The sequence below is a fragment of the Pseudomonas sp. SDO55104_S430 genome, assembly GCF_054070595.1.
The window spans coordinates 1-57671 of sequence record NZ_JBSVXG010000003.1; the positions used below are offsets into that span (position 1 = coordinate 1).

Sequence of the window (57671 nt, forward strand, 5' to 3'; positions counted from 1 at the left end):
AAAGCGATCTGTAGGAGCGAGGCTTGCCCGCGAAGCTTTTCGTCTTTATCGAAGAATCAAGGCAGGACAGTCCACAACGCAAACCCCGCATACCAAAGCACCGCAGCCCTCAGCAGCAACTCCCAGATCCGGTCTAGGTTGTTGATGCCTTCAGGCCCCGCCACCGGCGCCGGAATTTCGGCAGCCACAAGGCCTGCCTTTTCGATCAATTGCGCGGCGCTGATGTTCCAGTTCAGCAGCTCGTGCAACATCATCCGGCTGACCGCGACGAAGTTGCCGACCAGAGCAAAACTGGCCGCCAGCAGGCGCACCGGAATCCAGTCGAAAGCGTGGCGCAATTGCCCGGCGCGCTCGACCAGCGCCGGGTTCTGCGCGTTTTCCTCAGCCAGTGCCAGCAGGCGGTAGCTCAGCGCGGCAACCGGACCCAGCAGGAAATACCAGAAAATCACGGCGAAGAAGCTCTGGTAGGCCTCCCACAGAAGATGGCCCTCGACCCGCTCCAGCAATTGCTCGCCACTGTCGGCGCAGATATCCAGGTCACGCTTGGCGACGTGGGCCGCGGCTTGCAGATCCTCCCGACGCCAGGCATCGCGAAAAGGACCCAGGCCGCCCAACAGATCGCCCCGGCCCAGGCTGTAAATCACCACCAGCAGGTGCACAGGCAACGCAAACAGGCCGTAAGCCACCGGGTCCAGCACCCACAACAGCAACGCCAGCAGCGCGACCGGCAGCAGCACCAGCAGGATCAGCACCAGCCAGGGATTTTTCGCCATGCGCGGACTCGATTCGAGTTTGTGCAACTCGCGAATCCATCCGCCGTCTCGCTGAACCTGATGGCGCAGGGCCGAGAATTTCTCGATCCATACCGCCAGCAGCAACACCAGAAAACTCATTGTTGATCCTCTTTTTGCGCAGCGTCCCGGGCCAGGGCTCCACGGTAGCGCGTCCAGTCAAACGCCGGGCCCGGATCGGTCTTGCGCCCGGGGGCGATGTCGCTGTGGCCGCAGATGCGCTGCGCAGTGATGGCCGTAAAAGCGCTTTGCAGTTGCCGGGTCAGGTTGATCAACGCGTCGTATTGCGCATCGGTGAACGGCAGATCATCCGTCCCCTCGAGCTCGATGCCCACGGAAAAATCGTTACAGGTTTCCCGCCCTTCGAAACTCGACACCCCGGCGTGCCAGGCACGCTCCAGACAAGAGACAAACTGGGTGACGGCACCGTCGCGCTCGATCAGAAAATGCGCAGACACACGCAGGTCGGCAATCCCTTCAAAGTAAGGGTGCTCCGTGACATCCAGGCGATTCTGGAAAAACTCCTGCACCTTGCCGGTGGCGAATTGCGCAGGCGGCAGGCTGATGTTGTGGATCACCAGCAGGGAAATTTCGCCCGTGGGGCGCGCATTGAAGTTGGGCGAGGGACACAAACGCACGTCCTGACACCAACCGCTCGCGGGGTCCAACTGCATACCGATTCCTTCAACGACGACTGTGTTGGTGCCCAGTATGCCGCGATAGACCCTCGGGACGCGATCACTTGGCGTGATTGAGGTCCCGCAAGACTCTGCACTGGCTTCAAGGATGGCACCCGATCGCCGCCGGGAATCGACAAAATGCAGGATTTTGCGCACCGCGACCCCATCGCACGCCTTGGGTTGCCCGGCGCCCTGCCCCTATAATCGGGCCACTTTGTTTGTGGAGCTCGTTATGCCGAATCTACGTCTCGCCGATTTGACCGCCGAAATCGAAGCCAACGTGCGCCGTGCGTTGCTCGAAGACGTCGGCAGCGGCGACATCACTGCGCAACTGATCCCGGCCGAACGCCTGGCCAAAGCCACCATCATCACCCGCGACGACGCCGTCATCTGCGGTACCGCCTGGGTCGACAACGTGTTTCGGCAACTGGACCCGCGGGTTGCGGTGCACTGGCAGGTCGCCGATGGCGATCGGGTCAAGCCCAACCAGGCGCTGTTCCATCTCGAAGGCCCTGCCCGCTCGCTGCTGACCGGTGAACGCAGCGCGCTGAACTTCCTGCAACTGCTGTCTGGCGTCGCCACCCGCGCACAGTACCTGGCGGATTTCGTCGCCCGGACCCAGGTCAAGCTGTTGGACACCCGCAAGACTCTGCCGGGTCTGCGTCTGGCGCAGAAGTACGCAGTGACCTGCGGCGGTTGCTACAACCACCGCATCGGTCTGTATGACGCCTTCCTGATCAAGGAAAACCATATCGCCGCCTGCGGAGGCATCCCGCAAGCCATCGCCGCCGCACACAAAATTGCACCGGGTAAGCCGGTGGAGATCGAGGTAGAAAGCCTGGATGAGTTGAAAGATGCCCTGGCGGCTGGCGCCGACATCATCATGCTCGACGAACTGAGCCTGGACGACATGCGCGAAGCCGTACGCTTGAACGGCGGCAAGGCCAAGCTGGAGGCCAGCGGCGGGATCAACGAAAGCACGTTGCTGCCGATCGCCGAGACCGGCGTGGACTACATCTCGATTGGTGCGATGACCAAGGATGTGAAGGCGGTCGACTTGTCGATGCGACTGAGTCTCTGAAAAGCAGTTCCGAGCGGCAAGCTGCAAGCTTCAAGCGAATCCGCTTTGGCTTGCAGCTTGCGGCTTGAAGCTGTTTTCAAACGATCAGACCGTTCATCTCGCAGTACTCTTCCCACTCCACACCCAACACCTCGGCCGCCTCTTGATGCAGCTTCAGGCGCTCGGCCTCGAACTCTTCCGGTGTGGTGGTGTACTTGAGCGTCAACTCCCAGGCCTGCAGGCCCTGGGCCTCCGCCTCGTCCTCGAACGCCCACTGGATCTGGTCCTTCTGATCATCCGGACTCAAGTCCTTGATCTCGTCCAGCAGCTCTGGGGTGTCCTGCGCATACTTTTTCAGCGCTTCTTCGTGTCTGGCTTCCTGACTCAACTCTTTTACGGTCATGGTTTTCTCGCTGATCGGGGGAATGGAAGATGGATGTGGATCATCAAGGATCTCTCTGACGCAAAAAACCGTGTATCGCACGGTTTATCTGGCCTTCAGGACCATTCGGGGATCATCTGAAAACTGCTGGGTAATACTCAGGCAGGCTCCGAATATAGGATGTTTGTCGGACGAATTACACGACTCTTTACATCTGCCCCACAAAAAAGCACATAACGCGCTTGTGCAACGGGAACATAAATCAAAAGCCCAAGTCATAGCGATGTGCCATACCGGCATGCCATTTGGAACGCCACCGATGCGTAGCGCCTCGAAGCTTTCGTTTGTTTTGTCCGCCACCGCAATGACTACCCTGCTGGGAGCCTTGGCCCTGCCAGCAACAGCGCTTGCCAGCATTGGGCTGAGCAGCAACTACTCGACCTCCTACGGCAAGGTGGCCGCCGTTCAAAATGAGAACGGCGAGAACGTGATCGTCAAAACCAACGTCGAAGTCGGTGAACTGGAAAAGATGCGGGACACCCTCAAGGATCAGGCGAGTCAGATCGAGGAACTCAAGCGCAGCAGCGGCTCGAGCAGCAGTTCCAGCAGCAAGGAAATCGACGAGCTCAAGCGCACCGTCAAGGAACAGGATCGCGAGCTGGATAACCTGCGCAAGCAGATGGACGAAATCAAGCGTAATAGCGGTTCAAGTTCGAGTTCCAGCAACAACGAGATTTCGAACCTGAATCGAGAAGTCAGTGACCAGGAACGCACTATCGATCAGCTCAAGCGAACCGTCGAAGACCTGGCCAGAAAAGTGAAGTAGGAAAGGATGGTGCCCGAGACAGGAATCGAACCTGCGACCTTCGCGTTACGAGTGCGCTGCTCTACCGGCTGAGCTACACGGGCAGTGCGCTAAACCTAGCATCGCCAAGCCATACCGGCAACTTCGGCCAATGCCTCTGTTTCATCCGGGCAAAAAAAGACCCCGCCGTTTTCACGGCGGGGTCTTTTTTACAACGTCAGCTGTGCAGGCGAATTAAACGCCCGAAGCCTTGGCTGCAGCTACGTCCTTGATGGACAGCTTGATACGGCCGCGGTTGTCCACGTCCAGTACCAGTACTTCCACTTCCTGACCTTCTTTCAGGATGTCGGTCACTTTCTCGACGCGAGCATCGCTCAGCATGGAGATGTGAACCAGACCGTCCTTGCCAGGCAGGATGTTGACGAATGCGCCGAAGTCGACGATGCGCTCAACCTTACCAACGTAGATCTTGCCGATCTCGGCTTCAGCGGTGATACCCAGAACGCGCTGGCGTGCAGCTTCAGCAGCTTCCTTGGTTTCGCCGAAGATCTTGATCGAACCGTCGTCTTCGATGTCGATCGAAGCCTTGGTTTCTTCACAGATCGCACGGATGGTCGCGCCGCCTTTACCGATGACATCACGGATTTTGTCGGTGTCGATCTTCATCGCGATCATGGTCGGAGCGTTGGCCGACAGTTCGGTACGCGACTGGCCAATGATCTGGTTCATCTGGCCGAGGATGTTCAGGCGCGCTTCCAGGGCTTGGCCCAGAGCGATTTCCATGATCTCTTCGGTGATGCCCTTGATCTTGATGTCCATCTGCAGCGCGGTCACGCCTTTGGCGGTACCGGCTACCTTGAAGTCCATGTCGCCCAGGTGGTCTTCGTCGCCCAGGATGTCGGTCAGAACTGCGAATTTCTCGCCTTCTTTAACCAGACCCATGGCGATACCGGCAACCGGTGCTTTCATCGGCACACCAGCGTCCATCAGAGCCAGGGAAGCGCCGCAGACCGAAGCCATGGAGCTGGAACCGTTGGACTCGGTGATTTCCGATACAACACGGATGGTGTATGGGAACACGTCAGCGGCAGGCAACATGGCCTGAACCGAACGACGAGCCAGACGGCCGTGACCGATTTCGCGACGACCAGCGCCACCCATGCGACCACACTCGCCCACCGAGAACGGAGGGAAGTTGTAGTGCAGCATGAACGGGTCTTTTTTCTCGCCTTCCAGGGTGTCCAGCAGCTGCGCGTCACGGGCGGTGCCCAGAGTTGCAACGACCAGCGCCTGGGTTTCGCCACGGGTGAACAGTGCCGAACCGTGAGTCTTCGGCAGAACGCCGACTTCGATGTTCAGCGGACGTACGGTGCGGGTGTCGCGACCGTCGATACGTGGCTTGCCGTTAACGATGTTTTCGCGAACGGTGCGGTATTCGATTTCACCGAAAGCGGCTTTGACTTCGGCGGAAGTCGGCTGGCCTTCTTCACCGGACAGCTTGGCAACCACTTGATCCTTCAGCTCACCCAGGCGAGCGTAACGGTCGGCCTTGATGGTGATGGTGTAAGCCTGGGAGATCGCCTCGCCGAACTCGGAGCGGATAGCGCCCAGCAATTCAGTGGCTTCAGCTTGTGGAGCCCAGGTCCAGGTAGGCTTGGCAGCTTCGGCAGCCAGCTCTTTGACAGCCTTGATGACCGACTGGAATTCGTCGTGGGCGAACAGTACGGCGCCCAGCATCTGGTCTTCGGTCAGCTCTTTGGCTTCCGATTCAACCATCAGTACGGCTTCTTCGGTACCGGCTACGACCATGTCCAGGCTCGAAGCTGCCAGCTGCTCGTAAGTCGGGTTCAGCAGGTAGCCGGTGCTTTCGTGGAAAGCAACGCGGGCAGCGCCGATCGGGCCGTCGAAAGGAATGCCGGAGATGGCCAGGGCAGCCGAGGTACCGATCATCGCAGCGATGTCCGGATCGGTCTTCTTGCTGGTGGATACGACGGTGCAGACAACCTGCACTTCGTTCATGAATCCTTCTGGGAACAGTGGACGGATCGGACGGTCGATCAGTCGGGAAGTCAGGGTTTCTTTCTCGGAAGGACGGCCTTCACGCTTGAAGAAACCGCCAGGGATCTTACCGGCAGCGTAAGTCTTTTCCTGGTAGTGAACAGACAGAGGGAAGAAGCCCTTGCCTGGATCGGCTTGTTTTGCACCGACTACGGTCACCAATACGCTGACGTCGTCGTCAACGGTGACCAATACTGCGCCGGAGGCCTGACGGGCGATACGGCCAGTCTCGAGGGTAACGGTCGACTGACCGAACTGGAATTTCTTGATTACCGGGTTCACGGTGTCCTACCTTCTTTTGTGGCTCTTGGGGAAACTGGTTCTTGCGAAATTCTTGGGCAACGTCGGGAATCGGCCCGAGCGGGTTGTCCTGGTCTTGCCTGTGTGGAGCTGGGTAAAGCAGGTATCCAGATAAAACTTGAGGCTGGGAGCCTGCCATGCGCCGGCGGAAACCCGCTGATGCACGACAGACAACCAACCTCTAGCGCAATCGCTTATTAGCGACGCAGACCCAGGCGACCGATCAGAGCGCTGTAACGGCTCACGTCTTTGCCTTTCAGGTAGTCCAGCAGCTTACGACGCTGGTTAACCATGCGGATCAGACCACGACGGGAGTGGTGATCTTTACCGTTGGCCTTGAAGTGACCTTGCAGTTTGTTGATGTTGGCGGTCAGCAGTGCAACTTGCACTTCTGGCGAACCAGTATCACCAACAGCTTGCTGGTAGTCGGTAACGATTTGAGCTTTTTCTTCAACGCTGAGAGCCATGAGGCAATCCTTTTATCAGGAAACTGTTTCAGGGAAACAATTTCAACAGGCCAGGGACAAATCCCTGTATCTAAAAATGAGTAGTGACCGTGCCTGCTGACAGCCACACTCGTCCGGTCATTCTGACCGAATCAGTCGACGTGGCGCGATGCGCCCGTCTTCGCTCACTTCACCGATCCCGATGAAGCGACCATTGTGATCCTGTACCCGTACCATGCCGAACTTCGGTGCATCGGGGGCACGTACCGGCTGGCCGTTGAGCCAGTAGAACGCGCTCGCTTCCGAGAACTGCAACAGCGGCCAATCCAGCAAGCCGCTGTCCGATGGCATCAGGAAGCGATCGACCGCTTCGTTGCCGCCTTCGGCATGTACCGCTTCCAGCTCTTCCAGGGTGACGGTTTGCGCCAGGGTGAAAGGCCCGGCCTGGGTCCGTCGCAGTTCTGCAACGTAAGCACCACAACCGAGTTGCTCACCGATATCCTCAACCAGGGTGCGGATATAGGTGCCTTTGGTGCAATCCACCGCAAGTCGCGCAGTATCACCTTCGAAGGCCAGTAATTCCAAGCGCGTAATAGTAACAGAACGCGGTTCACGCTCCACTACTTCGCCAGCACGAGCCAACTTGTACAGCGGCTGCCCGTCACGCTTGAGGGCCGAGTACATCGGCGGTATCTGTTTGATTTCCCCTCGGAAATTGGGCAGAACCGCTTCCATCTCGGTGCGACCAACGGTCACCGGACGTTCCAGCAAAATTTCACCCTCGGCATCCGCCGTGGTGGTGGTCTTGCCCAGTTGCGCCAGGGTTTCGTAACCCTTGTCGGAATCGAGCAGGTATTGCGAGAACTTGGTGGCCTCGCCGAAGCACAGCGGCAGCACGCCGGTGGCCAGTGGGTCGAGGCTACCGGTGTGTCCGGCCTTCTCGGCGTTCAGCAACCAGCGGACCTTCTGCAGCGCGGAGTTGGAGGTGAACCCCAACGGCTTGTCGAGCAGGATGATACCGCTGACGTTACGACGGATACGTTTGACCTGAGCCACCGGTTACTCCTTGGTGCCTTCGGCGTCTGCCGCAACCGTGTGCTGGCTGTCTTCAGCCACTGCGCGTTCGATCAAAGCCGACAGATGCGCACCGCGCACCACGCTTTCATCGTAGTGGAAGTGCAACTGTGGAACGCTGCGCAGCTTCATCTCGCGAGCCAGCTGCATACGCAGGAAGCCGGCGGCGGAGTTCAGCACCTTGATGCTTTGTGCGATTTCTTCGTGGCCGTCCTGGCCCATCACGGTGATGAAAATCTTGGCGTGACCCACGTCACGGCTGACTTCCACAGCGGTAATGGTGACCAGGCCGACACGCGGATCTTTGACTTCACGACGGATCAGTTGTGCCAGCTCGCGCTGCATTTGATCGCCGATCCGTTGGGTACGGCTGTATTCTTTTGCCATGTCTTGTTACCTGTTACTGCCCCATGGTGAAACCCATGAGGTCTGAAAGCGGCAAACGCCCGGCCTGACGAAAGCCAGACCGGGCGTTGCGTTTAGAGTCCTGACACCATGCCGCGCATCTGCATGCGGCGGCTTGGCGAGGCCCTTGAAGTGCGCGAGTTAGAGGCTGCGAGCAACCTGAACCTTCTCGAAGACTTCGATCTTGTCACCGACCTTGACGTCGTTGTAGCTCTTGACGCCGATACCGCATTCCATGCCGGAACGCACTTCGGAAGCGTCATCCTTGAAGCGGCGCAGGGATTCCAGCTCGCCTTCGAAGATAACGATGTCTTCACGCAGTACACGGATTGGACGGTTACGGTGAACGACACCTTCGATAACCATGCAACCGGCGATCGCGCCAAACTTCGGCGAACGGAACACGTCACGCACTTCGGCGACACCCAGGATGTTCTCGCGAACATCGCTGCCGAGCATACCGGTCAGGGCTTTCTTGACGTCTTCGATGATGTCGTAGATCACGTTGTAGTAACGCATATCCAGACCTTCCTGCTCGACGATCTTGCGAGCGCCGGCATCGGCACGCACGTTGAAGCCGAACAGTACAGCGTTGGAGGCCAGTGCCAGGTTGGCGTCGGACTCGGTGATACCACCGACACCGCCACCGACTACGCGCACTTGCACTTCATCGTTGCCCAGGCCATTCAGAGCGCCCTGCAGAGCTTCCAACGAACCACGGACGTCGGATTTGAGGACGATGTTGAGCGTCTTCTTCTCTTCCTGACCCATGTTTTCGAAGATGTTTTCCAGCTTGCCTGCGTGAGCACGAGCCAGTTTGACTTCACGGAACTTGCCTTGACGGAACAGAGCCACTTCACGAGCTTTCTTCTCGTCGGCAACCACGCTCATCTCGTCGCCAGCGTCCGGAGTACCGTCCAGGCCGAGGATCTCGACAGGGATGGCAGGACCGGCTTCCTTGATTGGCTTGCCGTTCTCGTCGAGCATGGCGCGAACGCGACCGTAGTTCGAACCGACCAGGACCATGTCGCCTTGACGCAGGGTACCGTCCTGAACCAGAACGGTAGCCACCGGGCCACGGCCCTTGTCCAGGCGGGACTCAACCACGACACCACGGCCAGGAGCCGAAGGAGTAGCGGTCAGTTCCAGAACTTCGGCCTGCAGCAGAACGGCTTCGAGCAGTTCGTCGACACCGGTACCCATCTTCGCGGAAACCGGTACGAATGGCGTATCACCACCCCATTCTTCCGAAGTCACGCCGTGTACCGACAATTCGCTACGGATGCGATCGAGATCGGCGCCCGGCTTGTCGATCTTGTTCACTGCCACGACCAGCGGAACACCGGCAGCCTGGGCGTGTTGAACGGCTTCAACAGTCTGTGGCATCACGCCGTCGTCCGCTGCGACCACCAGGATCACGATGTCGGTCGCCTTGGCACCACGGGCACGCATCGCGGTAAACGCGGCGTGACCAGGGGTATCGAGGAACGTCACCATGCCACGGTCGGTTTCAACGTGGTATGCGCCGATGTGCTGGGTAATACCACCGGCTTCGCCAGCAGCTACCTTGGCACGACGGATGTAGTCGAGCAGGGAAGTCTTACCGTGGTCAACGTGGCCCATTACGGTCACGACTGGTGCACGGGAAACTGCCTCGCCTTCAAACTTCAGGGACTCGGCCAGGGAATCTTCCAGAGCGGTGTCGCTGACCAGGGTCACTTTGTGGCCCAGTTCCTCGGCAACCAACTGGGCAGTTTCCTGATCCAGTACCTGGTTGATGGTCGCTGGAGTGCCCAGTTTGAACATGAACTTGATGATTTCAGCAGCCTTGACCGACATCTGCTGGGCCAGATCGCCCACAGTGATGGTCTCGCCGATCTTCACTTCGCGCACGACAGGACCGGTCGGGTTCTGGAAACCGTGGGCGTTGCGCTTCTTCAGCTTGGCCTTGCCGCGACCACCGCGACGGAAGCCATCGCTTTCTTCATCGGTAGTACGTGGAGCAGCGCGTGGAGCCGGCGCCTTTTCTTTGACCGTAGCGCGATGCGGAGCGTTTTTACGCTCGCCATCGCCACCACCACCGCGACGATTGTTGTCGTCAGCACGTGGTTTGTCCGGGCGACGCTGTTCGTCGCGTTTACGAGCATCTGCAGCAGGAGCCGGAGCGGCCGCCACGACCGGAGCGCTTTCACGCACAGGCTCGACAACCGGACCAGGTGCTGCAACAGGCTCGACCGCAGCAACAGGCGCGGCAGCAGGAGCAGGCTGGCGGCGCGCTTCTTCTTCGGCGCGGCGCTTGGCTTCTTCTTCAGCCTTCTGACGGGCAGCATTTTCTACTGCGCGACGTTCATCCATCTCACGCTTGCGCTCGGCTTCGATTTCTTCCGGGCTGCGCTGTACGAAGACTTTCTTCTTGCGTACTTCAACGCTGATGCTTTTGCTGCCAGCAACACGCAGGGTACTGGTGGTTTTACGCTGCAGCGTAATCTTGCGTGGTTCTTCCACTTTCGCCTTGTGGCTGCTTTTCAAGTGAGTCAGCAGGGATTGCTTCTCACTGTCAGTCACATTTTCTTCGGCGGCGGTGTGCGGCAGACCTGCCTCACGCATCTGCTGCAACAGGCGCTCTACCGGTGTTTTGACCTCATCGGCCAGTTGTTTCACCGTGACTTGCGTCATGCACTTCTCTCCTCAGGCCGCGCCTATTACTCGAACCAATGGGCTCGGGCGGCCATGATCAACTTGCCGGCACGATCTTCGTCGATGCCGTCGATGTCGAGCAGGTCGTCAATAGACTGCTCGGCCAGGTCTTCGCGGGTAACTACGCCGCGCACCGCCAGTTCCATCGCCAAATCCTTGTCCATACCCTCAAGCGAGAGCAGGTCTTCGGCCGGATGGGCGTCTGCCAGCTTTTCCTCGGTAGCGATGGCTTTGGTCAACAAACGATCCTTGGCACGAGCGCGGAGCTCGTTGACGATCTCTTCGTCGAAGCCGTCGATGTTGAGCATTTCTTCCAACGGTACGTAGGCAATCTCTTCCAGGCTGGTGAAGCCTTCATCTACCAGCACCTGTGCCAGCTCTTCGTCGACTTCCAGCTCGTCGATGAAGTTGCGCAGGATGTCGCCGGTTTCTGCTTGCTGCTTGGCCTGGATGTCCGATTCGGTCATCACGTTCAGGGTCCAGCCAGTCAACTGGCTGGCCAGACGCACGTTCTGACCACCGCGACCGATGGCCTGAGCCAGATTGTCTGCGCCAACGGCGATGTCCATGGCGTGGGCATCTTCGTCAACGATAATGGCCGCAACTTCAGCCGGGGACATGGCATTGATAACGAACTGAGCCGGGTTGTCGTCCCACAGAACGATGTCAACACGCTCGCCACCCAACTCGCCCGACACTGCCTGCACGCGCGAGCCGCGCATACCGATGCAAGCGCCCTGCGGGTCGATGCGTTTGTCCTTGGAGCGGACGGCGATCTTGGCACGGGATCCCGGATCACGGGATGCAGCCATGACTTCGATCAGACCTTCAGCAATCTCCGGCACTTCGATGCGGAACAGCTCGATCAGCATCTCCGGCGCGGTACGCGACAGGATCAGCTGCGGGCCGCGGTTCTCGGTGCGGATTTCCTTGAGCAGCGCACGCAGACGCACGCCAACCCGGAAGGTTTCGCGAGAAATGATGTCTTCACGGGCGAGCAACGCTTCGGCGTTGTTGCCCAGATCGACGATCACGTTGTCGCGGGTCACTTTCTTTACGGTGCCGGAGATGATTTCACCCAGGCGCTCGCGGTAAGCGTCCACCACTTGGGCGCGCTCGGCTTCGCGAACTTTCTGCACGATGACTTGCTTGGCAGTCTGTGCAGCGATACGACCGAATTCGATCGACTCGATTTTCTCTTCGACGACATCACCGACCTTGGCGCCAGGGTGCGTTTGAGCAACCTTGCTTGGCCAGGTTTCGATGGCCGGATCGTCCAGATCATCTTCTTCGACGACAGTCCAGCGACGGAAAGTCTCGTAGGAACCGGTGTGGCGATTGATTTCCACACGCAGATCAACTTCGTCCTCGAAACGCTTTTTGGTAGCAGTGGCCAGAGCCAGCTCCAGCGCTTCGAAAATCACACCTGGCGGTACGCCTTTTTCATTGGATACCGACTCAACAACCAGCAGTACTTCTTTGCTCATCGTACGCCTCGCCTTTCGCAAGCCATTGGATCCGCGGGATCCGCGTCTCAGTCAAAACTGGGAATAATATTGGCCTTGTCGATCATATCGATCGGCAACAGGAACTCATGATCATCTACCTGCACCACGACGTCCTGCTCTTCTACACCGCGCAGAAGGCCCTGAAAGTTGCGTCGACCTTCAAAAGGCGAGCGCAGTTTGATCTTCACTTGTTCACCGGCAAATTTTGCAAACTGCTCAAGAGTGAACAGAGGGCGTTCCATGCCAGGCGAGGAAACTTCAAGGGTGTATTCAACGGAGATTGGATCTTCAACATCCAGGACGCCGCTGATCTGACGGCTTACGATGGCGCAATCGTCCACCAGTACACCGCCCTCTTTATCGATATAAACGCGCAACATTGAGTGGCGACCTTGCGCCGAAAACTCAATACCCCAGCATTCATAGCCTAGGGCCACGACCACCGGGGCCAGCAAGGCCTGCAACTCTTCTAGCTTGCTCGACACCTGAACCCCCTAGTGCATGTATGTGCATGCCATGAAAATAAAAAAATGGGCGAAACGCCCATCCTTGAAACGCCGTCGAACAGCGGCGTTGAAAGTGTCCAGCTAACAAAAAGCCCCTTAAAAGGGGCTCTTTAAACTGGTTGCGGGGGCCGGATTTGAACCGACGACCTTCGGGTTATGAGCCCGACGAGCTACCAGACTGCTCCACCCCGCGACAAAGCTGGGGCGGAAGTATACGACCGATCCCCTGGAGGGTCAATGTAACCTTCCACCTGCAAGAAAGCCCGCAACAGCGGGCTCTCCTGACTAATTGGTACCGAGAAGGGGACTCGAACCCCTACACCCTATGGGCACAACCACCTCAAGGTTGCGTGTCTACCAATTCCACCACCTCGGCAAAACTACGTTTGAAACCCTTCTTACTTCTGCTCTTGAGCTGGAGGTACGTCAGTCGCTGGAGTAGCCGACTTTTGCTCTTGAAGCACCGGGACATCATCAGAAGCCGGTTGTTGCTTTGGAACTTCCAACACCGCTGGATTTGGGAGACCTACTTGAGTCAGCTGATGAGCCTTCTCTTTAGCAAAGTAACCTAACCCCAAGCTGGTTATGAAAAAACCTGCGGCGAGTATAGCAGTAAACTTACTGAGAAAGGTAGAGGAACCTTGGCTTCCGAACACAGTATTTGAAGCACCTGCGCCGAAAGACGCGCCAGCGTCCGCACCTTTACCCTGCTGCAGCAATACCAGAGCAACTACGCCCAATGCACCCAGCAGATGAAAAACGACTACGACTGTTTCCAGCATTTTTTCAGTTTCCCGCGGCGCGACATATCGCACCGAACTCATCTGCATTCAGGGACGCCCCACCAATGAGGCCCCCATCGATATCCGGCATGCCGAACAGCTCGACCGCATTGGCCGCCTTCACGCTGCCGCCGTATAGAAGCCGCACACCTTGCGCGACTTCAGAATTCTCTGCCGCCAACTGAGCGCGGATGGCTGCATGCACATCCTGAGCCTGTTGCGGCGAAGCAGTCAGCCCGGTACCAATGGCCCAGACTGGCTCGTAAGCGATGACCGCCTTAGCAAAAACACCAACACCCAGCTCGTCGATGATGCTGTTCAGCTGATGCGAGACAACTTCAAGAGTTTTTCCCGCCTCACGCTCTTCGAGGGTTTCCCCTACACACAACACCGGAATCAAGCCACATGCCTGTGCCGCTGCAAACTTGCGGATCAGCATCCCGTCCTGCTCGCCCATGATCTGGCGGCGCTCGGAATGCCCGACAAGCACCAGGGAACAACCTGCATCCACCAACTGACTCGGCGCAACTTCACCGGTCAACGCACCTTGCATGGATTCCACCGCAGAGTTCTGCGCACCGACCGAAATCGATTTACCTTCCAAGCCATCAATCACTTGATTGATATGCAAAAAAGGCGGGAATACCGCTACATCAACACCGCTCGGCAAGGCCATCTCACGAAGGCCATTGATCAGCTCAGCGACGCTGGCGCGGGTACCGTGCATCTTCCAGTTACCAGCTACCATAGGGCGACGCATGCTGCACCTCGTCGGTCAAAGTGGGCGCAGATGTTACCCAACACAATCATGGCTGGCAAGCCGAAATCAGGCAGAAACTTCAGTAACCAGTTTTGCCAGCTCTTCGGCGTACGCACGAACCTGCTTTTCATCCTCGCCTTCGACCATCACACGCACCAGCGGCTCGGTCCCGGACTTGCGCAGCAGTACACGCCCGCGCCCGGCCATGGCCTTGGTCACGCGCTCGCTGGCTTCCTTGACGGACGGGTGATCCAAAGGACTGGCACCGCCACCAAAACGCACATTGATCAGCACTTGAGGGCACTTGCGCAACGTCTGACGACTCTGAGCCAAACTTTCGGAGCGGGTTTTCAGCGCCATCAGCACCTGAAGCGCAGCGATAATCGCATCGCCCGTTGTGGTGTGATTGAAGCAAACGATGTGGCCGGAATTCTCACCGCCCACCAACCAGTTGCGCTCGAGCAGATCAGCAATCACGTAACGATCGCCAACATTGGCGCGCACGAACGGAATCGACAGATCCGCCAGGGCCAGTTCCAACCCCAGATTGCTCATCAGCGTCCCGACAACACCGCCTTGCAGCTTGTCACGCTCGTGCAGATCGCGAGCGATTATGTACAGCAGCTCGTCACCATCGACGATAGCGCCAGTGTGATCGACCATCAGAACCCGGTCGCCATCACCGTCGAACGCAATACCCAGGTCTGCGTGCTCGGCGAGCACGGCAGCCTGAAGCTGCCCCATGTGGGTCGAACCGCAATTGTCGTTGATGTTCAAGCCGTTGGGTTGCGCCGACAGCACTACAACATCGGCACCCAGCTCACGAAATACGCTAGGTGCTACCTTGTAAGTCGCACCATGGGCACAGTCGATAACGATTTTCAAACCAGAGAAGCTTGTACCGGTTGGCACGCTGCTCTTGCAGAATTCGATGTAACGCCCCGAGGCGTCATTGATGCGTGAAACCTTGCCGATCTTGCTCGACTCGACCACGGTCATAGGCGTGTCCAGCAGCTCTTCGATCATCTGCTCGACTTCATCCGGGAGCTTGGTGCCCTTGCCCGAGAAGAACTTGATGCCGTTGTCATCATGAGGGTTGTGCGATGCACTGATCACGATGCCGGCTTCGGCATGGAAAGTACGCGTCAGATAGGCGATGGCAGGCGTGGGCATCGGACCGAGGAGCATGACGTCAGCGCCAGCGGAGGTGAGACCGGCCTCAAGCGCAGATTCGAACATGTAACCGGAAATCCGGGTGTCCTTGCCGACCAGAACCTTGCAGGCACCCATTTTGCGGAACGCCATGCCTGCGGCCCACCCGAGCTTGAGCATGAAATCAGGAGTGATCGGGTATTCGCCTACTCGACCACGGATGCCGTCGGTACCAAAGTATTTCCTAGTCATAAACGCTCCATCATTCTTATTCGGCTGATTCCACTGCGGCGATCATCTTCACCACATCGACTGTTTCGGCTACATCATGGACGCGCAATATACGCGCACCTTTTTGCGAAGCCAGCGCCGCCAGGGCAAGGCCGCCATAGAGGCGCTCGCCCACCGGCCGATTCAACGCCTGCCCTATCATGCTCTTGCGCGAAACCCCGACCAACAGGGGTCTGCCGAAGGCATGCAAAGCTTCCATATGTTTGAACAAGCTTAGATTGTGCTGCAACGTTTTTGCGAAGCCGAACCCTGGATCGAGAATGATTCGCTCGACAGGAATACCCGCCGACTCACACCGAGCCATGCGCTCGGCAAGAAACTCACCCACTTCCTTCGTGACATCCTGATATTGAGGATTGTCCTGCATGTCGCCAGGTTCACCGAGCATGTGCATCAGACACACCGGCAATCCTGTCGCCGCCGCCGCATCAAGCGCACCGTCACGACGCAATGAGCGCACGTCATTGATCAGTCCGGCACCCAATCGCGCCGTTTCACGCATAACGGCTGGCGTAGAAGTATCGACGGAAATAATGACATCCAGCTCGCGGTGAATGCGCTCAACGATCGGCGCAACACGCTCGAGCTCCTCCAGCGGCGATACGGCCTTGGCGCCTGGGCGCGTCGACTCACCGCCAACATCGATCAGAGTTGCCCCGGCCGCCACCATGGCTTCGGCGTGGCGCAAAGCCGCATCGAGCTGACTGTACTTGCCGCCATCGGAAAAGGAATCGGGAGTGACGTTGAGAATACCCATGACATGTGTCAGGGCCAAATCAAGAACCCGGTTGCCGCAAGGCAACCGGGTCGAGGACTGAACAGAAGTCATTTCAAACCTTAAACGTCAGCAGCAGGACCGCCGATAGGTGTTTGCGGACGCTCATCCTGCACTACCGGAGGTGTTCCGGAGGTACCTGTGCCACCCGACCAATCACGAGGTTCGCGAGGAGTGCGACCTGCCATGATGTCATCGATCTGTTCGGCATCGATGGTTTCGTACTTCATAAGGGCATCAGCCATGGCGTCGAGCTTGTCACGGTTGTCCGTGAGGATCTGCTTCGCAGTGCCATAGCAATGGTCGATGATGCTGCGGACTTCGGAGTCGATCAGTTTCGCGGTCTCACCCGAGAAGCTGGCATTCTGACCACCGCCGCCGCGACCGAGGAATACCTCACCTTCTTCTTCGGCATACATCAGCGGACCGAGTTTTTCCGACAGACCCCACTTGGTCACCATGTTCCGCGCAATCTGGCTGGCACGCATGATGTCGTTGGAAGCGCCGGTGGTAACACCATCGAAGCCCAAAGTCATTTCTTCAGCGATACGACCACCGTAAAGCGAGCAGATCTGACTGATCAGGGCACGCTTGGACAAGCTGTAGCGATCTTCTTCCGGCAGGAACATCGTTACACCCAGCGCACGACCGCGCGGAATGATCGAAACCTTATACACCGGATCATGCTCAGGCACGACGCGACCAACAATGGCGTGGCCCGCTTCATGGTAAGCAGTGTTCTGCTTTTCTTTCTCGGACATGACCATGGATTTGCGCTCAGCGCCCATCATGATCTTGTCTTTTGCCAGTTCGAATTCTTTCATCTCGACGAGGCGCTTGCCTGCACGAGCGGCGAACAGTGACGCCTCGTTTACCAGGTTGGCAAGGTCGGCACCAGAGAAGCCAGGTGTTCCGCGCGCGATTACGGCTGGAGCAACATCGTCACCCATTGGCACTTTGCGCATGTGAACCTTGAGAATCTGTTCACGACCACGGATATCCGGCAGACCCACCACAACCTGACGGTCGAAACGGCCTGGTCGCAGCAGAGCCGGGTCAAGCACGTCTGGACGGTTGGTCGCCGCAATCACGATGATGCCGTCGTTCATTTCGAAGCCGTCCATCTCTACCAGCAACTGGTTGAGAGTCTGCTCGCGCTCATCGTGACCACCGCCCATACCGGCGCCACGGTGGCGACCGACGGCGTCAATTTCATCGATGAAGATGATGCATGGAGCATGTTTCTTGGCCTGTTCGAACATATCGCGAACGCGGCTGGCGCCCACACCAACGAACATTTCGACGAAGTCGGAACCGGAAATGGTAAAGAAAGGGACTTTTGCTTCGCCGGCGATGGCTTTGGCCAGGAGGGTTTTACCAGTACCTGGAGGACCGACCATCAGTACGCCGCGAGGGATGCGACCACCCAGACGCTGGAACTTGCCCGGGTCACGGAGGAATTCTACGAGCTCGCCAACTTCTTCCTTGGCTTCGTCGCAACCGGCAACGTCGGCCAGCGTGGTTTTGACTTGATCTTCGGAGAGCAGGCGAGCCTTGCTCTTACCGAAGCTCATCGGCCCGCCCTTCCCGCCGGCACCGCCCTGCATCTGCCGCATGAAGAACATGAATACGGCAATGATCACCAGGATCGGGAAGCTTGCGACCAGGAGCTGGGTCCAGATGCTTTGCTGTTCAGGCTGCTTGCCTTCGACCACGACGTGGTTATCGACCAGGTCACCAATCAGGCCGTTGTCCTGAATGGCAGGACGAATGGTCTTGAAGCTATCGCCATCGTTGCGCTTACCGGTAATCACGTAGCCATCAACAGCCACGCGCTCGACCTTGCCATCCTTGACCTGCTGGATGAAGTCGGAATAGTTAAGGGTCTGCGGCTCGTTAGGGCTGGAGAAGTTGTTCATCACCGTCACCAGGACAGCCGCGATGATCAACCACAGGATCAGATTCTTTGCCATATCGTTCAATTAACTACCCTCTGAAGCAAGCGCCGCTGCTGATGACGCGCGCTTCGCATGATATTCACCGGCCTAACTTACTACATTACCTACGGCTTGGCAGGCGCCGTCTGTAACCCTTTGTGAAACACTTTCTACACAATATTCGTTAATGCCTGTCGGACGAAATACGAAAAACCTATCGACCCGACGAAAAACCTCACTTTAGACGTTTCCGCCGCGATAGCCCCAGGCCAGCATGTACTGCTCGCGAGAGCTGCCACGGGAAGAGTCCGGCTTGATCATCTGGATCTTGTCGAACTTCTTGCGAGCGTCCTTCAGGTAAACATCGAAACCCTCGCCCTGGAAAATCTTGATCACAAAATTGCCACCCGGTTTGAGGATCCGATCCGCCAAATCAAGCGCCAGTTCGCAAAGAAACATGGCTTTGGGCATGTCCACTTCAGGTGTACCACTCATATTGGGGGCCATATCGGAAATCACAAGGTCCACTTGCGAATTACCTACAGCTTCAAGGATCTGCGCGAGCACTGCGTCCTCGGTGAAATCCCCCTGGATGAACGTCACGTCCGGAATGCCGTCCATTTCCAGGATATCCGAGGCAATCAGACGCCCCTGACCACCGATCAGCCGGCTCGTGACCTGCGACCAGCCACCAGGCGCAGCACCCAGGTCGACCACACTCATCCCCGGGCGGATCAGTTTGTATTTCTCCTGGATTTCCAGAAGCTTGTAACTCGCACGCGAGCGGTAGCCATCCTTCTGCGCCTGCTTCACATAGGGATCGTTGACATGTCTTTTCAGCCAACCAAGGCTTGTCTTGGAACGCGCCACTGGGCACCTCGATGATTAGGGTCGTGATTAATTGGGCGGATCAACGAGCCCTCGGGTAAAATGGCCGCCATTTTACAGAATCCAGACGAAAGGGTCAGATTTATGCCGCTCACTCAAGAGCAGAAGAAACAGTACAAATCCATTGGCCACCATCTGAAACCAGTTCTGATTGTGGCAGACAACGGTTTGACTGAAGGTGTGTTAGCCGAACTTGAACGCGCTTTGGCGGATCACGAGCTGATCAAGATCAAGCTCAACATCCTGGATCGCGAATCGCGCCTGGCGTCCATTGCAGAACTGTGCAAGGTCGGCAAAGCGGATCTGGTTCAGGTCATCGGCAAGATGGCGTTGATTTACCGCAAGAACTTCAGCGTCAACAAGCAGCTATCGAACGTCCATCGCTTCAAGTGATGGCAAGGGTCAAGGGTGTGCTTCGCGCACCCTGCCACTCCATCCCGGCACCGCCTGCAACACCAGCAGCAGCCCGGAAAAACCCAGTACAAGATAGCTGAACACCTGCCAGCGCACCGCCTCCGGCCAACCAACACGCACCGCGAAATACATCGCACACGCATACAGCGCCATCAACAGCAGTTGCCCGCGAATATCCCGCCACAGACTGGCAAGGCCCTCGGCCTGAACCAGCACCAGAACCTGAAAAATCACGCACGCCGCAGCAAATCCCACCGTCACGGCATACAAAACAGAGGCAATCTCGTCGACCAGCAGCGGCGCCAGGTCAATTCGACCCAGCACCGGCAGCAAGCCGATTTGTAACAACCACAAACCGCCGACCCACAGCATCTGAGCCAGTTGCCAAAGGACGGCGCCCGCACGAAGCGGGCGCTCACCTTCAGATGTGACGAACTTCAACAATCTCGTACTCGATCACGCCACTCGGCGTTTTCACCACAACTACATCGCCCTCTTCCTTGGCGATCAAGGCGCGGGCAATAGGTGAACCGACGGAGATCTTGCCGAGTTTGATGTCTGCCTCGTCCTCACCAACAATCTGGTAAGTCACGCTTTCATCCGTTTCGACGTTGGCGATTTCGACGGTCGTACCGAAAATCACCTTGCCGGAGTGAGGAATGGTCGTGACATCGATCACCACAGCGTTCTGCATGCGGCCTTCGATATCACGGATCCGCGCCTCAACCATGCCCTGTTCTTCGCGAGCAGCATGGTATTCCGCGTTTTCCTTGAGGTCACCCAGCTCACGCGCTTCGCCAATAGCCTGGCTCAAGCGCGGGCGCTCGACCTTGCTGAGGTGCGTCAACTCTTCTTCCAGGGCGCGAGCGCCCTGAACGGTCATCGGGTACTTGGTTATGCTCATGCCTTCAATCCTGCGTGTAGATCCTGCAAGCGGCGCACGGTCTTCTCGGGACCGAACTTCAGCGCTTCGCAGATCGCTTCGCCAGCAGCAATGGTGGTGGTGCAGTAAATCTTGTGCTGCAGAGCATTGCGACGGATGGAGTAGGAGTCAGCGATCGACTGACGACCTTCGGTGGTGTTGATGATCAGGGTGACTTCGTCGTTCTTGATCATGTCGACCACGTGCGGACGGCCTTCGGTCACCTTGTTCACGCGGCGCACTTTCAGACCCGCCGCTTCGATCAGCTTGGCGGTACCGGCAGTGGCGACCACTTCGAAGCCCAAGTTGATCAGATCGCGAGCAACACCGGCAACCAGTGGCTTGTCGTCATCACGCACGCTGATGAAAGCAGTACCGCCAGTCGGCAGCACTTCGCTGGCACCCATCTGGGCCTTGGCGAAAGCTTCGCCGAAGGTGTCGCCCACACCCATGACTTCACCGGTGGACTTCATCTCTGGGCCGAGGATCGGGTCGACACCCGGGAATTTGGCGAATGGGAACACCGCCTCTTTCACGCTGTAGAAGTTCGGGATGATTTCCTTGGTGAAGCCCAGTTCTTTCAGGGTCTTACCGGCCATCACGCGCGCGGCGATCATTGCCAGGGAAACACCGATGCACTTGGACACGAACGGTACGGTACGCGAAGCACGCGGGTTGACTTCGATGACGTAGATGTCTTCGCCTTGCAGCGCGAGCTGTACGTTCATCAGGCCGACCACGCCCAGTTCCAGGGCCATTTTCTTGACCTGTTCACGCATCTCGTCCTGGATGTGCGCCGGCAGCGAGTACGGCGGCAGCGAGCACGCGGAGTCACCGGAGTGAACACCAGCCTGTTCGATGTGCTGCATGATCGCGCCGATCACTACGTCCTTGCCGTCGCTGACCGCATCCACGTCCATCTCGATGGCGCAGTTGAGGAAGTGGTCAAGCAGCACCGGACTGTCGTTGGACACCTGCACGGCTTCGCGCAGGTAACGCTTGAGTTCCTCTTCCTTGTAGACGATTTCCATTGCACGGCCGCCCAATACGTAGGACGGACGAACTACCAGCGGGTAACCGATCTTGGCAGCGGCACGAACAGCTTCGTCTTCACTGCGCACAGTGGCGTTTGGCGGCTGACGCAGATTCAGGCGCTCAACCATTTGCTGGAAGCGCTCACGGTCTTCCGCACGGTCGATGGCGTCAGGACTGGTGCCGATGATTGGCACGCCAGCCGCTTCCAGGGCGCGAGCCAGTTTCAACGGAGTCTGGCCGCCGTACTGGACGATCACGCCTTTTGGCTTCTCGACGCGAACGATTTCCAGCACGTCTTCCAGGGTCACTGGTTCGAAGTACAGACGGTCGGAAGTGTCGTAGTCGGTGGAAACGGTTTCCGGGTTGCAGTTGACCATGATGGTCTCGTAACCGTCGTCACGCAGAGCCAGCGCCGCGTGTACGCAGCAGTAATCGAACTCGATACCCTGGCCGATACGGTTTGGACCGCCGCCGAGGATGATGATCTTGTCACGGCCGGACGGCGCTGCTTCGCACTCTTCCTCGTAGGTCGAGTACAGGTAAGCGGTGTCAGTGGCGAACTCGGCGGCACAGGTGTCGACGCGCTTGTAGACCGGGAACACTTCCAGCTTCTGGCGGTGAGTGCGCAGGTTCTTCTCGGTGACGCCCAGCAGCTTGGCCAGACGCTGATCGGAGAAGCCTTTGCGCTTGAGGCGGAACATCAGATTGCGATCAATGGCGGACAGACCGAGGGTCTTGACCTTCTCTTCTTCCTTGATCAGATCTTCGATCTGTACCAGGAACCATGGATCGATCATGTTCATGCCGAAGATGTCTTCGACGCTCAGGCCGGCGCGGAAGGCATCAGCCACGTACCAGATACGCTCGGCGCCCGGCACGGTCAGTTCGCGCTTGAGCACGCTCATGCTTTCCGGATTTTTCAGGTCGAGCTTCTCGTCCAGACCGCAAACGCCCACTTCCAGACCGCGCAGAGCTTTCTGCAGGGATTCCTGGAAGGTACGGCCGATGGCCATGACTTCACCGACCGACTTCATCTGAGTGGTCAGGCGTGCGTCAGCCTTGGCGAATTTCTCGAAGGCAAAGCGTGGCAGCTTGGTGACCACGTAGTCGATGGACGGCTCGAAGGACGCCGGGGTCTTGCCGCCGGTGATGTCGTTCGACAGTTCGTCGAGGGTGTAACCCACAGCCAGCTTGGCCGCGACCTTGGCGATCGGGAAGCCGGTGGCTTTCGAAGCCAGTGCCGAGGAACGGGACACACGCGGGTTCATCTCGATCACGACCATGCGGCCGGTGTCCGGGCAGATACCGAACTGAACGTTGGAACCACCGGTTTCCACGCCGATCTCGCGCAATACCGCCAGGGAGGCGTTGCGCATGATCTGGTATTCCTTGTCGGTCAGGGTCTGCGCTGGAGCCACGGTGATCGAGTCACCGGTGTGCACGCCCATCGGGTCAAAGTTTTCGATCGAGCAGACGATGATGCAGTTGTCCTTTTTGTCGCGGACAACTTCCATTTCATATTCTTTCCAGCCGATCAGAGATTCGTCGATCAGCAGCTCTTTGGTCGGAGACAGATCCAGACCGCGGGCGCAGATTTCTTCGAATTCTTCACGGTTGTAAGCGATACCGCCACCAGTGCCGCCCATGGTGAAGGACGGACGGATGATGCACGGGAAGCCCAGCTTCTCGAGAACCGCGTTGGCCTCTTCCATGCTGTGTGCGATGCCGGAGCGCGGGCATTCCAGACCGATGGCCTTCATGGCCTTGTCGAAACGCGAACGGTCTTCGGCTTTGTCGATGGTGTCGGCGTTGGCACCGATCATTTCCACGCCGAACTTCTCCAGAACGCCTTCGCGCTCCAGGTCCAGGGCGCAGTTCAGGGCAGTCTGGCCACCCATGGTCGGCAGCAGTGCGTCCGGACGCTCTTTCTCGATGATCTTGGCAACGGTCTGCCACTTGATCGGCTCGATGTAGGTCGCGTCGGCCATGGCCGGGTCGGTCATGATGGTGGCCGGGTTGGAGTTCACCAGGATGACGCGATAGCCCTCTTCGCGCAGGGCTTTACAGGCCTGGGCGCCGGAGTAGTCGAATTCGCAGGCCTGGCCGATCACGATCGGGCCAGCGCCGAGAATCAGGATGCTTTTAATGTCTGTACGTTTTGGCATGGGTTTGTCACTCAAATCCGCAGGTCAGTCGGCAAGCCGTCTTGTTCAATCTTTGAAGACTTGAGGGGGCCACCGGTGTCGGGACCGCCCTCAAGCCTGCTACATCAGGGCGAGCGATCAGCGTCGCTTGGCCATCTCGTTGATGAAGCGATCGAACAGTGGCGCTACGTCGTTCGGGCCAGGGCTGGCTTCAGGGTGACCCTGGAAGCTGAAGGCGCTCTTGTCGGTACGCTCGATCCCTTGCAGGGTGCCGTCGAACAGCGATTTGTGGATCGCGCGAACGTTGGCAGGCAGGGTCGCTTCGTCTACCGCAAAACCGTGGTTCTGGCTGGTGATCATCACGACACCGGTGTCCAGATCCTGGACCGGGTGGTTGGCACCGTGGTGGCCGTGGCCCATTTTCAGGGTCTTGGCGCCGGAAGCCAGGGCCAGCAGTTGGTGACCGAGGCAGATACCGAAGACCGGAATTTCGGTTTCCAGCACATCCTTGATCGCCTGGATCGCGTAGTCGCAAGGCTCCGGATCGCCAGGGCCGTTGGACAGGAACACGCCATCCGGATTCATTGCCAGCACGTCGGCAGCAGGCGTTTGCGCAGGAACCACGGTGACGCGGCAACCGCGCTCGACCAGCATGCGCAGGATGTTCACCTTGACGCCATAGTCGTAGGCCACGACGTGGTACGGCAGATCGGCGGCTTCGATGGTCGCGTGACTGTCGGTCTTCAGGTCCCAGACAGTGGAACGCCACTCGTAGGTGTCCTTGGTGCTGACGACCTTCGCCAGGTCCATGCCCTTCAGGCCAGGGAAACCCCGGGCTGCGGCGATGGCGGCTTCTTCGGAAATGTTGTCACCGGCCATGATGCAGCCGTTCTGCGCGCCTTTTTCACGCAGGATGCGCGTCAGGCGGCGGGTGTCGATACCGGCGATGGCTACAACGTTGTTGGCCTTGAGGTAATCGGACAGGGACATCGTGTTACGCCAGTTGCTCGCAACCAGTGGCAGGTCACGGATGACCAGGCCTGCGGACCATACGCGGTTGGACTCGGCGTCTTCCGGCGTGGTGCCGGTGTTGCCGATGTGCGGGTAAGTCAGGGTAACGATCTGTTGGGCGTAGGAAGGATCGGTAAGGATTTCCTGATAGCCGGTCATTGCGGTGTTGAAAACGACCTCACCAACGGTCTGACCGTCGGCTCCAATGGCTTCGCCGCGAAAAATGCTGCCATCAGCAAGGGCGAGTATGGCTGGCTTAGTCAAGAAGACCTCCCGTAAATAAAGCCTGAAAGGGCGATCGCAGGTTGTAAAAAAGCGGAGTGACGTATGGACACGTCACCCCGCTTCTTCACTGAATTATTCTGCGCGCTTTTAGTGGACACACTAAAGCTGTAGCTTACAGAAAAAGGCTTTTTTGGTCTACCGCCAATGAGCCCGAAAGGCCAGAGAATGCGACAGGTCGTCGCTTGGCGGTGTAAAACCGGGTTCAAACATTGTGCATGAACCCGGTTTCAAGTGCGCTTCAGCGCAGATCGAGCACGTCTTGCATGTCGTACAGGCCAGGCTCGCGACCATCCAGCCACAGCGCGGCACGTACCGCACCCTTGGCGAATGTCATGCGGCTGGAGGCCTTGTGAGTGATCTCGACACGCTCACCTTCAGCGGCGAACAGCACCGTGTGATCACCGACGATGTCACCAGCACGTACAGTGGCAAAACCGATGGTTTCGCGATCACGCGCACCGGTCTGACCTTCGCGACCGTAGACCGCCACCTTCTTCAGATCGCGACCCAGGGCATCGGCAACCACTTCACCCATACGCACCGCGGTACCCGACGGCGCATCGACTTTATGCCGATGGTGAGCTTCGGTGATTTCGATATCGACATCGTCACCCAGCACACGGGCTGCGGTATCGAGCAGCTTCAGGCACAGGTTCACACCGACGCTGAAGTTGGCCGCGAAGACGATCGGGATATCCTTGCCCGCCTCCGCCAGCAATTGCTTCTCTTCAACGGTGAAACCCGTAGTGCCGATGATCATCGCCTTGCCATGCTTGCGGCAGAAGGCCAGATTCTTCAGGGTCACGGTCGGGTGAGTGAAGTCGATCAGCACGTCGAACTCGTCAACGACACGATCCAGATCACCGGACAACGGCACACCGATACGACCCAGCGCAGCCAGTTCACCGGCATCCGCACCGACCAGCGTGCTGTCGGGACGATCCACCGCCGCCGTCAGACCCGCGCCCGGCGCCTGATGCACCGCTTCAATCAAAGTCTTGCCCATGCGCCCGGCGGCGCCCATCACAGCAATACGTCGCATGCCTGCCTCCTTACAAGTCGCCGAAGAAGCGCTTCACGCCTTCGAACCAGCCAGTGGTTTTCGGTGAGTGGCTATTGTCGTCTGCCAGCGAATTGCGGAACTCTTCCAGCATTTCGCGCTGACGACGGCTCAGGTTGACCGGAGTCTCGACCGCGACACGGCACATCAAGTCACCGGCACCGCCGCCACGCACAGGCGCAACGCCCTTGCCACGCACACGGAACTGCTTGCCGGTCTGAGTCCCCTCAGGAATCTTCAGCTTGACCCGACCATCGAGGGTCGGAATCTCCAGCTCGCCGCCCAGCGCCGCATCCACGAAGCTGATTGGCACTTCGCAGAACAGATGCTTGCCGTCACGCTGGAAGATGGAGTGTTCACGCACATTGATCACAACGTACAGGTCGCCAGTCGGACCACCCTGAGCACCCGCCTCACCCTCGCCGGACAGGCGAATGCGGTCACCGGTATCGACGCCCGCCGGCACTTTAACCGACAGCGTCTTGTACTCTTCGACACGACCTTCGCCGTGGCACGAATCGCATGGATCGGAAATGATCTTGCCTTGGCCATGGCATCGCGGGCAGGTCTGCTGCACCGAGAAGAAGCCTTGCTGCATGCGGACCTGGCCGATACCGCCGCAAGTCGGGCAAGTGACCGGCGAGGAACCTTTCTTGGCACCGGAACCGTCACACGGCTTGCAGTTGACCAGTGTCGGAACGCGGATATTCACGGTCGTGCCGCGCACCGCCTCTTCCAGATCCAGCTCCAGGGTGTAGCGCAGATCACTGCCGCGCTGAGCACCGCCACGGGAACCACCGCGACCGCCACCGAAGAAATCACTGAAGACATCGCCAAAGATGTCGGAGAAGTTCTGACCACCGAAACCGGCACCGCCGCCACCCATGCTCGGGTCGACGCCAGCGTGACCGTACTGGTCGTAGGCCGCACGCTTGCTGGAATCGGACAGCACTTCGTAGGCCTCGTTGGCCTCCTTGAATTTCTCTTCCGACGCCTTGTCATCGGGATTACGGTCCGGGTGGTGCTTCATCGCCAGGCGACGGTAGGCCTTCTTCAGGTCCGCTTCGCTAGTGCCTCGCTCAACACCCAATACTTCGTAATAGTCACGCTTTGCCATATGTCTTCTGCACTCTTGAGGACGTTCGGCAAACCTCTCCTGAGCTTCGCCAAACTCGTTGAGCCCCAATACAGGCCCGGACCCAACTCACGTCGATTCAACGATCCTGGTCTTTTGGTTCATTGCGGTACTTTCGGCTCGAAAAGCAGGAGCATTTCCGGCCATACCACCAGCACCCGAACGTCGTCGCATGCTGTAAAAATTCGTGTACTCCAGACACGCCAACGCGGGAGCAGGCTCCCGCGCGGCGACATCCTACCAGTCACTGCCCAAAGGCAGTCAACCGGCCGACCAACAACTTACTTGTGGTCTTTGACTTCTTCGAACTCTGCATCGACAACGTCGTCAGCCTTTTCAGCCGACTCGCCCTGCTGCGCAGCGCCTTCAGCCGGTTGAGCCTGTTCGGCGTACATCTTCTGAGCCACTGGCGCGGAGACCTTGGACAGCTCTTCGACCTTGGCTTCGATAGCAGCCTTGTCGTCGCCTTTTACGGCAGCTTCCAGGGCAACCACGGCAGCTTCGATTGCGGTCTTCTCTTCAGCGCTTACCTTGTCGCCAGCGTCAGCGATCATTTTGCGAGTCGAGTGAACCAGTGCATCACCCTGGTTACGGGCAGCGGCCAGTTCTTCGAACTTGCGGTCTTCCTCGGCATTGGCCTCGGCGTCACGCACCATGCGCTCGATCTCTTCGTCGGACAGACCGGAGTTGGCCTTGATCACGATCGACTGAGTCTTGCCAGTGGCCTTGTCCTTGGCACCTACGTGCAGAATGCCGTTGGCGTCGATGTCGAAGGTCACTTCGATTTGTGGCACGCCACGTGGTGCTGGTGGAATCTCGGCCAGGTCGAACTTGCCCAGGGACTTGTTCTGAGCCGCTTGCTTACGCTCACCTTGCAGCACGTGAATGGTCACGGCGCCCTGGTTGTCGTCGGCAGTCGAGAACACTTGCGATTTCTTGGTAGGAATCGTGGTGTTTTTCTCGATCAGCGCGGTCATCACGCCACCCATGGTTTCGATACCCAGGGTCAGCGGGCTGACGTCCAGCAGCAGAACGTCTTTAACGTCGCCAGCCAGAACGGCGCCCTGGATCGCAGCACCCATGGCAACAGCTTCGTCCGGGTTCACGTCCTTGCGAGCTTCTTTACCGAAGAATTCGGTCACCAGCTTCTGAACCAGTGGCATACGGGTCTGACCGCCTACCAGGATCACGTCGTTGATCGAACCAACGTCGATACCGGAGTCTTTCAGAGCGATGCGGCAAGGCTCGATGGTGCGTTGAACCAGGTCTTCCACCAGCGCTTCCAGTTTGGCGCGGGAGATCTTCACGTTCAGGTGCTTAGGACCGGTGGCGTCTGCAGTGATGTACGGCAGGTTCACGTCGGTCGACTGAGCGGAAGACAGCTCGATCTTGGCTTTTTCAGCAGCTTCTTTCAGACGCTGCATCGCCAGCGGATCACCTTTGAGGTTCATGCCGCTTTCTTTCTTGAATTCGTCGACGAGGTAGTCGATCAGACGAATGTCAAAGTCTTCACCACCCAGGAAGGTGTCGCCGTTGGTGGCCAACACTTCGAACTGGTGCTCACCGTCGACTTCAGCGATTTCGATCACGGAAACGTCGAAGGTACCGCCACCCAGGTCATAAACGATGACAGTGTGGTCGCCCTTGGCTTTGTCCATACCGTAAGCCAGAGCGGCTGCAGTTGGTTCGTTGATGATACGTTTTACGTCCAGACCAGCAATACGGCCGGCGTCTTTGGTGGCCTGACGCTGGCTGTCGTTGAAGTAGGCCGGAACGGTGATCACCGCTTCGGTCACTGGCTCGCCGAGATAGTCTTCGGCGGTCTTCTTCATTTTCTTCAGAATTTCAGCCGAGATTTGTGGCGGAGCCATTTTCTGGCCGTTCACTTCAACCCAGGCGTCGTTGTTGTCAGCCTTGACGATCTTGTAAGGGACCATCTGGATGTCTTTCTGTACGACTTCTTCTTCGAAGCGACGACCGATCAGACGCTTCACCGCGTACAGGGTGTTGTGCGGATTGGTCACTGCCTGACGCTTGGCCGACTGGCCAACCAGGATTTCGCCGTCGTTGGCATAAGCGATGATCGATGGCGTGGTACGCGCGCCTTCGGCGTTTTCAATAACTTTGGCCTTGCCGTTTTCCAGCACGGAGACGCAGGAGTTGGTAGTCCCCAGGTCGATACCGATAATTTTGCCCATGTTCACTCTCCCGAAACTTTGGATTTGGTTGCCGCAGCGGTGGTTGCCAACTGCGGTAGCACTTAAACGCTTGACTTCTAAATGGGGGCCTTTCGGCTAGTTTCAAGCCTGCTCGTCAATAGAAGGCGAAACTGGTGCCGGAGCCTTGCTGACCACGACCATCGCCGGGCGCAGCAGGCGACCGTTGAGCTGGTAGCCCTTCTGGAACACCTTGAGCACGCTGTTTGGCTCCAGGTCTGCGCTTTCCTGCATGGCCATTGCCTGATGCAGAACGGCATTGAACGGTTCGCCATGCGGATCGATCGCTTCCAACTGATAACGCTTCAGGGTGTCCTGGAACATTTTCAGGGTCAGTTCGATACCTTCGCGCATCGGACGGATGCTTTCGTCATCCGGACTGGACAATTCCAGGCCGCGCTCCAGGCTGTCGATGATTGGCAGCAGATCGCCGGCGAATTTTTCCAGGGCGAATTTGTGAGCTTTTTCCACATCCTGCTCGGCGCGACGGCGGACGTTCTGCAGATCGGCGGCTACACGCAAAGCCTGATCCTGAGCGCCTGCCAGCTGCTCTTCGAGCACTTGTACACGAGCCGCCAGATCTTCACCCGAAGCCTCGGGCGCCTGATTGGCGTCTGGGTTTTGCGTATCCACTGTCTGTTCGTCAGCCATAAAATTCTCCTTTCAATATCGTCTGCGAGCCTGACTCGCACTTCTGCCCAGCTATATGGGGCTGCAAAATTCAGCTTCAAGGGGCCCCAAGCATTAACCCTACAAAAAACAGCTCCATTGTCATTCCATTGCGCGCTAAGAATTTCATCGGCTCAAGCGAATCGAGCTAACGAGGGGCATTGTCAGCCCAAAACAAAACACTGTATAAATAACCAGACCTAAAGCCTGGGAGCGGCCTTCATGCTGGTGCACCTGTCCGTACACAACTACGCCATCGTTGAACATCTCGACCTCGAACTCGATCGCGGAATGAGTGTGATCACCGGGGAAACCGGCGCCGGCAAGTCGATCATGCTCGACGCCCTGGGCCTGACCCTCGGCGATCGAGCCGATAGCGGCGTGGTACGCCCCGGCGCGGACAAGGCCGATATCCTGGCAACCTTCGACCTGGCCGACATTCCGGAAGCCGGCGTCTGGCTGGCCGAGCGCGATCTCGAGAACGATGGCCCGTGCATCCTGCGCCGGGTCATCACCGCCGAAGGTCGCTCACGTGGCTATATCAATGGCACGCCTTGCCCTTTGGGTGACCTGAAAGCGTTGGGCGAACTGCTGATCGACATCCACAGCCAGCACGAACACCAATCCCTGCTCAAGACCGACACCCACCGCCGCCTGCTCGACGAATACGCTGGCGCGACGGACCTTGCCCGCCAGGTACAACTGGCCGCACAGCGCTGGCGCCAGACTCGCCAGGAACTGGAGCGCCTTTCCAACTCGGGCGATGAGCAGCGCGCGCGCCATCAACTGCTGAGCTATCAGCTTGAAGAGCTGGAAAACCTCGGCCTTGGCGACAACGAACTGGAGCAGCTGGAGCAGGAACACAAGAACCTGACCAATGCCGAAACCCTGCTGGGCATCTGCCGGCAAGTGGTCGAGCAGTGCAGTGAAAGTGATTCCGGCAATGTGCTGAATGCCCTCACCGCCAGCCTTAACCGCCTCTCAAGCGTCAATAGCTCCATTGGCGCGCTTGGCGAGGCCAGCAGCCTGCTGACCAGCGCGCAAATCCAGGTCGAAGAAGCCGTGGGCGAACTGAACCGCTTCCTCGACAACTTCGATGCCGACCCATCGCGTCTTCAATATCTCGAAGAACGCCTGGACGCTATCTATACCCTGGCGCGCAAGCACCGCATCCAGCCAACCGAAGTTGGCGAATTGCAGCAAAAGCTGCTGGAAGAAATCGAAACCCTGAATGCCAATGACGAATCCATCGAGCGACTGAGCGACGAACTGTCGTCCTACGCTCGTCATTATCAGGAGAAGGCACGGGAGCTAAGTGATCTGCGCCACCAGGCATCCGGCAGCCTGGCCAGCGCCGTGGAACAGGAAATCCAGCGTCTGGGCATGCCGGGTGGTCGCTTCACCATCGAACTGCGCCCTAACAGCAGCGATGAACTACTGCCAAACGGCCTGGAACAAGTGGAACTGTTGGTCAGCGCCAACCCGGGCCAGCCTTTGAAAGCGCTGGCGAAAGTTGCATCGGGCGGTGAGCTGTCGCGAATCAGCCTGGCCATTCAGGTCATCACCGCGCAAACCTCTCGCGTACCAACGCTGGTGTTCGACGAAGTGGACGTGGGCATCGGCGGCCCGACAGCCGAAATTGTCGGCCAGTTGCTGCGTCGACTTGGGGAGAGAGGGCAGGTTCTGACGGTGACTCACTTGCCGCAGGTTGCAGCCCAGGGTCATCAGCACCTGTTTGTGCACAAAGTACGAGGCGAAGATGCGACACGCACCGCCGTCTCGAAGCTGAACAAGAACGATCGGGTCGAAGAGGTGGCTCGCATGCTGGGCGGCATCGACCTCACCAAGGAATCCTTGGCTCACGCCAGGAAAATGGTGGTCGCGGCGAAAGCCTGAGACCGACAGAAAGCACGAAGGCGACCCTGGGGTCGCCTTCGTTCGTTTCGCGAACCTTGAATTCGCGCGACATGCTTACTTTTTCTTGCGTACGTACAGCACCAGATTGTGATCAACCATCTCGAAGCCATACTTCTCGACGATCGCTTTCTGCAGGTTTTCGATTTCCTGGTCAAAAAACTCGATCACTTCACTGGTCTCGACGTTGACCATATGATCGTGATGCTTGCCGTCGTCCAGTTCGAAGACCGCGTGGCCTCCGTCGAAGTTGTGCCGCACCACAAGGCCAGCTGCCTCGAACTGGGTCAGTACACGGTAAACCGTGGCCAGACCGACGTCCTCGCCAGCCTCCATCAGTGCCTTGTAGACATCTTCAGCACTCATGTGGCGCTGCTCGGCGGAATCGAGCATTTGCAGAATTTTGACCCGTGGCAGGGTCACTTTGAGGCCGGCTTTGCGTAGTTCGCTATTTTCAACCATGGTCAGCTTTCTCGCGATGCTGCTTCGCAGCTTCTCTTAATGCGGGTATGATCGGCGTTTACGTTGTCCCAGCCAAGATAGTGGAAGTCGCCCACCGATGCAAAACACCAAGCTCTTGCTAACCAGTTTCACCTTTGTGGGACTGCTCGCACTCGCCGGTTGTTCATTCCCCGGGGTTTACAAAATCGACATCCAGCAGGGCAATGTCGTCACGCAGGACATGATAGACCAGTTACGCCCGGGAATGACCCGTAAGCAAGTAAGGTTTATCATGGGCAACCCTCTGCTGACCGACACGTTCCATGCCGATCGCTGGGATTATCTGTACAGCCTGCAACCGGGTGGCGGTGAACGCCAACAGGAACGCATTAGCGTTATCTTCAACCCAAATGATCAACTTGTCAGCCTGTCTGGCGACTTCATGCCTGGCGTGAGTCGCGACGAGGCAATTCTCGGCAAGGACAGTGGCACGACCGTTAACGCACCAGCGGAAAACGTCGAGAAGCCAAAACCGGAAAAACCGGCCAAGCCTGGCTCGTTGCTCGATCAGATCCAGAAGGAAGTAGACGGCGTGGAAACTGTTCCCGTCCCGACTCCGGAACCACTGGAAACTTCGCCGCAATAATTTGCGACGCAATAAAAAACCCGGCATGTCCGGGTTTTTTATTGCCTATCGGGTAGCGATCTACTGATTCCGACCCTTGGCCTCGGCTGCCTTGGCCGCGCGCAGCCGACGAACTTCCTTGGGATCAGCCAGCAATGGCCGATAGATCTCGATGCGATCTCCATCCTGAACCGGACGACTCGCCGGGTCGGCGACTACCTTGCCGAAAATCCCCACCGGACACCCCGCCAGATCCAGCTCTGGAAAAGTCTGCCCGATGCCGGACTTCAGCAACGCATCCCGAACACTCGTCCCAGCCGGAACCGCCACCGACAGCAGCACCTGTCGATCAATGGCGGCATACACCACCTCGACCTCAACCATACGTTTGCTTGGCCCGCTGGCAGAACGCATCCACCAGTGTATTGGCCGCCTGGTTGAACAGCGGCCCAAGGGTCGCGCGAATAATCGGCCCGGCATAATCGAACGACAGATCCAGACTGATCTTGCAGGCCTTTTCGCCCAAAGGCTTGAACACCCAAACACCGTGCAGCTGAGTGAACGGCCCCTCTTCCAGATTCATCTCAATCGATTGACCGGGCACCAGGGTATTACGCGTCACGAAATGCTGGCTGAGTCCGCCTTTGGCCACGCCAACGCTCGCGCGCATGAATTCGGGCGTGCTCTCCAGCACCTGCGAGGATGAGCACCAGGGCAGGAACTCCGGGTACCGCGCCACGTCGTTGACCAGGTCATACAGGGCTTGCGCCGGGTACGGCAGCAAGGCCGAACGAGAAATGTGTGTCGTCATGTCAGCGTCACTTCCACAGCTGGGCGGCAAACACTACGAGAATGCCGATGGGCGCCACATAGCGCATCAAGAACATGGACAGGGCGTACAACGCCGGGTTGCGGATCGACAATTCGTCGCTCACCGCTTCCCGACCCATTACCCAGCCCGCAAACACCACGAAACATAAACCACCGAGTGGCAACATGATCCGTGAGGTGAAAAAGTCGATCACGCCGAAGAAATCCAGTCCGCCCGCCACACCCCATTGGTAGAGGTGGAACAAACCGTCTTCGTTCACGAAAAACCTGGCCTGCTTCCAGATATTGAAGGAAAACACCGTACCCAGCCCCACGAACCAGCAGATGAATGCCAGCCAGAAGGTCACCCAGGCGCGGCGAACGCGGGTTCGCTCAACCAGGTAAGCCACCATCGGCTCCAGCAGCGAAATCGCCGAACTCCAGGCCGCAATCGCCACCAGTACAAAGAACACTACGCCCATCACCTGGCCGAACGCCACATTACCGAAGGCGAACGGCAAGCTGACAAACATCAGCCCCGGGCCTTCACTGGGATCCAGGCCGGCGGCGAACACTATCGGAAACAATGACAGGCCAGCTACCAGAGAAACGAACGTATCCAGCAAAGCCACGCCAACGACGGTGCCGGAAAGCGAGGAGTTCTTCGGCATGTAAGCGCCGTAGATCATGATCGAGCCAACGCCCACGCTCAGCGAGAAGAAGGCGTGCCCCATTGCAGGCAACAAACCACCAAGCACTTTCTCCGGATGGAAGTCGAACATGAAATGCACGCCCTCCATGAAATGCCCCGTGGTCATGCTGTAACCCAGAAGCACCAGAATCATCACAAACAGCAGAGGCATCATGATGCGCAAGCTGCGCTCAAGCCCCGCGACAACACCCTTGGCGATCACGACTGCCGACAGCAACATGAATATCGTGTGCCACAGTATCAGGCGCCACGGATCGGCGATGACATTGCCAAAGTAGGCGCCCACCTGGCTGGGTGTAGCCCCCTGAAAATCGCCGCGGCCCATGTCGATGATGTAATCCAGCGACCAACCACCGACCACACTATAGAAAGACAGAATCAGCAGCGCCGTGATCATCCCGCCAAAGGCGCCCCACGACCACTTGCCCGAATGCCCCGCTTCCCTGGCCAAGGTTTTCAAGGCATTGGCTGGACTCTGCCGGGCTCGTCGGCCGATCAGGGTTTCGGCCAGCATGACCGGAATGCCGATCAGCGCGATGCAGATCAGGAACATCAACACGAAGGCGCCGCCGCCGTAGACGCCGACCATGTACGGGAATTTCCAGATACTTCCCAGCCCAACGGCCGAACCGGTCGCGGCGAGTATGAAAACCCAGCGGCTGGCCCAACTGCCGTGGACAGAAACTTTGTCTGTCGACATTGCTACTACGACCAAGCATTCAAAAACGTGCGCGTATTGTCCGGGATTCGATCAACCTGCTCAAGCACACAGCATCACCGTAGCCGACTCGCTTGCAACTCCCTATAATGCCGCCCCTATGGCTAAACAGAAGAAACACCCCACAGGGACAATCGCGCAAAACAAAAAGGCGCGACACGATTACTTCATCGAACACAAGTTCGAGGCTGGTCTGGTCCTGGCCGGTTGGGAAGTAAAGAGTTTGCGGGCGAGCAAGCTGCAACTGGTCGACAGTTACGTGCTGCTAAAGGATGGCGAGGCCTGGCTGCTCGGCAGTCACATCACGCCATTGACGACCGCCAGCACCCACGTCATCGCTGATCCGACCCGCACGCGCAAGCTGCTGCTCAACCGGCGCGAGCTGGATAAGCTGACCGCTTCCGTGCAGCAGAAGGGTTACGCCTGCGTGTGCCTGTCCTGGTACTGGAGCAAGCACATGGTCAAGTGCGAAATCGCTCTGGGCAAGGGCAAGAAGGAATACGACAAGCGCGATACCGAGCGCGAGCGCGACGCCGGGCGTGAGTTGCAGCGCGCCGTGCGGAACAAGGGCAAGGAAGATTAATCTTTCCCCTTGATTCCCCATTCGCGGGCAAGCCTCGCTCCTACAGGTTCAACGTAATCCTGTAGGAGCGAGGCTCGCCCGCGAAGAAATCAATACAAATCCCTCTGGCTACATCCCCTTGCGCCGCTCCGCCCGAGCCACGCGCTGCACTTCCTGACGCACCTCTTCCAGCACTTCCTGCACATACAAAATGTGCCGGCTGGACACTTCCCGCGCCTGTTCCGCCCGACCTTCAACGATCGCCAGATACAACTCACGATGCTGGGTGATCAGCATGTCGCGAGTCTCTGTACGCTGCTTGTACATGCCACCAATGTTGGTCACCACATTGCGCTTGAGCAGATCGAACAAACCCCGAATGGTATGCAGCAGCACCGCGTTGTGACTGGCTTCGGCAATCGCCAGATGAAACCTCGCGTCCGCCGCCCCCTCTTCCGCCCGACTGACTTCATCGTGACGCGAGTAGCAGTCCTGCAGCTCGTTGAACGCCGCGGTCAGCCGATCGCGATCGACATCCGTGGCGCGCATCGCCGCGTAATAGGCGCATGACGCCTCCAGCGTGTGACGGAACTCCAAGAGATCGCGTTGAGCCTCGGGATTGCTTTCCAGCAATAACAGCAACGGATCGCTGAACGTTGTGCCCAGGGATTCCACCACATAATTCCCGCCACCCTGGCGACTGACCAACAACCCCTTGGCCACGAGTTTCTGAATGGCTTCGCGCAATGAAGGTCGCGACACGCCGAACTGCTCGGCCAAGGCGCGCTCGGCAGGCAGGCGCTCACCCGCCTTCAGCGTACCCTCAAGGATCATGCCCTCCAGCTGCTCGACAATATCGTCAGACAAACGGCGCTGACGAATCTGATCAAAGCCCATAACTCGATTTCTCCACCATCCGACGACACGCCGGGGCTCTATTCTGGCCTATCCCCAAGGCATCGGCACCTGTCAGTTGGCATTTAGCCACCCGGATCAGACGACCTGAACAATCAGGTATTCGACAAAAGTTTTAGGGCGGCAAATTGACACACCGCCTACAAGGCTTTTACCCTAGCCAACAGCGATTGTAAATTGGTATTACCAATTATCCAAGCACGCTAAGCAGTGCCTGACCAACAACAATTAGGGGCCACCCCATATGCAAACCTGGCAACAGCTCTACAGCCCGCTCGGCAGCCTTGGCTTATCCGCGCTCGCAGCCGTCATTCCCATCGTATTTTTCTTCCTGGCCCTGGCCGTGTTCCGACTCAAAGGACACGTCGCGGGCAGCATCACCCTGGCGTTGTCGATCCTGGTCGCGATCTTTGCGTTCCAGATGCCGGTGGACATGGCCTTCGCCGCCGCCGGATACGGTTTCGCCTACGGCCTTTGGCCGATCGCCTGGATCATCGTGGCAGCGGTTTTCCTCTACAAACTGACGGTCAAGAGCGGCCAGTTCGAAGTGATCCGCAGCTCGGTGCTGTCGATTACCGATGACCAGCGCCTGCAAGTGCTGCTGATCGGCTTCTGCTTCGGTGCGTTCCTGGAAGGTGCCGCCGGCTTCGGTGCGCCAGTGGCGATTACCGCCGCGCTGCTGGTCGGCCTGGGCTTCAACCCGCTGTACGCCGCCGGCCTGTGCCTGATTGCGAACACCGCTCCGGTCGCGTTCGGCGCTCTGGGGATCCCGATCATCGTCGCAGGTCAGGTAACCGGCATCGACGCGTTCAAGATCGGCGCCATGACCGGCCGCCAGTTGCCGCTGCTGTCGCTGTTCGTACCGTTCTGGCTGGTGTTCATGATGGACGGCCTGCGTGGCGTGCGTGAAACATGGCCGGCAGCGCTGGTCGCTGGCCTGAGCTTCGCCATCACCCAATACTTCACCTCGAACTTCATCGGACCGGAACTGCCGGACATCACCTCGGCCCTGGCCAGCCTGATCTCCCTGACCTTGTTCCTGAAAGTCTGGCAACCGAAACGTGCAGCCGGCCAGCACATCGTCGGTGCCGTCTCGGCTTCCGTGGTCAGCGAAAGCGCCGGTGGTTTCGGTCAGAAACGCACCACCGCGGCTTCGCCTTACACCCTGGGCGAAATCGTCAAGGCCTGGTCGCCGTTCCTGATCCTCACCGTGCTCGTCACTATCTGGACCCTGAAACCGTTCAAGGCGATGTTCGCCGCCGGCGGCTCGATGTACAGCTGGGTATTCAACTTCGCCATTCCGCACCTTGATCAACTGGTGATCAAGACTGCACCGATCGTAGCCGCGCCGACCGCCATTCCGGCGGTGTTCAAGCTCGACCCGATCTCGGCCACCGGTACGGCGATTTTCTTCTCCGCATTGATTTCGATGCTGGTTCTGAAAATCAACGTCAAAACTGGTCTGACCACTTTTAAAGAAACCATCTACGAACTGCGCTGGCCGATTCTGTCGATCGGCATGGTGTTGGCCTTCGCCTTCGTCACCAACTACTCGGGCATGTCTTCGACCATGGCCCTGGTACTGGCCGGCACTGGCGCAGCTTTCCCGTTCTTCTCGCCGTTCCTCGGCTGGCTGGGCGTATTCCTGACCGGTTCCGATACCTCGTCGAACGCGCTGTTCAGTTCGCTGCAAGCCACCACCGCACACCAGATCGGCGTCAACGACACCTTGCTGGTGGCGGCAAACACCAGCGGCGGCGTGACCGGCAAGATGATCTCCCCGCAATCGATCGCCGTGGCTTGCGCCGCGACCGGTCTGGTGGGCAAGGAATCGGATCTGTTCCGCTTCACCCTCAAGCACAGTCTGTTCTTCGCAACGATTGTGGGCTTGATCACCCTGGCACAGGCCTACTGGTTCACCGGCATGCTGGTGCACTGAGTCCTACAGCCAATCTGAAAAAAACCGACGCCGGACCACGACTCCGGCGTCAGCTATTCACAACCCGGTCTGTAAGGCTGCTGAAAGCGTGCATCTCTATATTCAGCAGCCTCAACGGACGGACAACCGGGACCACCCGGAGACACGCCTGATGAGCGAGCTTTTTTACAACGCGGTGCCGAATGTGACCCGCGTCGCCCCGCCACTGCCCGAGCCTCGGCAATACCCCAGCGAGAAACCGCAACGGGTGTACCTGTTCGGGACCTGCGTAGTGGATCTGTTCTACCCCGAAGCCGGCATGGACGCGATCCACCTGCTGGAGCGCGAAGGCATCCGTGTCGAATACCCGCAAGGGCAAAGCTGCTGCGGACAACCGGCCTACACCTCGGGTTACACCGATCAGGCGCGGACCGTGGCGCGCTCGCAACTGGCGCTGTTCGCCGGGGATTATCCGGTGGTGGTTCCGTCGGGTTCTTGCGCCGGCATGTTGCGCGAGCATTATGCCGACCTGTTCAAGGACGAGCCGGAGACGTTGAAGCAGGTTCAGGCCCTGGCGGCCAGAACTTATGAACTCGCCGAGTTTCTGCTGTTTGTCTGCAAGGTGCAGCTCAAGGACAGCGGCGAACCGGTAAAAGTGGCGCTGCACACCTCGTGCTCGGCACGCCGTGAAATGAACACCCACCTGCACGGTCGCGAGCTGTTGTCGCAACTGAGCAACGTGGAACGGGTCAACCATGACCACGAAAGCGAATGCTGTGGCTTCGGTGGGACTTTTAGCGTCCGTATGCCAGACATTTCCGGAGCGATGGTGGCCGACAAGACTCGATCGCTGAAGGAATCCGGCGCGCACAAGGTCCTGAGTGCCGACTGCGGCTGCCTGATGAACATCAACGGCTCGCTGGAGAAACAGAAGGAAGCATTGCGCGGCCAACACCTGGCCAGCTTCCTCTGGCAACGAACCGGAGGCGCGCAATGAACGCTTCCGCGATTATTCCTACGGTCGCCGTAGAAGAAGACTTCCGCACCCGCGCACATGGCGCGCTGGGTGATGCGCAATTGCGAAACAACTTTCGCAAGGCGATGGATTCACTGATGACCAAACGGGCAACCGCTTTTGGCGATGCCCATGAACGCGAACATCTACGCGCGCTGGGCAATGCGGTCCGCGCCCGAGCTTTATCCAAGCTGCCCGACCTGCTCGAGCAACTTGAACAGAACCTGACCCGCAACGGTGTGAAAGTGCACTGGGCGGAAACGGTGGACGAGGCCAATGGCATCGTCCTTTCGATCATCCGCGCTCACGAGGGGCGGCAAGTGATCAAGGGCAAATCGATGGTCAGCGAAGAGATGGAGATGAACCATGTCCTCGCTGAACAGGGCATTGAATGTCTGGAATCGGACATGGGCGAGTACATCGTCCAGCTCGACCACGAGAAGCCTTCACACATAATCATGCCGGCGATCCACAAGAATGCCGGTCAGGTCGCGTCCTTGTTCCACGACAAACTTGGCGTGGAATACACCAAGGACGTTGACCAGCTCATTCAGATCGGTCGCAGGGTCCTGCGGCAGAAATTCTTCGAAGCGGACATCGGCGTTTCCGGCGTCAACTTCGCCGTGGCCGAAACCGGCACCCTGCTGCTGGTGGAAAACGAAGGCAACGGCCGCATGACCACCACCGTGCCGCCGGTGCACATCGCCGTCACCGGCATCGAAAAAGTCGTGGAGAACCTGCGCGACGTGGTGCCGCTGCTGTCGCTGCTGACCCGTTCGGCCCTGGGCATTCCGATCACCACCTACGTCAACATGATTTCCGGCCCGCGCAAGGAGCACGAGTTCGACGGCCCGCAGGAAGTGCATCTGGTCCTCCTGGACAACGGTCGCAGCCAGGCTTTTGCCGACAGCGAACTACGCCAGAGCCTGAACTGCATCCGCTGCGGCGCCTGTATGAATCATTGCCCGGTCTATACCCGAATCGGCGGCCACGCCTATGGGGAGGTTTACCCCGGCCCTATCGGAAAAATCATCACCCCGCACATGGTCGGCCTGGCGAAGGTTCCGGATCATCCGAGCGCTTCCTCGTTGTGTGGGGCCTGCGGTGAAGTGTGCCCGGTGAAAATCCCGATCCCTTCGCTGCTGCGGCGCTTGCGTGAAGAGAACGTCAAGGCACCGGAAAGTCCTCAAAAAGTAATGCGCGGCCAAGGCAGCAAATACTCGCGCAAAGAGCGGTTCATCTGGAACGCCTGGGCTCGCCTCAACAGTTCGCCGACCCTGTATCGCCTGTTCGCGCTCGCTGCCACGCGCCTGCGCGCACTCACGCCGAGCAACGTCGGCCCGTGGACGCAAAACCACAGCGCACCAAAACCCGCCGCTCGTTCACTGCACGACATGGCTCGCGAGCATCTGGCCAAACAGGGAGATCGTTGATGAGCGCCAAGCAAAATATCCTCGGCAAATTGCGTAAAAGTCTGACAGGCACCACGCCGGTGCCTGACAACTTCGATGTTGATCTGGTGACCGCGCCTTACACCTACGCGCCGGATCAACGCATCCCGCAACTGCGCAAATTGATGGAAGCGGTGCACACGGAAATCCATCTGACGTCCCTTGAAACGTGGCCGGCGTTGCTGGGCAAACTGCTGCAGGAACGTCAGCTGCCAAGCCTGTTGATCGCACCGACGACAGCGCATGGTCAACAGATCTCACAGCATTGGGCGAACAATCCGACCCTGCCTACACTCAAGGCCTACAACCGCCCGATGGAAGAGTGGAAAGCCGAATTGTTCAATGACACCCCGGCGAGCCTGACTGGCACTCTGGGCGCGATTGCCGCCACCGGTAGCCTCATTATCTGGCCGACGCGGGAAGAACCGCGCCTGATGAGCCTGGCGCCGACGGTGCATTTCGCCCTGCTCAAGGCCAGCGAAATCCGCGATAACTTCTATCAGGTGCAGCAGGAATTCGAATGGCCCCAGGGCATGCCGACCAACGCGTTGCTGGTGTCCGGCCCGTCGAAGACCGCCGACATCGAACAAGTGTTGGCCTACGGCGCCCACGGCCCGAAAGATCTGGTGGTGTTGATTCTGGAGGACCAATGAGTCTACCGGCCGCTTTCCTGCGCGATGCGCAGCAACTGATTCCCCGGGAGCGTCGATTCGACGACCCGTTGTCGACCCTGGCCTTCGGCACCGACGCCAGCTTCTATCGCCTGATTCCGCAGTTAGTTGTGCGCGTCGAGTCCGAAGATGAAGTGGTGGCGCTGCTGAAACTGGCGCAGCGCGATCAGGTCCCGGTGACCTTCCGCGCCGCCGGCACCAGCCTGTCCGGCCAGGCCATCAGCGATTCGGTGCTGATCGTCCTTGGGGATAACTGGAACGGTCGCGAGATCCGCGGCCAGGGCACGCAAATCCGCCTGCAACCGGGCGTGATCGGCGCTCAGGCCAACGCCTGGCTCGCGCCGTTCGGACGCAAGATCGGTCCGGACCCGGCGTCGATCAACGCCTGCAAGATCGGCGGCATCGTCGCCAACAATGCCAGCGGCATGTGCTGCGGCACCGCGCAAAATACCTATCACACCCTGGCCGGCATCCGTCTGGTGCTGGCCGATGGCAGTCGCCTGGACACCGAAGACGCCGCCAGCGTCGCCGCGTTCCGACAAAGCCATGGCGAGCTGCTGGAGCGCCTGGCAACCCTGGGACGCGAGACCCGCGCCAACACCGATCTGGCCGCAAGAATCCGCCACAAGTACCGTCTGAAAAATACCACCGGCCTGTCACTCAACGCCCTGGTGGATTACGACGAGCCTGTGGATATCTTGAGCCACCTGCTGGTGGGATCCGAAGGCACCCTGGGCTTTATCAGCGCAGTGACCTACGACACGGTGATCGATCATCCGAACAAGGCCTCGGCGCTGATCGTCTTCCCGAACGTGGAGACCTGCTGCAACGCGGTCACGGTGCTGAAAAGCCAACCGGTCTCGGCCGTGGAACTGCTCGACCGCCGCAGCCTGCGCTCGGTGCAGAACAAACCTGGCATGCCCGCTTTCGTACAGCACCTGTCGAACAATGCCTGCGCCCTGCTCATCGAATCCCGCGCCGCATCATCCACTTTGCTGCAGGAACAACTGGCGCAGATCATGGCGTCCCTGGCGTCGTTTCCGGTGGAGAAGCAGGTCGACTTCACCGAAGACCCGCTGGAAAACGCCCGCCTCTGGGCGATCCGCAAGGACACCTTCCCCGCCGTCGGCGCGGTGCGCAAGACCGGCACCACGGTGATCATCGAGGACGTGACTTTTCCGGTGGAACAACTGGCCATCGGCGTGAATCGCCTGATCGAGTTGTTCGACAAACATCACTACGACGAAGCGATCCTTTTCGGACACGCCCTGGAAGGCAATCTGCACTTCGTCTTCACCCAAGGCTTCAACAGCCCGGAAGAAGTCGCACGCTACCAGGCGTTCATGGACGACGTGGCACAACTGGTCGCTGTGGAATTTGGCGGTTCGCTCAAGGCCGAACACGGCACCGGGCGCAACATGGCGCCCTTCGTCGAACTGGAATGGGGCAGCGATGCCTACCAGTTGATGTGGCAGCTCAAGCGCCTGCTCGACCCCAACGGCATTCTCAATCCGGATGTGGTGCTCAGCGAAGACCCGCAGATTCACCTCAAACATCTCAAGCCTTTGCCGGCGGCCGACGAGATTGTGGATAAGTGCATCGAGTGCGGCTTCTGCGAACCGGTCTGCCCGTCGAAAGGCCTGACCCTGAGCCCGCGTCAGCGCATCGTGATCTGGCGGGATATTCAGGCCAGGAAACGTGCCGGGATCGACACCCGCGAACTCGAAGCGGCTTACGAATACCAGGGCATCGACACCTGCGCCGCGACCGGGCTCTGTGCACAGCGCTGCCCGGTAGGCATCAATACCGGCGACCTGGTGAAAAAGCTGCGCGGCCAGCACGCCAGTCATAGGAAAGCGGCTAACTGGCTTGAAGGAAATTTCGCCACCGCCCTGCAAGGCGCACGCTTCACCCTTCATGTCGCCAACGGCGCGCGGATGCTGCTGGGAGCGCCACGACTCACCCGACTTTCTGCAACAGTGACTCGCCTGTCCAAAGGGCAAATCCCCCAATGGACCAACGCCATGCCGCAGCCGGAACGGGCGATCCGTTTCAGTCCTGCAGTGACAGACGAGCGTCCGCGAGTGGTGTACCTGGCTGCGTGCGTTTCACGGGCCATGGGACCGGCGGCTGGCGACAAGGAGCAAATGTCGCTGCACGACAAGACCCGCAGCCTGCTGGAAAAAGCCGGCTATCAGGTCGTGTTCCCGGAGAATCTGGACAGCCTGTGCTGCGGTCAGCCGTTCGCCTCCAAGGGCTACGCCCAGCAGGCCGAGCACAAGCGTCAGGAGCTGATCGGCGCCCTGCTTCATGCCAGTCGCGGCGGGCTCGACCCGATCTATTGCGATACCAGCCCCTGCACACTGCGACTGACTCAGGACCTGGGCGATGTGCGTCTCGATCTCTACGACCCGGTGCGTTTCATCCGCACCCATCTGATGGATCGGCTGGACTTCACGCCGCAGGACACGCCCATCGCGGTGCACGTCACCTGCAGCACCCAGCACCTGGGCGAGAGCCAGGCGCTGATAGACCTGGCGCGCAAGTGCAGCAACAACGTGGTCATCCCCGAAGGCATTCACTGCTGCGGGTTTGCCGGCGACAAAGGCTTCACCACACCGGAGCTCAACGCGCATTCGCTGCGAACCCTGAAAAACGCGGTGCAGTACTGCGAAGAAGGCATCTCCACCAGCCGCACCTGCGAAATCGGCCTCAGCCAGCATGGCGGGATCGACTACCACAGCCTGGTCTACCTCGTAGACCGCGTCACCCAACCCCGCACGCCCTGAAAACGCAAACCCTGTAGGAGCGAGCATGCTCGCGATGGTCGCCAACGATAACGCTGGCAGCCTGACACCCCGTGGTGCCCCGTCCTACATCGCGAGCATGCTCGCTCCTACAGGCCCCGCAATAATGCAAAAAAAAACCGAATTCCTACCGACAGCTATAGTCATTTAGCTAAGCCCGCGAAAGGGCTTATAACCGCCTCGGCCAGCGGCCCCGCATTACCGGCAGCACCGAGCCCTCATGCGCAAGGAGATACCCATGAAGCACTCTGCAATTGCTGGATTGTTTATCACTGCGGCACTGCTGGCATCACCCGCGTTTGCGGCCGACAAAGATCTGTGTGCGGCGAACATTCAACAGATAAGCGACTTCGTGGACAGCGCACCGTCCATTCCTGAAAGCTCCCTGAATAACGTCAAGGACGCACTGGCCAAATCCAAAGCCTCTCAGGCGGCCGGCAACGACAAGGATTGCGTGGAAATCACCTCCGGCATGATCACCAAGATGCAGATTCGCAACCCTACCCGGAACTGACATTCGTGCCAGGCCAACCTTCGGGTTGGCCTTCCGGGCGACATTGCCGTAGACTACGCAGGCTTGTTGCTCATTTGATTCACGAGCAATGAGTTCGGGGCCGTTTAGGATTCGACGCCGGTCGCGAAACTTTAGGTGCATGCCGAGTTGGTAACAGAACTCGTAAATCCACTGTTGCAACTACTTATAGTTGCCAATGACGAAAACTACGGCCGGGAATTCGCTATCGCTGCGTAAGCAGCCTTAGACCCCGAGCTTCTGGTACCTTCGGGTCCAGCAATCATCAGGGGATGTCTGTAAACCCGAAATGATTGTCATATAGAACAGAATCGCCGTGCAGTACGTTGTGGACGAAGCGGCTAAAACTTACACAACTCGCCCAAAGCACCCTGCCCGTCGGGTCGCTGAGGGTTAACTTAATAGACACGGCTACGCATGTAGTACCGACAGCGGAGTACTGGCGGACGGGGGTTCAAATCCCCCCGGCTCCACCAAATGATCAAAAAAAGACGTCCACGGACGTCTTTTTTTGTGCCTGACATCCAGTAAAGCCGGGGACTTTAGCGATTACCGAACCGCACGACTAATCATCGAGCGCTTACGACGCCCTCAATCATGGATCTGCGAAACCCACCAAATGATAGCGTCGCGCCACTGCAATTGAGCCGACAAAAATCAGGCATTCCGCCTTGTGCCAGATATGCTCTGCAAAGAGGAAACTGGTAGGATACGGCTCTTCGGAGGCAGGTCTATCATTCCTCAAATCCAACGCCATATGTGTGCAATCCGCCAATCTCGCTCCCCGGTTAGTACGTTAGCTCTGGATCTTATGCCTTGTAGCAGGGACCTCGGGATGGTTTTTCAATGTAAAACTCAGCCTTAAGGGCATGGAGAGAGGTCTTGAAGGAGATGGGAATCCCCAGTGCTACAGCCTCCGCAACCGTTGACCGGGAGCCATGCGAAACCCTCCTTCCCTTGAAAGCAAAAGAATCCGGGCCGGAGTTCATGACGAAGAAACTCGATTTTCCCCCTTTACCAAATTTGAGTACTCCCCTGGCCTTCGCAGACCTCTTTGCAGGATGTGGCGGTCTATCTCTTGGACTATCACTGGCGGGTTTGAAAGGCATCTTTGCTGTCGAACGCGACGCCATGGCTTTTTCAACTCTTTCTGCGAATTTACTTGAAGCAAGGAAAGTACCGGTTGGACAATTTTCCTGGCCATCCTGGCTAGAAAAGAAAGCTTGGCCTATCGATGAACTCCTGAAAGAGCATCCCCTGAAGCTTTCCAAACTCAAGGGTTCGGTACAGATTCTCGCGGGTGGCCCCCCTTGCCAAGGTTTTAGCTTCTCGGGAAAACGCCAAGAGTCCGACCCTCGTAACCAGTTGTTCGAGAAGTATGTAGAGATGGTCGAGATCTTGTGCCCTTCGGCCCTTGTTCTCGAGAATGTACCAGGCATGAAGGTTGCGCACGCCACGAAGACATGGAAGCAACTCGGTATTCTGGTTAAGCCTCAATCCTACTATGAAAAACTGGCGCAGAAACTCGATGAGATTGGTTATGACGTCCTCGGCCGCATCGTTGATTCATCACGTTTTGGGGTTCCCCAGAAACGATCCCGCTTGATAGTCATTGGGATTCGAAAGGATCTAGCCTGCCATCTAGAAGGTGGCGTTAGCAGAGCTTTCGAAATGCTCGAGGAGGCAAGACTCAGTCAGCTACAGGAGTTTGACCTTCAGGACGTGGTCACGGCTAAGGATGCCATTTCAGATCTGGAGACCGTTGGGGTTGATAAAAAGCCATGCACCGATCCCTTTTCGCCCCCTGGATTCTCTGAGATTGTTTATGCAGGGCCCCGGACAAAATTTCAAACGTTAATGCACAACGGATGCGATGAGGCAGTGGACAGTCTTCGCCTCGCAAGACATAGGCCAGAGGTAAAAGACAGATTCGCTCGAATCATCGCGGACCAGGAGTGTGCCAAGGGTGTTCACATGAATGCCGCGTTGCGCGAAAAATACGGTCTTAAGAAACACCGTATTTGTCCAATGCAAGCAACTGCACCAGCCCCGACCATAACAACGCTGCCCGACGATGTGCTCCACTACAGTGAACCCCGAATCCTCACGGTTCGCGAGTCGGCACGGCTGCAGACCTTTCCTGATTGGTTCCAATTCCGAGGCAAGTTCACGACCGGAGGAAGTCAACGAACCAAGGAGTGCCCTCGCTATACGCAGGTTGGCAATGCGGTTCCTCCTTATCTTGCACGAGCTATAGGCATAGCCATAGTGGCGACTGTGCAGGAAGCTGTTGGTCTAGCTGTTCAGCGGGAAGGCCTAAAGCAAAAAGAAAAAATGATTGCTATCGCTTGAACATAGAGGACAAGGAAATATGGATAGCTCCAAACAGGAAGGAGCGCGCTATCCCGCCGCGCTTGTCGATTGGGCAGGTCATCACTCCGGCGGAGTAAAGCGACTACTAGATAAGAATAGCGGCCAACCAAACAAGCGATTGTTACAAACGAACCTCCTGACCCGCCTTCGTAGCTGGGCCTACATGCTCGCGGATGCCAAGGCCGAGGTCCCTCGAGTAGTTCTGCTGGTTGGAGGACCGGGCAACGGGAAAACCGAAGCGATCGAGTCCACCATCCGATGGCTAGATGAGAGCCTCGGTTGTGATGAACGCCTGATCGAAGAGCTATCGAAGGCTTTTCATCCACCCGCTGGAATTGCCGTCCCACGACTAGTAAAGGTAGATGCTGGCAAGCTTGCGAGAAGGGACAGTGACCTAGATCTGGACATTGTTCAGGATGCCTCCGCTACAGCCGGGCACGAAGGAAAATCAGCTCCCGCCCTTCTAATCGAGGAGCTCGGCCGGGTACTTGAAGGATCTAGATCCCAAGCCTATTTGTGCTGCGTCAACCGCGGAGTACTTGACGATGCGTTGATCTATGCCCTAGAAAATGGACTCGAGCAAGCACGAATCCTTCTCGAAGCAATAACCAGAGCTGTCAGCCTGGTGTACAACGCGCCGTCGTGCTGGCCTCTGGAGGGTTTCCCATCGATAGCCGTTTGGCCGATGGACGCAGAGTCACTACTCGTAAAGCCAGACAGCGAGCCCACGTCACCTGGAGCAATTCTCCTCGGCCAAGCAACAGCGCCGGAATGCTGGCCTTCCGAGGGTACTTGTCCAGCGGGGGACGGATGTCCATTCTGCACCAGCCAAGCACTACTATCACGCGATGAACACCAGGCAGCCCTGCTACAAATCCTGCGCTGGTACGAGCTCGCCAGCGGCAAGCGGTGGAGCTTTCGAGACCTCTTCTCGCTTGTATCCTACTTGCTGGCCGGACACCACCCGGCTGACCACAGCCAAACCCGGCAACTGCAGCAATCCACTCCTTGCGAGTGGGCGGCTAACCTCATTGAACTCGACCAAAAAACAATGGGCGCCAAGAAGCCGAGCAGGCAGGCGCTCACCGCAATCTTCCACATCGTCGCGTCCAGCTACCAGCAAGCCCTCTTCCATCGCTGGGACAGGGATAGCGCAGCCTCGTTGAAGCAAGACCTCAAGGAGTTGGGCTTAGAGAAGCAATACGAACGTGAGGAAAACCGCACTCTAAATGGCCTTAACCATTTCCTTCAGGAACGCAAGGCTCCCTACCTCCCTGCAACGATCGCCCCCTTACTCGAAAGTCTCGTGGACTTTTTGGACCCTGCCCTGGCAAGTCCAGAAAACGAGGTCGCGGTAAGCAGTCGTAGCAAGATCATTTTAGGGGAGCTGGATATCAGGTTCAGCCGATCACTTGCTGGCGGCATTGAATTCATCCGCAAATACCAAGCGCTTTCTGCGACTGAACTTGAGTTGCTCAAGCGACTTTCCGCGGCCGACACCATGCTTTCGTTGCCAGCAATCCGACGCAAGAAGCCCACGGCGGCGAGCCGTATTCAGCGCATGCTGCGTGACTTCGCATGCAGGTTAGTAAGGCGCAGTATCTGTACCCGCTCCGCTGTCGTAGCGGATGCCGCAATACTCAAGTCCTTCCAGCAGGTCGTTGAAGATGACGAGAAAAGGCAACATCTTTTCGAGATTGCGCGACAGGTGAAGGATCTTCTCAACAATGGCAAGGACTTCGAGGTTTCGCTGACGACAACCTTCGGTCAACCCCTACCGCCTCGACAGCGGCAGGCAACCCTAGTTGTGGAACCACGAAAAGTCAGAATCTTGCCTCCAACACTGAAGAACCGACCTCGATCGCCAATATGTTTTCTCGAGGTGGGTACCGGCAGTTCGGCACAGCCCATTGCCTTGACCTATGACTTGTTCAAGGCAGTGAAGGAACTGGAGCGAGGCTTGTCGCCAGCGTCACTGCCCCGTACGGTCGTGGCGTTGCTGGATACCACGAAAGCGCGACTTTCAGGTCCAATCGTCCGCGACGAGGACTCGCTCGATGGCGCCAAGATCCGTATCGGCGCAGATGGTGTAGTAGTGGCCCATTCATGGAATGGCTTCGTGGCGAGCAAGGAGAAAGAGTATGACCCTCGCTGATTTCAAGCAGGCCCCCTGGAGGACTTCCCACCCCAGATACAAGGAATCGGCGCTAGCGATCAGCCCTGCACCTGAATACGCTAACTCCGAGGTGCTACTTGCCTCGCTCTACCGCACCATCGGTTTCCCATCTACCAAGGAAAGTAGCGTCCCACAATCGGGGCGCGATTTGGACAAACGAATCCAGAAGCTTCGCAACAGACCCCTCGCAACACCAACCGGAGGGGTCGTTGACGTGGAGACATGGAACACAGTTCTCCATGGGGTGCTGGAAAGCCCAAAGCTCCCGAACCAGTCGACCAAGCGCTTCCTGCAAGTCACCCCGCTCGTTCCTGGAACAGCACTTTTCTCAGGATCCGCCCGTTTGACTAGCAACTCCTGGCATGCCGGTGGACTTGTTAGACGGATGATCTGGCTAGGCTCCAAGGACGATGAGTCGGCGCTTTCGCTTTGGAAGGACCTTTTCTCGGCATTGAGCGTAGGAGAAAACGACGACATCTTTGCCCGCTGGCTGGATGAGGAAACTGTCGCCTGGGGAAGCAGCTCTGCACCTTGGGAGATGGCAGTGGTCCCAGAGGGGGAAGTGGCGTCACTTGCCATGGGCGATTTCGATTGTATTTCTTTCCTACCTGCGCGCCAGTTCACCAAAGACCTAAAAGCGATCATACAGGCAAAGGATGCCATGACCCGCCGGCAATGGATCAGCCTTCTCGAAGCAGTACTTCGACTGGCGACTGTGTCGCATGTGACCTGGCTGTGCGATGTGCATTACAGGACCTGGGGGTGCCTATGGGCAGCTCTGACCAAAGGGGACGGGCCTGTAGAAGAAAGTGAAGCTAGATTTGCGATGTTTCCGGAGATGTCCCAGTACATGACTTACGGGGGGAAAGCATTTCAAGGGCTCAAGGATAAATTTTCCAGCTACCTCTCCGCGCGACTTGGTACCAATGCGCTCCTCTGGTCGCTCGAACAGGTGGGCGCCCCGTACGAAGGGGATCTTTCCTCCAGCGAGGGAATCGCCAATCTTTGCCAACATATCCACAAACACAAGGATTCTCTTATTGCGCTCGGGGCCAGGGATATCATCCTGGACATACGCGAACGCGAGTCCAGGGCATTGCTGTGCAAGAAAGGCATCGGCTCAAACCTGTTCGAGTTCGCGCGACATGTACTGGGACAACGTCAGGCAGCCGTGCATTTGCTGAGGGGGTACGATCAGGGGTATGTACTCAAGAAGAAAGGTAACAGCCCCTCCAGCCCGTGGGTCGTGTCCCTGGGACCAGTCGCCGTTCTTGCCTTTGTCCACTGCGCTCTTGCAGGTATGGGCGGGCCCCGATCTATCCACCGGTTAGGGCAGCATCTGGCGGCCTATGGCATGGCCGTGGATAGGCATGACATAGCCAAGAACGACTTGGGCTACCAACTCAGAATGCTCGGCCTCGTGCTCGATAGCCCGGATGCCGAAAGCGGCATGCTGCTGCTACCGCCTTTCCCCGCAAGCCTAGCCGTCCGGAACAACAGCTAATGAATAGACTCGCACAATCACTTGCGGCTCTTATCCGCGAGAAAGTCCTGAATGCAACCCAAGGACGCAGTGGTACTAATCTTGAGTCGCGACTGATTTTTCATGGGCCGCCCATCGAGATACTCGAAATTGTCTACGAAGAGTTGGCCCGGGATGGAGGGATACAGGTCCCCGATGGGGAGAATGGAAATTTTGTCACGCTGCCCGTACTGCTGCAGTACCCCTCCAGTCTCGCCCAAGGCCAAAACCCAGAAATTGGGGCCTCTGGCAAGTGCGATGAGAGCCATCTGCTGCATATTCGCAACGATCCTAACTGTCCTAGTTTCGTGGCGCTCGTACCCCCTGGGCAGCACAACAACAAATCGGTTTCGTCAACGACCGACGAGTTCGGCATGAGCGCTACCACCAGCATGGGCCACGCGTCCTTTGACACCTGGTGGGATGACGGCTTCGTCCAGCGAGTAGTTACCAGTGGCCTGCAGAACGCTGGGATTCAGGAGCTTGACGATGCTAGACAGCTAGTCCAGAAGTCTGCTTCGTCCTTAGATGACGTAGACACTAACGAAGGCATCCGCAACGCAGCTTGGCGCCTGCTATCACGCATCTACTCGATAGGTGCTAATTCGACAGGACTACCGCCGGGAACTGCACTCGCACTGGCTTGTGGTATCCCACCAATGCAAGACGGCGGCATCTCACCCAAGGCGCAACTCGGCATTCTGGAGAGAGTTGCATACGAGCTTGCCGATGGTTTCAAAACAGGCATCGAACGCCTGCTTCAAGGAACCGCGGACGAAACAGGACGAGCCCTTCGCGGACTCCTTGCTCACTTGCAAGCAAATTGCGAGGTACCTACCGCCTTTGAGCGTGCCACGGAGGCCTTCTACCTGCCAGAAGACACCCTCCGGATCGAGCCCCCGCCTTCATGGTGGACAATATTGACGGCGGAACTATGGTCCGACCTCATTCTTGAAGAGCAAGAAGAGACAGCAGGCGACCTCTCCATCCAGTGCAGCAACTCCATCATCCCAGCTGGTAAAGGTATGCCTGCGGTGGTAGTAAACGAGGTCGAACTGACCATCTCAGCGGGGGAGGAGCGGCGAGCTGTAACGGTTTCGCTGACGGGGGGATCCTTTGGCAAGGTACCGACCCTGATCGATGTAGAAAATCAAGCCGCACATGAGGACTCATTTCCACCTGCGCATAAGACGCCAATATCCTACAAGGTCACCGCAGCTGGACATAAGACCGCAACGACAAGGGTAATTTCGCTCAATAGCTGGACGCCTGGAATACTAGTGTCTAGCCGTCTTGCGACAAAGTTGTCGCCCCCAAAGAAGCCGCGCAAGACAACTGCGGTAACGGAGTGGGAAACCTCGATGTCGCTGCCCGGCTCTGGGCGCTATGAATTGAGACTACACGCCTCACCGGGAACGAGCATCAGCAGGGCAGAGGGAGTGCCCGACGATGCAACGGAGTTTGAAGAAAGCCGGGCCCCCCTCAAGCTCGAGGAGCTCAAGGACGGAAGCTATCAGGTAGAAATAGAAGCTGATGGCAAGTATCAGCTCGACATAACATTCACGCCGTCGGGCAGGAAGCCAGAGACCTGCCGGGTGTATGTATCCTGCGAGGAAACGAAGGAGGAAGGCTGTCGTAGCGAGTTCGAGCGACTTATCAAGTTGAACCGGAAGCATCTGGAAAAATTCGATGCAAAGGCAGTAGTTCAGCTTGATCGCCATGCCCGATCTTCGAGCTTACAGTCCTGGATCCTAGACGAGCAAAACGTAGAAAAATCGTTTCGTCCCCTTGTGATTGCTGACGACTTTGTTACGCGCTGGGCACCGCCCGATTGGGATTTGCAAAATGGCCCAATCCTGTCGCAAGGTAGGTTCTTGCATGACCCCCGTCCCGGGCTCCAGATGTTCCAGCCGCCACAAGGCTTTATCGAAGCCAGGGTAGAAATCGCACGGTGCATCAGAAGTACTGACGAACAGTCAGGCCTTATAGAGTCGGCTCGGCTGGGGGAATGGCTTAAGTGCGATCCCTCGTTCCGACAGCAGGTAGAGATATACCTTAAGGCATACATGGACTGGCTGGCATCCGATAGGGAAACCGCGTGTTGGGTTGATGCCATCGCGGTTTGCTCCCTAGGAGCCGACGGCCACACGCTTGCGAGGATCCCCGATGCCATCATCCTATCCCCCTTGCATCCCTTGCGGCTCGCCTGGCACTGCCTGGCACAACAGGTTCTGTATGGGGAAGTGTCAGGCGACGACACACGCCCGTGTCCTGCAGCCAGCATCCTCGATCCAGATTGCATCCCCGATCTCCTGACGATGTCGATTCAGGCACCAGGGGGAGTTTCCATGGTCGATTTCCTATCAGTGGAATGCAACTCCGATTACTGGTCCGTACTCTGGAATGGCTCGCAGCTTGGGCAACTCGCCGATAGGTCTCTTCGGCCACCCTTCGACGGTTCATTTGGTCTTACCATCGGTGGGATCGCGAGCGGTTTTAGCCCTGCGCAAGTCGCGCGAGCGCTCGAAGATGTTTCTGACCTACTTGCAGCCAAGCCCGTCCTTAGCCTGGTAGTGTCCAGCGCCGGCGGTACGACCGACGCATGTAACGAAGGGCTTACAAGCTGGTGCACTAGGCGTTTCGGCGATGGCGAAAAAGGAAATCAGGGTCAGGGGATTGGACCGAGGGTGCTGGAGGTGTTCGACATACGACCGGATAGCTCCCAACCTGACCAAGCCACGATCGCGAACTTATCCGAGGACACAAGCAATAGTGTCCGGTGGTTCAACAAGCAACCTCTCGGGACCAAGCCTGACCTAGGAATTGTTGCACAGCTAGACTCCGCGCAGCCGGAATCCACCGAGGTAGGAATGCGCTCCCCACTAGCCATGGGTGGATTGATCAGGCACCGGGTCCGGCGCCAGCTGCACGGAGCCTTCCTTTGCGAATCCAGGCAGGGGTTGCAAATGCCGCCTTCCGGGGAAGAGTTCGCTGACAAGGTATCGGCCTGCATCCTTGCACTGGAGGGCGGATTAGATCGTAAAGTCGGATTACAGTTTGCTCCGAACGTCCATGCAGTATCCAATATGCTCGTAGAAAAGCAGGCTGGATTCGTCGCTGTTTCCTCCTCCGCGATAGATCCTGCTTGTTTCCTCGGTGGCTGGATCGACGGGGCATACCTATGGGATTACGACCTTCCCGCATATTCGCATCGAGCCGGCGATACGAGCGGCTATTACCTATTGTCACAAGTCAAGGAAGCAGACCGCGAAGCCCTGCGGAGAGTCCTATTACCACTGCCCGGCTGCAAAGAGCTCCCAGGGGAACAAGTCGAGCAAATTCTCCTAGAGGTCGCACGAAGGGGCATCCCAACTGTGCGGGGTCTCTCTGGGGATGATACGGGAGCCACTGGTGATCTGGGACTGTTCTTGGCAGTGCGTCTCCTACAGGACCAATTTCGCCTCGAGGGCAACCTGAATAGTCTACTTCCGGTACTCACCGGTTCGGCAGACGACGCATCCCTCGCGATCATCATCCCTATCGACCCATTCCGTGGCTATATGGCCGACTTAGCTCGTTCGCTAGGGAAGGACCGAAAAGATACCTCACTGTCACGTCCCGATTTACTTGTAGTCGGCATCCACGCCAGCGATAGCAAAATACGCTTGCACCTCACACCTATCGAGGTGAAGTACAGGCAAGGCGGCGTCTTCGGGGCAAACGACGCGACCGACGCTCTCGGTCAGGCCAAAGCACTCTCCACCCTTTTTAACTCTATCGAGGAGCGGGCAGGCAAATCCCCAATTTGGCGCCTTGCCTTTCAGCACCTACTGCTTTCCATGGTTGGCTTTGGCTTACGCGTCTATAGCCAACATCATGTTCTGGCCGGCAAAGCAGGTCTCTGGGCTAACTACCATGAGCGCATTGCTGCCGCGATCCTCAGCCCGGTCCCTGCAATCAGCATTGACTCCAGAGGCCGCCTGATCGTAGTGGACGGTTCATCCAATAGCGGCTCGCACGACAAGGATGGCGATGGGTGGTCAGAGACCATCGTAATATCGAACCAAGATGCAGGACGCATCGTTTCCGGCGACGCCCAAGCATTCTATGACTCGGTTCGTGCCCAAGTCCGCGACTGGGAGTTAATTCCCAGCCGGGAAGTTACCGGTACCCACAGTATCAAGCCAGATGTCGAAATAATCACTGCGGTGCCTGGCAAAGCCGTCACAATCCCGGAAAAAAAGCTCCCCTCCCCGATAGAGTCGTCCAGCCCGTATCCAGAGGCGAGTTCCAAGCCTCCTCTGTCCTCTTATGCGATTGCCGAACCAAATGGGCAAGGCGACAAAATAGATAGCGGGATTTTACTTTCCCTAGGAAGCACGGTCGATGGGTTCATGCCCCGCCCATTGGTCCTGAACATTTCGGACACCAGGCTCAATCAGCTGAACATAGGAGTAGTTGGCGATTTAGGTACTGGTAAAACTCAGTTCCTGAAATCACTTATCCTGCAGGTGACAAGAGCGAGCCATGAGAACCGAGGAATAAAGCCGCGATTCCTGATATTTGACTACAAGCGCGACTACAGTACCCCTGACTTCATAGAAGCTACTGGTGCTCGTGTGGTAAAACCTAACCAACTGCCATTAAACCTTTTCGATACCACATCCATGGGCGAGTCCTCAGCCCCCTGGCTGGACAGGTTCCGATTCTTCGCTGACGTACTCGACAAGGTGTACTCAGGCATTGGACCAGTCCAGCGAGACAAGCTCAAGGGAGCGGTCCGAAACGCCTACGAGACCACCAATGCGCAGGGACGCGAACCAACAATCTACGATATCCACGCAGAATACCGCGAACTATTAGCTGGAAAGTCAGACTCCCCGATGGCAATCATCGACGATCTGGTGGACATGGAGGTCTTCACCCGCGTGCCTAACAAAACGGTACCTTTTGACGAGTTTCTCGACGGCATAGTGGTGATATCCCTAGATTCGATGGGACAAGACGATAGGAGCAAGAACATGCTCGTTGCCATTATGCTGAATATGTTCTACGAAAATATGCTCAAAACTCAGAAACGCCCCTTCACCGGTACGGATCCTCAACTAAGGGTGGTAGATTCATACCTCCTCGTGGACGAGGCCGATAACATCATGCGCTATGAGTTTGATGTGCTGCGAAAGCTTTTATTACAGGGCCGAGAGTTCGGCACCGGTGTCATCCTCGCGTCGCAATACCTCAGGCATTTCAAGTCCGGCGCGACTGATTATAGAGAACCGTTACTTACCTGGTTTATACATAAGGTACCCAATGTGACGCCAACCGAGCTGAGCGCTCTGGGGTTCACTTCCGACATAGCTGAACTGTCTGATCGAGTGAAGACGCTACCCAACCATCACTGTCTCTACAAATCATTCGATGTAGCAGGTGACGTCATACGAGGCCTTCCGTTCTACGAGCTTGTAAAGAAAACATAACATAAGTTCGACTTTTCAGCCCTACACGAGGGGACATTCATGACCGACTTTCTCACTCCCGCAGAGCGATCGGAAAGAATGTCCCGTATCAAAGGGAAGCATACCCGTCCAGAAGTAAGACTCCGTAAAGCGCTCCATAGACTTGGTATGCGCTATCGTCTACACGATTCCGGTTTGCCAGGCAAACCGGACATTGTATTCCCTCGATACAAGGCAATTGTATTTGTCCATGGATGCTTCTGGCATCGGCACCCCGGGTGCAGCATCGCTACCACTCCGAAAAGCAACACAGATTTCTGGCTGAATAAGTTCCAGAACAATGTCGCGAGAGATATCAAAGTAGTACAGGAACTAGAATCGCTGGGTTGGCGCGTCTTCGTGGCATGGGAGTGCAACCTATCATCATTAACAAAAACAAAATCCACTGCTGAACACATAGCTAAATTGATTAAAAACCCAAACGATTACACGCCCTCAACACAACCTAGATAGCAGTCTAAATATCCGTCACCCAACACAATAACTTGCCATATCCAAAACAACAAATAGAGCTAGAATATATACCCCCACGCCACTAACATAAAAATCTCACGCCTCTAGCAGCCTCTCCCAGAGCCCATCAATTGCCACGTTTTCGCAGACCATACAAATTTAAAAGCACAGGATTTAAATTAGCACCAACATCAAAGCCGTCAGACAGACCCGATACTTTCTCGCGATTACAAGCAACAATTAAATTCATCAAATCCCGCCAATAAGACGAAACCCCATCAAAATTTTCATTACTTAAATTAATGGATTTTCGGCTCAACGATTCGGCATTTTGAAACGCCTGTAGACCATC

47 protein-coding genes, 3 tRNA genes and 1 other RNA gene (1 of these 51 running past the window's edge) are annotated in these 57671 nt (G+C 57.6%); 18 read left to right on the forward strand and 33 right to left on the reverse strand.

All coding sequences use genetic code 11. From position 1 onward, the window contains the following. Positions 1–56: 56 nt before the first annotated feature. Positions 57–893: a regulatory signaling modulator protein AmpE gene (gene ampE / locus ACW9JE_RS00905; RefSeq protein WP_457431548.1), complete on the reverse strand. Its 837-nt coding sequence runs from the start codon at positions 891–893 to the stop codon at positions 57–59. Beyond that, positions 890–1465: a 1,6-anhydro-N-acetylmuramyl-L-alanine amidase AmpD gene (gene ampD, locus ACW9JE_RS00910; RefSeq protein WP_224536124.1), complete on the reverse strand. Its 576-nt coding sequence runs from the start codon at positions 1463–1465 to the stop codon at positions 890–892. Before ampD ends, ampE begins: the two co-directional genes overlap by 4 nt. Before the next feature lie 238 nt (positions 1466–1703). On the opposite strand from ampD, the gene nadC reads away from it, so the two are divergent. Further along, the gene (gene nadC, locus ACW9JE_RS00915; protein ID WP_457431549.1) at positions 1704–2552 is read left to right on the forward strand and encodes a carboxylating nicotinate-nucleotide diphosphorylase; all 849 of its coding nucleotides are present in this window, start codon (positions 1704–1706) and stop codon (positions 2550–2552) included. Between the two features lie 76 nt (positions 2553–2628). Here nadC and ACW9JE_RS00920 read toward each other — a convergent pair whose 3' ends face one another. Continuing rightward, positions 2629–2934: a DUF6388 family protein gene (locus ACW9JE_RS00920; protein WP_224536110.1), complete on the reverse strand. Its 306-nt coding sequence runs from the start codon at positions 2932–2934 to the stop codon at positions 2629–2631. 298 nt (positions 2935–3232) lie between these two features. Here ACW9JE_RS00920 and ACW9JE_RS00925 point away from each other — a divergent pair, with 298 nt between their 5' ends. Then, positions 3233–3739 carry a hypothetical protein gene (locus tag ACW9JE_RS00925; RefSeq protein WP_457431550.1) on the forward strand — a complete coding sequence of 169 codons (507 nt, stop codon included), beginning with the start codon at positions 3233–3235 and terminating at the stop codon, positions 3737–3739. A gap of 7 nt (positions 3740–3746) precedes the next feature. Here ACW9JE_RS00925 and ACW9JE_RS00930 read toward each other — a convergent pair. From ACW9JE_RS00930 to rlmE, 16 genes are all read right to left on the reverse strand, one after another. Beyond that, positions 3747–3822 (reverse strand) — tRNA-Thr (locus ACW9JE_RS00930). Between the two features lie 130 nt (positions 3823–3952). Beyond that, complete coding sequence (pnp, locus tag ACW9JE_RS00935; RefSeq protein WP_457431551.1) at positions 3953–6058, reverse strand: polyribonucleotide nucleotidyltransferase; 2106 nt, start codon at positions 6056–6058, stop codon at positions 3953–3955. A gap of 215 nt (positions 6059–6273) precedes the next feature. Beyond that, complete coding sequence (gene rpsO / locus ACW9JE_RS00940; protein WP_002555121.1) at positions 6274–6543, reverse strand: 30S ribosomal protein S15; 270 nt, start codon at positions 6541–6543, stop codon at positions 6274–6276. Positions 6544–6660: 117 nt separating this feature from the next. Next, positions 6661–7578: a tRNA pseudouridine(55) synthase TruB gene (gene truB / locus ACW9JE_RS00945; protein ID WP_224536107.1), complete on the reverse strand. Its 918-nt coding sequence runs from the start codon at positions 7576–7578 to the stop codon at positions 6661–6663. A gap of 3 nt (positions 7579–7581) precedes the next feature. After that, positions 7582–7983, reverse strand: a complete 402-nt coding sequence (rbfA, locus tag ACW9JE_RS00950) for a 30S ribosome-binding factor RbfA (RefSeq protein WP_175375873.1) — start codon at positions 7981–7983, stop codon at positions 7582–7584. A gap of 159 nt (positions 7984–8142) precedes the next feature. Then, positions 8143–10677 carry a translation initiation factor IF-2 gene (gene infB, locus ACW9JE_RS00955; RefSeq protein WP_457431552.1) on the reverse strand — a complete coding sequence of 845 codons (2535 nt, stop codon included), beginning with the start codon at positions 10675–10677 and terminating at the stop codon, positions 8143–8145. Positions 10678–10703: 26 nt separating this feature from the next. Next, complete coding sequence (nusA, locus tag ACW9JE_RS00960) at positions 10704–12185, reverse strand: transcription termination factor NusA (RefSeq protein WP_224536103.1); 1482 nt, start codon at positions 12183–12185, stop codon at positions 10704–10706. 47 nt (positions 12186–12232) lie between these two features. After that, positions 12233–12691: a ribosome maturation factor RimP gene (rimP, locus tag ACW9JE_RS00965; RefSeq protein ID WP_007915250.1), complete on the reverse strand. Its 459-nt coding sequence runs from the start codon at positions 12689–12691 to the stop codon at positions 12233–12235. Positions 12692–12828: 137 nt separating this feature from the next. After that, positions 12829–12905: transfer RNA gene (locus ACW9JE_RS00970), tRNA-Met, on the reverse strand. Positions 12906–13002: 97 nt separating this feature from the next. Then, positions 13003–13088 (reverse strand) — tRNA-Leu (locus ACW9JE_RS00975). A gap of 22 nt (positions 13089–13110) precedes the next feature. Further along, positions 13111–13494 carry a preprotein translocase subunit SecG gene (gene secG / locus ACW9JE_RS00980; protein WP_017336473.1) on the reverse strand — a complete coding sequence of 128 codons (384 nt, stop codon included), beginning with the start codon at positions 13492–13494 and terminating at the stop codon, positions 13111–13113. 4 nt (positions 13495–13498) lie between these two features. Then, on the reverse strand, positions 13499–14254 hold the full coding sequence (gene tpiA, locus ACW9JE_RS00985) for a triose-phosphate isomerase (protein ID WP_457431553.1): 756 nt from the start codon (positions 14252–14254) through the stop codon (positions 13499–13501). A 66-nt stretch (positions 14255–14320) separates the two neighbouring features. After that, positions 14321–15658 (reverse strand): phosphoglucosamine mutase, encoded by a 1338-nt coding sequence (gene glmM, locus ACW9JE_RS00990; RefSeq protein WP_224536099.1) that lies wholly within the window; start codon positions 15656–15658, stop codon positions 14321–14323. 16 nt (positions 15659–15674) lie between these two features. Further along, positions 15675–16526: a dihydropteroate synthase gene (gene folP / locus ACW9JE_RS00995; RefSeq protein WP_457431554.1), complete on the reverse strand. Its 852-nt coding sequence runs from the start codon at positions 16524–16526 to the stop codon at positions 15675–15677. 8 nt (positions 16527–16534) lie between these two features. Next, a complete protein-coding gene (gene ftsH, locus ACW9JE_RS01000; protein WP_224536120.1) occupies positions 16535–18445 on the reverse strand; it encodes an ATP-dependent zinc metalloprotease FtsH in 1911 nt (636 codons plus the stop codon). A gap of 204 nt (positions 18446–18649) precedes the next feature. After that, complete coding sequence (gene rlmE / locus ACW9JE_RS01005; protein ID WP_457431555.1) at positions 18650–19279, reverse strand: 23S rRNA (uridine(2552)-2'-O)-methyltransferase RlmE; 630 nt, start codon at positions 19277–19279, stop codon at positions 18650–18652. Positions 19280–19381: 102 nt separating this feature from the next. On the opposite strand from rlmE, the gene ACW9JE_RS01010 reads away from it, so the two are divergent. Next, the gene (locus ACW9JE_RS01010; RefSeq protein ID WP_007942889.1) at positions 19382–19690 is read left to right on the forward strand and encodes a YhbY family RNA-binding protein; all 309 of its coding nucleotides are present in this window, start codon (positions 19382–19384) and stop codon (positions 19688–19690) included. Between the two features lie 9 nt (positions 19691–19699). Here ACW9JE_RS01010 and ACW9JE_RS01015 read toward each other — a convergent pair whose 3' ends face one another. The 8 genes from ACW9JE_RS01015 to grpE form a co-directional block, all read right to left on the reverse strand. Then, positions 19700–20083 (reverse strand): MFS transporter, encoded by a 384-nt coding sequence (locus ACW9JE_RS01015; protein WP_224536118.1) that lies wholly within the window; start codon positions 20081–20083, stop codon positions 19700–19702. Between the two features lie 49 nt (positions 20084–20132). After that, positions 20133–20609 (reverse strand): transcription elongation factor GreA, encoded by a 477-nt coding sequence (gene greA, locus ACW9JE_RS01020; protein WP_224536116.1) that lies wholly within the window; start codon positions 20607–20609, stop codon positions 20133–20135. Positions 20610–20611: 2 nt separating this feature from the next. Further along, positions 20612–23833, reverse strand: coding sequence for a carbamoyl-phosphate synthase large subunit (gene carB, locus ACW9JE_RS01025; protein ID WP_457431556.1), 3222 nt, complete (start codon positions 23831–23833; stop codon positions 20612–20614). Positions 23834–23950: 117 nt separating this feature from the next. Then, the gene (carA, locus tag ACW9JE_RS01030; RefSeq protein WP_224536090.1) at positions 23951–25087 is read right to left on the reverse strand and encodes a glutamine-hydrolyzing carbamoyl-phosphate synthase small subunit; all 1137 of its coding nucleotides are present in this window, start codon (positions 25085–25087) and stop codon (positions 23951–23953) included. Positions 25088–25346: 259 nt separating this feature from the next. Further along, a complete protein-coding gene (gene dapB, locus ACW9JE_RS01035; protein ID WP_175375863.1) occupies positions 25347–26150 on the reverse strand; it encodes a 4-hydroxy-tetrahydrodipicolinate reductase in 804 nt (267 codons plus the stop codon). A 10-nt stretch (positions 26151–26160) separates the two neighbouring features. After that, positions 26161–27285, reverse strand: a complete 1125-nt coding sequence (gene dnaJ / locus ACW9JE_RS01040) for a molecular chaperone DnaJ (RefSeq protein WP_077046412.1) — start codon at positions 27283–27285, stop codon at positions 26161–26163. 299 nt (positions 27286–27584) lie between these two features. Continuing rightward, positions 27585–29501 (reverse strand): molecular chaperone DnaK, encoded by a 1917-nt coding sequence (gene dnaK, locus ACW9JE_RS01045; RefSeq protein WP_224536087.1) that lies wholly within the window; start codon positions 29499–29501, stop codon positions 27585–27587. Between the two features lie 102 nt (positions 29502–29603). Next, a complete protein-coding gene (grpE, locus tag ACW9JE_RS01050) occupies positions 29604–30170 on the reverse strand; it encodes a nucleotide exchange factor GrpE (protein ID WP_095194007.1) in 567 nt (188 codons plus the stop codon). A gap of 240 nt (positions 30171–30410) precedes the next feature. On the opposite strand from grpE, the gene recN reads away from it, so the two are divergent. Next, positions 30411–32084 carry a DNA repair protein RecN gene (gene recN, locus ACW9JE_RS01055; protein WP_457431557.1) on the forward strand — a complete coding sequence of 558 codons (1674 nt, stop codon included), beginning with the start codon at positions 30411–30413 and terminating at the stop codon, positions 32082–32084. A 75-nt stretch (positions 32085–32159) separates the two neighbouring features. Here the strand turns inward: recN and fur are convergent, their stop codons facing one another. Beyond that, the gene (gene fur, locus ACW9JE_RS01060) at positions 32160–32564 is read right to left on the reverse strand and encodes a ferric iron uptake transcriptional regulator (RefSeq protein WP_110966279.1); all 405 of its coding nucleotides are present in this window, start codon (positions 32562–32564) and stop codon (positions 32160–32162) included. A 97-nt stretch (positions 32565–32661) separates the two neighbouring features. On the opposite strand from fur, the gene ACW9JE_RS01065 reads away from it, so the two are divergent. Continuing rightward, on the forward strand, positions 32662–33189 hold the full coding sequence (locus ACW9JE_RS01065) for an outer membrane protein assembly factor BamE (protein WP_224536083.1): 528 nt from the start codon (positions 32662–32664) through the stop codon (positions 33187–33189). A 60-nt stretch (positions 33190–33249) separates the two neighbouring features. Here ACW9JE_RS01065 and ACW9JE_RS01070 read toward each other — a convergent pair whose 3' ends face one another. From ACW9JE_RS01070 to ACW9JE_RS01080, 3 genes are read right to left on the reverse strand one after another with little or no spacing between them, the layout of a single operon-like run. Further along, a complete protein-coding gene (locus ACW9JE_RS01070; protein ID WP_457431558.1) occupies positions 33250–33552 on the reverse strand; it encodes an RnfH family protein in 303 nt (100 codons plus the stop codon). Further along, entirely contained in the window at positions 33545–33979 is a 435-nt protein-coding gene (locus ACW9JE_RS01075) for a type II toxin-antitoxin system RatA family toxin (RefSeq protein WP_457431559.1), read from the reverse strand. Before ACW9JE_RS01075 ends, ACW9JE_RS01070 begins: the two co-directional genes overlap by 8 nt. Positions 33980–33986: 7 nt before the next feature. After that, complete coding sequence (locus ACW9JE_RS01080; protein ID WP_457431560.1) at positions 33987–35390, reverse strand: sodium-dependent transporter; 1404 nt, start codon at positions 35388–35390, stop codon at positions 33987–33989. 118 nt (positions 35391–35508) lie between these two features. On the opposite strand from ACW9JE_RS01080, the gene smpB reads away from it, so the two are divergent. Continuing rightward, the gene (gene smpB, locus ACW9JE_RS01085) at positions 35509–35991 is read left to right on the forward strand and encodes an SsrA-binding protein SmpB (protein WP_224536075.1); all 483 of its coding nucleotides are present in this window, start codon (positions 35509–35511) and stop codon (positions 35989–35991) included. Positions 35992–36099: 108 nt separating this feature from the next. Here the strand turns inward: smpB and ACW9JE_RS01090 are convergent, their stop codons facing one another. Continuing rightward, positions 36100–36867, reverse strand: coding sequence for a GntR family transcriptional regulator (locus tag ACW9JE_RS01090; RefSeq protein WP_457431561.1), 768 nt, complete (start codon positions 36865–36867; stop codon positions 36100–36102). 262 nt (positions 36868–37129) lie between these two features. On the opposite strand from ACW9JE_RS01090, the gene ACW9JE_RS01095 reads away from it, so the two are divergent. From ACW9JE_RS01095 to ACW9JE_RS01150, 12 genes are all read left to right on the forward strand, one after another. Beyond that, on the forward strand, positions 37130–38824 hold the full coding sequence (locus ACW9JE_RS01095; protein WP_457431562.1) for a lactate permease LctP family transporter: 1695 nt from the start codon (positions 37130–37132) through the stop codon (positions 38822–38824). Between the two features lie 151 nt (positions 38825–38975). Further along, the gene (locus tag ACW9JE_RS01100) at positions 38976–39800 is read left to right on the forward strand and encodes a (Fe-S)-binding protein (protein ID WP_457431563.1); all 825 of its coding nucleotides are present in this window, start codon (positions 38976–38978) and stop codon (positions 39798–39800) included. Next, positions 39797–41251, forward strand: a complete 1455-nt coding sequence (locus ACW9JE_RS01105; RefSeq protein WP_457431564.1) for a LutB/LldF family L-lactate oxidation iron-sulfur protein — start codon at positions 39797–39799, stop codon at positions 41249–41251. Before ACW9JE_RS01100 ends, ACW9JE_RS01105 begins: the two co-directional genes overlap by 4 nt. Next, positions 41251–41922 (forward strand): LutC/YkgG family protein, encoded by a 672-nt coding sequence (locus ACW9JE_RS01110; RefSeq protein WP_457431565.1) that lies wholly within the window; start codon positions 41251–41253, stop codon positions 41920–41922. The genes ACW9JE_RS01105 and ACW9JE_RS01110 overlap by 1 nt, the downstream gene beginning before the upstream one ends. Further along, positions 41919–44729, forward strand: a complete 2811-nt coding sequence (locus ACW9JE_RS01115) for an FAD-binding and (Fe-S)-binding domain-containing protein (RefSeq protein ID WP_457431566.1) — start codon at positions 41919–41921, stop codon at positions 44727–44729. The genes ACW9JE_RS01110 and ACW9JE_RS01115 overlap by 4 nt, the downstream gene beginning before the upstream one ends. Positions 44730–44985: 256 nt before the next feature. Continuing rightward, positions 44986–45261 (forward strand): hypothetical protein, encoded by a 276-nt coding sequence (locus ACW9JE_RS01120; RefSeq protein ID WP_224536062.1) that lies wholly within the window; start codon positions 44986–44988, stop codon positions 45259–45261. A gap of 96 nt (positions 45262–45357) precedes the next feature. Further along, positions 45358–45755, forward strand: a transfer-messenger RNA (tmRNA) gene (gene ssrA, locus ACW9JE_RS01125). 415 nt (positions 45756–46170) lie between these two features. Beyond that, positions 46171–47631: a DNA cytosine methyltransferase gene (locus ACW9JE_RS01130; RefSeq protein ID WP_457431586.1), complete on the forward strand. Its 1461-nt coding sequence runs from the start codon at positions 46171–46173 to the stop codon at positions 47629–47631. 19 nt (positions 47632–47650) lie between these two features. After that, the gene (locus ACW9JE_RS01135) at positions 47651–49807 is read left to right on the forward strand and encodes a hypothetical protein (RefSeq protein WP_457431567.1); all 2157 of its coding nucleotides are present in this window, start codon (positions 47651–47653) and stop codon (positions 49805–49807) included. Next, a complete protein-coding gene (locus ACW9JE_RS01140; protein WP_457431568.1) occupies positions 49794–51332 on the forward strand; it encodes a hypothetical protein in 1539 nt (512 codons plus the stop codon). The genes ACW9JE_RS01135 and ACW9JE_RS01140 overlap by 14 nt, the downstream gene beginning before the upstream one ends. Further along, positions 51332–56827, forward strand: a complete 5496-nt coding sequence (locus ACW9JE_RS01145; RefSeq protein ID WP_457431569.1) for an ATP-binding protein — start codon at positions 51332–51334, stop codon at positions 56825–56827. The genes ACW9JE_RS01140 and ACW9JE_RS01145 overlap by 1 nt, the downstream gene beginning before the upstream one ends. 39 nt (positions 56828–56866) lie before the next feature. Beyond that, positions 56867–57319 (forward strand): very short patch repair endonuclease, encoded by a 453-nt coding sequence (locus ACW9JE_RS01150; RefSeq protein WP_457431570.1) that lies wholly within the window; start codon positions 56867–56869, stop codon positions 57317–57319. A gap of 127 nt (positions 57320–57446) precedes the next feature. Here the strand turns inward: ACW9JE_RS01150 and ACW9JE_RS01155 are convergent, their stop codons facing one another. Beyond that, positions 57447–57671, reverse strand: partial view of a thymidylate synthase gene (locus ACW9JE_RS01155; protein ID WP_457431571.1) — the 3' portion only. Its footprint extends 732 nt past the window's final position; the window shows 225 of its 957 coding nt (coding positions 733–957); the start codon falls outside the window, past its right edge; its stop codon occupies positions 57447–57449.

What these genes read in the sequence shown, in the direction of transcription:
- ACW9JE_RS01065 (WP_224536083.1), top strand. Translation starts at nt 32,662, where the DNA reads ATGCAAAACACCAAGCTCTTGCTAACCAGTTTCACCTTTGTGGGACTG.
- ACW9JE_RS01100 (WP_457431563.1), top strand. Translation starts at nt 38,976, where the DNA reads ATGAGCGAGCTTTTTTACAACGCGGTGCCGAATGTGACCCGCGTCGCC.
- ACW9JE_RS01115 (WP_457431566.1), top strand. Translation starts at nt 41,919, where the DNA reads ATGAGTCTACCGGCCGCTTTCCTGCGCGATGCGCAGCAACTGATTCCC.
- dnaK (WP_224536087.1), bottom strand. Translation starts at nt 29,501, where the DNA reads ATGGGCAAAATTATCGGTATCGACCTGGGGACTACCAACTCCTGCGTC.
- ACW9JE_RS00920 (WP_224536110.1), bottom strand. Translation starts at nt 2,934, where the DNA reads ATGACCGTAAAAGAGTTGAGTCAGGAAGCCAGACACGAAGAAGCGCTG.
- fur (WP_110966279.1), bottom strand. Translation starts at nt 32,564, where the DNA reads ATGGTTGAAAATAGCGAACTACGCAAAGCCGGCCTCAAAGTGACCCTG.
- rbfA (WP_175375873.1), bottom strand. Translation starts at nt 7,983, where the DNA reads ATGGCAAAAGAATACAGCCGTACCCAACGGATCGGCGATCAAATGCAG.
- tpiA (WP_457431553.1), bottom strand. Translation starts at nt 14,254, where the DNA reads ATGCGTCGCCCTATGGTAGCTGGTAACTGGAAGATGCACGGTACCCGC.
- ACW9JE_RS01010 (WP_007942889.1), top strand. Translation starts at nt 19,382, where the DNA reads ATGCCGCTCACTCAAGAGCAGAAGAAACAGTACAAATCCATTGGCCAC.
- ACW9JE_RS00925 (WP_457431550.1), top strand. Translation starts at nt 3,233, where the DNA reads ATGCGTAGCGCCTCGAAGCTTTCGTTTGTTTTGTCCGCCACCGCAATG.
- ACW9JE_RS01120 (WP_224536062.1), top strand. Translation starts at nt 44,986, where the DNA reads ATGAAGCACTCTGCAATTGCTGGATTGTTTATCACTGCGGCACTGCTG.
- nusA (WP_224536103.1), bottom strand. Translation starts at nt 12,185, where the DNA reads ATGAGCAAAGAAGTACTGCTGGTTGTTGAGTCGGTATCCAATGAAAAA.
- ampE (WP_457431548.1), bottom strand. Translation starts at nt 893, where the DNA reads ATGAGTTTTCTGGTGTTGCTGCTGGCGGTATGGATCGAGAAATTCTCG.
- folP (WP_457431554.1), bottom strand. Translation starts at nt 16,526, where the DNA reads ATGACTTCTGTTCAGTCCTCGACCCGGTTGCCTTGCGGCAACCGGGTT.
- grpE (WP_095194007.1), bottom strand. Translation starts at nt 30,170, where the DNA reads ATGGCTGACGAACAGACAGTGGATACGCAAAACCCAGACGCCAATCAG.
- ftsH (WP_224536120.1), bottom strand. Translation starts at nt 18,445, where the DNA reads ATGGCAAAGAATCTGATCCTGTGGTTGATCATCGCGGCTGTCCTGGTG.
- ACW9JE_RS01110 (WP_457431565.1), top strand. Translation starts at nt 41,251, where the DNA reads ATGAGCGCCAAGCAAAATATCCTCGGCAAATTGCGTAAAAGTCTGACA.
- ACW9JE_RS01140 (WP_457431568.1), top strand. Translation starts at nt 49,794, where the DNA reads ATGACCCTCGCTGATTTCAAGCAGGCCCCCTGGAGGACTTCCCACCCC.
- ACW9JE_RS01105 (WP_457431564.1), top strand. Translation starts at nt 39,797, where the DNA reads ATGAACGCTTCCGCGATTATTCCTACGGTCGCCGTAGAAGAAGACTTC.
- ACW9JE_RS01135 (WP_457431567.1), top strand. Translation starts at nt 47,651, where the DNA reads ATGGATAGCTCCAAACAGGAAGGAGCGCGCTATCCCGCCGCGCTTGTC.
- ACW9JE_RS01070 (WP_457431558.1), bottom strand. Translation starts at nt 33,552, where the DNA reads ATGGTTGAGGTCGAGGTGGTGTATGCCGCCATTGATCGACAGGTGCTG.
- ACW9JE_RS01130 (WP_457431586.1), top strand. Translation starts at nt 46,171, where the DNA reads ATGGGAATCCCCAGTGCTACAGCCTCCGCAACCGTTGACCGGGAGCCA.
- ACW9JE_RS01095 (WP_457431562.1), top strand. Translation starts at nt 37,130, where the DNA reads ATGCAAACCTGGCAACAGCTCTACAGCCCGCTCGGCAGCCTTGGCTTA.
- ACW9JE_RS01075 (WP_457431559.1), bottom strand. Translation starts at nt 33,979, where the DNA reads ATGACGACACACATTTCTCGTTCGGCCTTGCTGCCGTACCCGGCGCAA.
- ACW9JE_RS01015 (WP_224536118.1), bottom strand. Translation starts at nt 20,083, where the DNA reads ATGCTGTGGGTCGGCGGTTTGTGGTTGTTACAAATCGGCTTGCTGCCG.
- dapB (WP_175375863.1), bottom strand. Translation starts at nt 26,150, where the DNA reads ATGCGACGTATTGCTGTGATGGGCGCCGCCGGGCGCATGGGCAAGACT.
- dnaJ (WP_077046412.1), bottom strand. Translation starts at nt 27,285, where the DNA reads ATGGCAAAGCGTGACTATTACGAAGTATTGGGTGTTGAGCGAGGCACT.
- ACW9JE_RS01145 (WP_457431569.1), top strand. Translation starts at nt 51,332, where the DNA reads ATGAATAGACTCGCACAATCACTTGCGGCTCTTATCCGCGAGAAAGTC.
- secG (WP_017336473.1), bottom strand. Translation starts at nt 13,494, where the DNA reads ATGCTGGAAACAGTCGTAGTCGTTTTTCATCTGCTGGGTGCATTGGGC.
- ACW9JE_RS01080 (WP_457431560.1), bottom strand. Translation starts at nt 35,390, where the DNA reads ATGTCGACAGACAAAGTTTCTGTCCACGGCAGTTGGGCCAGCCGCTGG.
- ampD (WP_224536124.1), bottom strand. Translation starts at nt 1,465, where the DNA reads ATGCAGTTGGACCCCGCGAGCGGTTGGTGTCAGGACGTGCGTTTGTGT.
- recN (WP_457431557.1), top strand. Translation starts at nt 30,411, where the DNA reads ATGCTGGTGCACCTGTCCGTACACAACTACGCCATCGTTGAACATCTC.
- nadC (WP_457431549.1), top strand. Translation starts at nt 1,704, where the DNA reads ATGCCGAATCTACGTCTCGCCGATTTGACCGCCGAAATCGAAGCCAAC.
- rpsO (WP_002555121.1), bottom strand. Translation starts at nt 6,543, where the DNA reads ATGGCTCTCAGCGTTGAAGAAAAAGCTCAAATCGTTACCGACTACCAG.
- ACW9JE_RS01090 (WP_457431561.1), bottom strand. Translation starts at nt 36,867, where the DNA reads ATGGGCTTTGATCAGATTCGTCAGCGCCGTTTGTCTGACGATATTGTC.
- glmM (WP_224536099.1), bottom strand. Translation starts at nt 15,658, where the DNA reads ATGACTAGGAAATACTTTGGTACCGACGGCATCCGTGGTCGAGTAGGC.
- infB (WP_457431552.1), bottom strand. Translation starts at nt 10,677, where the DNA reads ATGACGCAAGTCACGGTGAAACAACTGGCCGATGAGGTCAAAACACCG.
- ACW9JE_RS01150 (WP_457431570.1), top strand. Translation starts at nt 56,867, where the DNA reads ATGACCGACTTTCTCACTCCCGCAGAGCGATCGGAAAGAATGTCCCGT.
- smpB (WP_224536075.1), top strand. Translation starts at nt 35,509, where the DNA reads ATGGCTAAACAGAAGAAACACCCCACAGGGACAATCGCGCAAAACAAA.
- carB (WP_457431556.1), bottom strand. Translation starts at nt 23,833, where the DNA reads ATGCCAAAACGTACAGACATTAAAAGCATCCTGATTCTCGGCGCTGGC.